Here is a 54,585-nt window from a genome sequence, read left to right on the forward strand (position 1 = left end):
GCTGGAGCTCATCCGTGGCCAGTTACTGGCCGAGGCCATGGGCGAGGTGCCCATGGACCAGGTGCCAGCGGTGCGCCAGACCGCGCACGGGCTGTATCTGCACGCCGTGGGCCTGCGCCAGCGCACGGCGGGCGACCTGTCGACCATCGTGCGCGCGCTGGCCGAAGAGATCGACCCGGTGCAGGCCGAGGCCGAGGGCGCCGAGCTGTTGGCGGTGTGCCGTGACCTGGCCGTCACGCTGCGCGCGGTGGACACGGCGCTGGCCGAGTTCAAGGGCCACATCGAGCACCCGGCCACCGGGACCTGATGCCTGGGCCCAGTGGCCCAGGCCCTCAGGCCACCTCGGCGAGCAATGCCCGCGCCAGGCGGATGAGGGCCAGGTCGGTGCCGGCCGGGCCCAGCAGCGAAATGCCCAGCACCTCGCCATGGGCGCCGCGCATGGGCAGGCTGACCTGCGGCAGGCCGGCGTGCCCGGCGATGCAGGTGATGGCCATGGTGCGCTGGCGCACCGCGTCCACCGCGGCCGGGTCGGCATCGCGCCGTGGCGCCAGGCCGGCGGCCGAGGGCAGCACGGCCACGCCGTCGCTGCCCAGCAGGGCGCGCACCCGCTGGCGCACCGCTTGCGAGGTGGCGCGGGCCTGGGCGGCCGCTTCGTCGCTGATGCGGCTGGCGGCCTCCCAGCGCGCGGCGATGGCCGGCGAGAAGGTGGGCTGTGCGGCGCGAATCCAGGCGCCATGCAGGCGCCAGCCCTCGTGCCCGCCGGCCGTGGCGTAGGCCTGCCGCCAGTCGGCCAGGGTGGCGTCCTGGCACCAGGTGGCGGGCTCGGGCGCGGTGCCCAAGTGGCGGGCCAGGGCGTCGCGCACGCGCAGCAAGGGCGCATCAAACACCGCATCGGCCAGCGACCAGGCGTCTTGCGGCACCAGCAGGCGCTGCGGTTCAAAGGCGGTGTCGGGCAGCAGCACGCGGCCCACGCGCTCGAAGGTGTCGGCGTCGTGCGCCAGCCAGGTGGGCGTGTCAAAGCGCGGGTGCAGCGGCACCAGGCCCTCGCTGGGCAAGAGGCCGTGCGTGGTGCGCAGGCCCCAGATGCCGGCGTAGCTGGCCGGCACGCGGGTGGAGCCGCCGGTGTCGGTGCCCAGGGCGAAGTCCACCAGGCGCGCAGCCACCGCGGCGCAGGAGCCGCTGGACGAGCCGCCCGGCACGCACTCGGGCGCGGCGCTGTTGATGGGCGTGCCGTAGTGAATGTTGTCGCCCTGCAGGCTGTAGGCCAGCTCGTCGGTGATGACCTTGCCCATCAGGTCGGCGCCGGCGTCCAGCAGGGTCTGCACCATGGGGCTGTGGCGCGTGGCGGCCGGGTGCGTGGCCAGCCACGTGGGGTTGCCCGCGCCGGTGCGGTGGCCGGCCACGTCGAACACGTCTTTGGCGGCAAAGCGCAGGCCGCTCAAGGGGCCGCCGGCTTGCCCGGCGATGGCGAAGCGACCATGGGGCACCCAGGCGTGCACGGTGTCGTCGATGTCGAAGCTCAAGGGGCGGGCGGGGGGCATGGCGTGCGTCCAAATGAAACCAGTGATGGCCAAGGCGTCAGCAAGTGACGTGCCAGTTGTGCCGCAGCCCACGGGCGCGGGCATCGGGGTTTCACCTGCCTCTGCCAGTGGAGGCACTCCGGCGCTTGTAACGGATGGTGAAAAAGAACCGAACGGAGCGATTGGGGCGATGGGTGGCGCAGCGTGGTGTGTTCGCCCTGCGCTGTGAGTGCCCCCCGGGGGTATCCTCGGGCCTCACACCTTTCTCAGATTTGTTTCCTGACTTCTCCCATGCAATTGGCCGAAGGCAGCGGTGGCAAGACCTACCGCATCCTGATCATTGACGACGAACCGAGCACGATTCATGTGCTGGCGCGCACGCTGCTGGACGTGGCCACGCTGCGCTTTGCGGTGCGCGGCGAAGACGCCTTGCGCATCTTGAGAGAAGGGCCACAGGACCTCGTGCTCACCGACGCCGATATGCCCGACGTGTCGGGCTTTGAGATCGTGCAGGCCATGCGGCAAGACCCGCTCCACCAGTCGGTGCCCATTGTCATGGTCAGCTCGCACAGCGCCCCGGAGTTGCGCCACCACGCCCTGGACCTGGGCGTGAGCGAGTTCCTGACCAAACCGGTAGACCGCGAGGTGCTGCGCCGCCGGGTGCTGGACCTGTTGGTGTCGGGGGCCAAAGCTCCCTTGCGCCCCATGCGCCGGGACGCACGGGATGCGCAGCTCATGGACGACGCCGCTGACGAGGTGCCCACCACCCGTGCCGCCCTGCTGGCAGATGACGAGTTGTTTCCCCGGACACTGACTCCGCAGGAGTTCATGTCCACGCGTGCACCCTTGGCCGAGGCGCCTGAGGTGGCCGCGCCCGATGCGCCAGCCGAGGCGGTCCACCCGCCACTGGCGATCACCTCGTCACTGCTGGACGACATTGCCGCTGTGCTGGAGGTGGTGGAGCGCTTGCGCGCCGATGCCCGTCGCCCGGATGAGTCGCGCATGATCAGCGGGCTGGCCGCCATCGAGCAACTGTGCAGCGACATGACCGGGCGCGTCATCACTCTCACCGAGCACATGTTGCCAGGAGGTGGGCATTGAGCGCCGACGAGTCGGCGACTGCCCCTCGGGCTCACATCTGGTACGTGGACGACGACGATGCCATCGTCTTTCTGGTGCGCCGGCGCCTGCAGCGCATGGGCTTTGCCGTGGTGGGCCACACCAATGCGCGCGAGGCATTGGCGGCCTTGCAAGACCCCGCCGTCGTGGTGGACTTGGTGGTCACCGACCAGAACATGCCGGCCATGAGCGGGCTGGACTTCGCCGCTGCGGTGAAGGCCTTGCGCCCCACGCTGCGCGTGGCGCTGTCGTCGGGCGTGGTGGACGATACCCTGCGCCAGCGCGCCCGGGCCGTGGGCGTGGACGCGCTCATCGACAAGGGCGTGGAGGTGGAGACGCTGTTCGACACCATCGCCCAGCTGGCCACCGCCGGCCCTTCGGTCAGCGGCGGGCCGGGCTGAGCGGGCGGGGCGTGCTGCGCCCGCGCTTGGTGTCAGACGGCCCGGCGCCGCTGGCGTCGCAGGCGCGGCGGTAGGCCTCCAGGGTGTGCTGGGCCCGGCCCAGCACGCTGTCGGGCGGGAAGCGGCCGTGGGCCAGTTCGCCAAATGGCGTGCCAGTGAGCAGCGCCATGCCCTCGCTGGCCCATCCCACCGCGTGAATGTGAAAGCGCCCCTCGGCCACCGCCTGCACCACGCGCGGGGCCAGCATCAGGTGGCGCACGTTGCGCCGGGGCATCAGCACGCCCTGCTGGCCGTCGAGGCCCAGCATGGCGCAGGTGTCGAAATAGCCCTCGATCTTCTCGTTGATGCCGCCCACCGGCAGCACCTCGCCATGCTGGTTGATGGCGCCGGTGACGGCTAGGCCTTGGCGCAGCGGCAGGTTGGCCAGGCTGGAGAGCAGGGCGTAGAACTCGGCGCACGAGGCCGAGTCGCCTTCCACGCCGTGGTATTCCTGCTCGAACACCACCGCCGCGCTCAGCGCCAGCGGCGCGATGTGGGCGAACAGCGCCGAGAGGTGGCTGTGCAGGATCATCACGCCCTTGTCGTGAATGGGGCCTGAGAGCTGCACCTCGCGCTCGATGTTGAGCAGGCCTTCGTCGCCCGCGTGGGTGCGCGCGGTGACGCGCACCGGAAAGCCGAAGGCGTGGTCGCCCAGGTCCACCACCGACAGGCCGTTCACCTGGCCCACGCGCTCGCCCTCAATGGCCAACAAGCGTTCGCCGTCCTTGAGCGACTCCATCAGCAACTGCTGTGGGTGGTTGTGGCGCTCGGTGCGCGCGCGCTGCGCCTCGTGCACATCGTCGGCGGTGGTCAGCGCCGCCCCCCGGCGCGCGGCCAACGTGCCGCTTTCGATCACCAGCGTCTCGGCGTGGGCGAACAGGGCGCTCTGGCGGGTCTGGTCGGCGGCCTCGCGGTGCATGGCCTCGATCACCACCGCCACCGCCGAAGCGTCAAAGTGCGGCAGGCCCAGGCGCGCGCAGGTGTGCGCCACGAACACCGCGCTGGCGCGGCGCGCCTCGGGCGTGCCGTCGAAGCGCTCGGCGAAATCCACCTTGCAGCGAAAGCGCCGGGCGAATTCCGGGTCGGCCTCTTGCACCAGGTAGTAGTCGTCGGCCGAGGCCACCAGCACGATCTTCACGTCCACGTCCACCGGCTCGGGCTCCAGCGACACGGCGGCCACCGGCGCGTAGAGCATGCCCGGCTCTTCGATCTGCACCCGCCCGCTGCGCAGAAAGCGGCGCAGCCGCTCCCACACCGGTTCGTCGGCCAGCAGGTCGCGCAGCTGCAGCATCAGAAAGCCGCCGTGCGCGCGCAGCAGGCTGCCGGCGCGGATGCGCGAGAAGTCGGTGGCCAGCACGCCATCGGCCGACTCGTACTCGATGCTGCCGAACAGCGCGCGAAACACCGGGTTGTCTTCCATGATCACCGGCGCGCCCTCGCGCCCGTGGTTGTCCACCACCAGGTTCACCTGCAGCCGCGCCAGCAGCTCGGCCAAGGCGGCCAGGCGCTCGGCCGTGTCTTCGATGTCGCCGTTGCCGTCCTGGAACAGGGCCAGGTTGTCCAGCAGGTCGCGCTGCACCGAATCGAGGTAGCGGCCCAGCTTCACGCTGTCTTTGATGTTCTTGCGCATCTCGGCGCGAATGGCCTGCAGCTCGTGCTCCAGCAGCGGCTTGATGGTCTGCCGGTGCAGGGCCACCAGGCGCTCGCCCTGCTCGCGCTCCAGGCCGCGCAGGCGCTCCAGAAAGCGGCTGATCTCGTTGCGCAACTCGGCCTCGCCTTGGTCCAGCGCGCTGCGCTGTTCGCGGCTCAGGCCCAGGGCCTTGCCAGCCGTCATGGGCTGGCCGGCCTCGTCGCGCTGGGTGAAGACGATGCGGCCCTGCTCGCGCAGCAGGGCAAAGTTGCGCGCCTCGGCAAAGGCGCTCAAGGCTTCATAGGCCTCGTCTTCCTGCGCCTTGAAGCCCAGCAGCAGCCGGTCGCGCTCGGCCTGCACGTCTTGTGCCACCAGGCGGCGCGGAATGTCGGCCTGCAGCCGCCGGGCCAGCTCGGTCATCAGCCGGCGCAGCAGCCGCCCCTCGCCCGCGGGCAGGCGCAGGGCGATGGGGTGTTCGGGCGCGTCCACATTGAACAGGTAGCACAGGTCGGGCGGGGTGGGGCGTTTGCCCGCCTCGTCTTGCATCATTTGCTGCAGCAGCGAGCGCCGCCCGCTGCCCACCTCGCCCAGCACAAAGAGGTGGTAGTCGGGCTGGTCCATTTGCAAACCAAAGCGGGCCGCGGCCTCGGCGCGGGCCTGCCCGATCCAGGGCAAGGGTTCGTTCACCAGCTCGCGGGTGTCGGCCAGGCCCAGGCTCTCCGGGTCAATCGTCAGGCGCAGTTCGGCGGGGCTCAGGGTGTGCAAGGTCATGGCGCGAGCTTAGTCCCGGGGCGCGAATGGCGGCACAGGGTGCGCGAGATTGTTCCTTGTGTCGGGATAAATTGTCTGCAATTGAGTGGTTTATGGGGCTTATTTGGGTCGGTAGAGTCACCTCATGCCCTCGGCGCCCCGCGCCGCCCCGTGCCGCCCCCCGATCTCAGGAGTCACCATGAACCGTTTGCCCAGCCTTTTTGTGTCCCACGGCGCCCCCACGTTTGCGCTGGAACCCGGGCGTGCCGGCGCTTTGTTGCGCGAGCTCGGCCCGCTGCTGCCGCGCCCCCGGGCGGTGCTGGTGGTCTCGCCCCACTGGGGCTCGTACCAGCCCCTGGTGGGCACCAGCGCGCAGCCCGCCACGGTGCACGATTTCGGCGGCTTCCCCGCGCCCCTGTACCGCCTGCAATACCCCGCGCCCGGCCACCCTGCGCTGGCCCAGCGCACGGTGGACCTGCTGCGCGCCGCCGGCTGGGACGCCCGCGCCCACCCCGAGCGCGGGCTGGACCACGGCGCCTGGGTGCCGCTGCTGCACCTCTACCCCGAGGCTGACTTGCCGGTGTTCCAGGTCTCGCTGCCCGTGAGCCTGGACGGCCCCGGTGCCTACGCCTACGGCCAGGCCCTGGCGCCCCTGCGCGACGAGGGCGTGCTGATCGTGGGCTCAGGCAGCCTCACGCACAACCTCTACGAGTTTCGGCAGGCCGGCGTCCCGCAAGCGGCCTACGCCCGCGAGTTCAGCCAGTGGGTGCGCGAGGCGGTGCTGGCGGGCGACAGGCAGCGCCTGATCGACACCCTCGCCCTGGCCCCGCACGCCGAGCGCGCCCACCCCACCACCGAGCACTTCCTGCCTCTGCTGGTGGCCTTGGGCGCGGCCGGTGGCAGCCTGCCGGCCACCGTGCTGGACGGCGGCATCGAGCACGGCGTGCTGTCAATGGAGTCGTATGTTTTCGGCGCCACCGTGGCACTGCCACAGGCCGAGGAAGCGCTGAGCGCCTGAGGCCAGCGCTGCAGCGCGGCACCGCCGCCTGACACCCACCGGTGAGCACCATGGCCAGTGGCCTGGCCATGGGTCAGCGCCCGCGCGGCGCGCATCACCGGTCATCAGCGCCATGGACAACTTCAACGACAACGCCTCGCCCCTGTTATTCCGTTCCTCACCCAGCCCGGCGCCCGACGCCACCGCCGAGGCCTCGGCGCCCCCGGTTCCTGCCGACGAGCCGCCCCCCGCGCCCAGCGCCCCACCTGAGCCACCAGCGCCACCGCCTCCGCCGCCACCACCACCAGCCCCGCCCTTGCCCGAGGTGCAAAGCGCCCTGCAGGCCTGGGCCGCGCAAGCGCCCATGGCCCTGGCTTTGTGCACGCCAGAGGCACAGGCCGCGCTGGGCCAAGCCCACGCTGCCCTGTGCGAGGCGCTGGTGAAAGGCCTCATGGAGCAGGCCGAGGCCTGCGCCGGCCAGTGGAACCTGTCCCCCCTGACCGAGCGCCTGCTGGGCCTGAGCGAGCCGGCCCTGGCGGCTTTGCAGGCCGCGCTGGCGCAGCCGCCCCTGGCGGCCTGGCCGGTGTCGGCCCCCGACGAACGCCTGGCCCCTGAGCGCGCGGCCTGGCAACGCTGCCTGGACCTGGCGCGCGAACTGCTGCAACCATCGGCGCCTAGACAATGGGTGAGCGACGCCATCATCTGGGCCGAAGACTGCCTGCTTCAGGCCCTGGTGTCGGCCTTTTGGCGAGGCGACGCGGTGGTGCTGCTGCCCATTCCTTTGCCTGAGCATGCCCCCGTGCCCGAGGTGATGGACCTGGTGCGTCGCGTGTCCTTGCTGGTGGTGCGTTGGGCCCAGGTGGCCGATCGGCCGCCTGCGCTGAAGGCCGTTCGCGTGCATTGGGCCCTGACGCCCGAGCAAACAGCCAACCCGGTGTGGCCACGGCGCCTGGCCGATGTGGCCCGCCGGGTGGTCGCCGAGCGCCTGGCGCAGGTGTTGGACCGCCTGCCCGCCTTGCGCGAGGCGGCGCGCGCAGGCACCAAGCCAGGTGTGGACGACGGGTACGACCTGTTGTTTGACCGCTTGCAGCGCCTGGCGCAGGCGATCAAGGCCCTGGAGGGCGACGCGGCGTTGGGCGAGGGGGCGTTTGTGCTGGTGTTGTCGGACGCGCCCGCCTCGCCGCTGCTGGCCGACTTCCGTCGCGCGTGGGAAGCGCTGGGCGGCCAGTGGGGCGAGGGCCTGCCCGAGTCGCCCGCCCCGGTGCGGATCAGCGTGTCCTGGCCCGAGCCGGCGCCCGCGCCAGCCCAGGCCTGAACCGCGCCAAGCGCCGGGCCGTTACCAGGTGCCCACGTTGGGCATGTCGCTCCAGGGGGCCTGCGGTGCCAGGGCCTCGCCTTTTTGCAGCAGCTCAACCGAGATCTGGTCGGGCGAGCGCACAAAGGCCATGCGGCCGTCGCGCGGTGGGCGCAGGATGGTGACGCCGTGGGCCTGCAGGCGCTCGCAGGCGGCGTAGATGTTGTCCACCTCGTAGGCCAGGTGGCCAAAGTTGCGGCCACCGGTGTAGGTCTCGGGGTCCCAGTTGTGGGTGAGTTCCACCTGGGCCTCGTGGTCGCCCGGGGCGGCCAGGAACACCAGCGTGAAGCGGCCCTGGGGGTAGTCGTTGCGGCGGATCACCTCCAGGCCCAGGGCGTCGCGGTAGAAGCGCAAAGAGGCGTCGATGTCGGTCACGCGGACCATGGTGTGCAGGTATTTCATGGCGGGGTCGGTCAAAAAAGAAGTGCCCCAATTGGACCAGCAGCCCGCCACCCTGTGCCGGCGTGGGGCTGAAGCGCCAGCCCTGGTGCGTCAGGCGAGGTTGGGCGCGGCGGGCAGTTCCACCCGCACGCGCAAGCCGCCCAGGGGCGAGTCTTCAAGCGTCAGCGTGCCTTCGTAGCGCCGCGCCAGGTCGTGCGCGATGGCCAGGCCCAGGCCGCTGCCGGGCTTGCGTTCGTCCAGCCGCCCGCCTCGGGCCAGGGCCTGTTCGCGCGCCTCGGGGGCGATGCCGGGGCCGTCGTCGTCCACGCACAGCACCAGGCGGTCGTTGGGCAGGCGCTGGCCGATCAAGGCCACGCTGCTTTGCGCCCACTGGCAGGCGTTGTCCAGCAGGTTGCCCAGCAGCTCTTGCAGATCGGGTTCTTCGCCGGCGAACACCAGCGGCTCGCGCGGCCAGTGCGCCCCCAGGTCAAGGTGGCGCTGCGCGTGCACCTTGTCCATCACCCGCAGCAGGGCGTTGCCGGTGGGCGCCACCTCGGTGCGGTGCCCGCGCCGCTGGCCGGCGGCCGAGGCGCGGGCCTGGGCAAGTTGCCAGTCCACATGGCGCCGGGCCAGGGCCACTTGTTCGCGCACGTGGTGGCGCCAGTCGGCGGGGGGCTCGGCCTGGGTGGCGAGCTGGTCCAGCACGGCCAGCGGGGTCTTGAGGGCGTGGGCCAGGTTGCCGGCCTGGGTGCGGGCGCGGCTGAGGTGGTCTTCCTGCCGCGCCAGCACGCGGTTGAAGTCGTCCACCAGGGGCTGCACCTCGGCCGGCAGGCCCGAGGGCAGGCGGTGGGCGCGGCCCTCGCGCAGGGCGGCGAGGGCCGCGCGCAGGTCGCGCAGCGGGCGCAGGCCCACGGCCACCTGGGCCCAGGCGGCCAGGCCCAGCAAGACCAGCAGCACGGCCAGCGAGAGCACCAACTGGCCGCGAAAGCGGGCCACGGCGGCGCCGGTCTCGGCCAGGTCGACCGCCACGCCCAGGCGCCACGCGCTGTCGGACTGGCCCACGCGCACGGTGCGCTCCAGCACCCGAAGCTCACTGTCCTGCGGGCCGGCCAGGGTGTGGCGGTGCACCTCGCCTCGGACCGGTTCGTCCATCGGCAGGGCCAGGGTGTCCTCCCAGAGTGAGCGCGAGCGCAGCACGCCCTGCGCGGGAACGGGGCTTTGTCTGTCCACCTGCCAGTAGAGGCCGCTGTAGGGCTGTTGCCAGCGCGGGTCGGCCAGGGCGGCGGCGTCCACGCGCGGCTGGTCGGCGGCGTCCACCACCAGGCGGGCGGTGAGCAGGTCAAGCTGGCGCAGCAGGTCGGCCTCGGTCTGGCGCATCACGTGTTCGCGAAACAGGCTCTGCAGCAACACGCCGGCCAAAGTCAGCGCCACCGCCATGGCGGCCAGGGTGGCGGCCAGCAGGCGCCAGCGCAGCGAGGCCACGCGCCGCGTCATGGCGTGGGCACCAGGCGGTAGCCCAGGCCGCGCACGGTCTCGATCAGCTCGGCCGGCAGCTTGCGCCGCAGCCGGGCCACGAAGACCTCGATGGTGTTGGAGTCGCGGTCGTGGTCTTGGGCGTAGATGTGCTCGGTCAGCTCGCTGCGCGAGACCACCGCGCCGGGGCGGTGCATCAGGTAGGCCAGCACCTTGTACTCGTGGCTGGTGAGGTTCACCGGCTCGTCGCCCACCGTCACGCGGCCGCTGCGCGTGTCCAGCGACAGCGGACCGCAGCGCAGCAAGGGCGAGGCCAGGCCGCTGGCGCGGCGAATGAGGGCGCGCAGCCGGGCCAGCAGTTCCTCGCCGTGAAAGGGCTTGGTGAGGTAGTCGTCGGCGCCGGCGTCGATGCCGGCCACCTTGTCGTGCCAGTGGTCGCGCGCGGTGAGGATGAGCACCGGCATGGCATGGCCTTCTTCGCGCCAGCGGCGCAGCACGCTCAGGCCGTCGAGCTGGGGCAGGCCCAGGTCCAGCACCACGGCGTCGAACGGTTCGGTCTGGCCCAGGTGCAGGGCGTCAAGGCCGTTGTCGACCTCGTCCACCGCGTAACCGGCGGCTTGCAGGGCCTGCGCGAGCTGGGCGCGCAGGGTGGGTTCGTCTTCGACCAGCAGGATGCGCATGGGGTGTCAGCGTCGGCGTTTGGGGTTCACCCACGCGGCGCCGGTGCGCGCGTCGCGCTCCAGTTCGACCACGCGGCCATCGGGCCTGAGCAGTTTGATTTCGTACACCCACTCGCCGTGCTCGCGGTCGAGTTCCACCTCCAGCACCTGGCCGGGTTGTTCGCGCTGCAGGCGCTCCAGCACGGTGTGCAGGGGCAGCACCTCGCCGGCCTTCAAGGCGGCGCGGGCGCGGTCGTGGTCGTCGTCGGCGCGCGGCGCCACCGCTGGCAGCAGGGCCAGGCTGAGCGAAAGCAGAAGGGCGCGGCGGGCAGGCATGCGGAAGATTTTGCCGCGCCCGCGATGAACGCCACCTGAACGCGCGCTTCAGCTTCGGTACAGGCGCCGCCGCGCAGCATTCGGGCCATCGATTCCACCGCACCGCCACGCACCATGAAACCCACCCTCTTGTTGGCCCTGGCCTTGTTCGCCACCTTGCCCGCCCAGGCGGGTGACACCACCCCCGCCCAGCAGTTGCAGCACTGGAACGCCCAGGCCGGCTCGCCGGGCGACGCGGCGCGCGGCCAGGCCTTCTTCACGAAGCGCCACGGGGGCGAGTGGTCTTGCGCCTCGTGCCACCAGGCCCCGCCCACCCGCGCCGGCCAGCACGCCAGCACCGGCAAGGCCATCGCCCCGCTGGCCCCGGCGGTGCAGCCCGACCGCCTGACCGACAGCGCCAAGGTGGAGAAGTGGTTCCGCCGCAACTGCAAAGACGTGCTCTCGCGCGAGTGCAGCGCCCAAGAAAAGGCCGATGTGCTGGCCTACCTGAACGCCCTCAAACCCTGAACCGAGAAACAAGACCATGAACGCCCGACACCTGCTGCCCTTGCTGACCCTCATCGCCGCCCCGCTGTCCCACGCCGACAGCGACCGCCTAATGCCCGCCCGCGTGCCCGATGCCTACAAGGCCGAGTGCGCGGCCTGCCACACCGCCTACCCGCCCTCGCTGCTGCCCGCCGCGTCGTGGCAACGCATCATGGGCGGGCTGGAACACCACTACGGCACCGACGCCTCGCTGGACGCGGCCACGGTGAAGCAGCTCAACGGCTGGCTGCAGGCCCACGCGGCCCAGGGCGGCCGCCGTGGCGTGGCGCCGCCGAACGACCGCATCACCGAATCGGCCTGGTTTGTGCGCGAGCACCGTGGCATTGACCCGGCCGTGTGGAAGCTGCCCAGCGTGAAGAGCGCGGCGCAGTGCGCGGCCTGCCACACCGGCGCCGACCAGGGCGACTTTGACGACGACCGCATTCGCATTCCGGCCGGCGTCACGCCCGCGCAGCGCCGCGCCTTTCTGGATTGAACCGGAGCCCCACCATGAACGCTTCCCTGCCCAACACCGCCCCTGGCAATACCTCCGCCACCACCACCACGCCCTCGCGCGGGCGCCGCGTGACCGACGCGCCCACCCGCGCGATGCACGCCCTGCTGGCCCTGAGCTTTGCCGGTGCCTGGCTCACGGCCGAATCGGAACACTGGCGCCTGGTGCACGTGACGCTGGGCTACACCGCCGGCGGCGTGCTGCTGGCGCGCGTGCTGTATGGCCTGTTTGGCCCGCGCCAGGCGCGGCTGCAGAACCTGGTGGGCAAGCTCAAGGCGCTGCCGGGCTGGCTGGCCGCCTTTCGCGGGCCGCTGCCGGCCGGCCACTGGCGCCAGGCGCAGAACCTGGCCATGGCGCTGGTGGTGGCGGTGTTGATGCTGGGCATGGTGCCGCTGGTGCTCAGCGGCTACGTGACCTACCAGGACTTCGGTGGCTGGACCGGTGAGGCCATGGAAGAGCTGCACGAGTTCTTTGGCAACGGCCTGCTGCTGGCGGTGTTTGCCCACCTGGGCTTGATCCTGGGCCTGAGCCTGCTGCGCGGCCAGAACCAGGCCGCGCCCATGCTCACCGGCCGCCTGCCCGGCAAAGGGCCTGACCTGGCCCGCCGCAACCACGGCTGGTTGGCCGCGCTCATCGTGACCGCCGTGGTGGCCTTCTGGGCCTGGCAGTGGCAGACGGCGCCCAGCGCGCCCCTGGGCGAAGGTGTCCGCGCCACGCTGCTGGAGCGTGGCCACGACGGCGACGACGATTGAGCCGCGTCAGCTTACCTGGCCCTGGCCACGGGCCACGCAGCGCGCGGCGGCCAGGTCCCACCCGGCCCAGCCGCAGCTCTTGAAGAACACCGGCCCCCGGGGCGCCACGCGCCCGGCCAGGGCGTCGGCCAGGGTGGGCAGGGCGGCCACGTCGATGCCGGCCTGCAACAGGTCGCCGGCCTCGTGGTCGGCGTCGCGCGTGTCCACCACCAGGGTGCCGCGTGCGGCCAGGTCGCGGCACGCCTCGGGCGCCCATTCCACCATGCGCGGCGTGAAGGCGCCCACGGCGGCCACGAAGGCATCGTCTCGCGGTGTGGCGCGCAGGCACACCGCCTGGGCGGGCGTGGCGCTCACCACTAGCGGGCAGTCGGCCAGGGCGGCGTCGGGGTCGTCCACCCGCCGCGCGCGCAGGCCCAGCGCTTGCGCGTGCGCCACCAGGGCATCGGCGCTGGCGGCGCTGCGCGAGGCCACGCGCACCTCGTGCAGGCGCTGTGCACCCAGGCCGGCGAGGTAAGCCTCCAGGTGCGACCGGCCCTGCACGCCCGCGCCCACGATCAGCAGCGGCCCTTCGGCCTGCGGGGCCAGGGTCTGCAAGGCCAGCAGCGACACAGCGGCGGTGCGCCGCGCGGTGACGGTGGGGCCATCGACGATGGCGCTGCGCTGGCCGGTGGCGGCGTCAAAGACCACGATGTCGCCCTGAATGGTGGGCAGGCCGCGCGTGGTGTTGTCGGCCACGAAGGTGATGAGCTTGGTGATGGCCACGCGCGCGTCGGTGGCCGGCATCACGAACAGGCTGCCGCCGCCCGGCAGGGGCTGCACCAGCCGGGGCGGCACGCGCACGCTGGGGTCGGCCAGCAAGGCGGCGATTTCCCGGGCCAGTGCCGGGTAGGGCAGGGCGGTGGCGGTGGCCTCGGGCGAGAGCAGGGGCGCGCTCATCCCACGTGAATCGCGTACACGCCCCAGGGGCAGCCGGCAAATCGCTCGGGCAGGGGTTTGCTGGCCAGTTCGGGGAAGCGGTCGGGCTCGTACACCGCCCACAGCGGGCCCAGGCCGCCCAGGGCCATGGGCTGGCCGTCGAGGTGGGTGGCCACGATGAAGCCCAGGCGGCGCAGCTCGCCCAGCGACAGCTCGGCGTTGTAGCCGTCCACCGCGCGCATGCCCACGCGCAGGGTGTCGGCCATGGGGGCGCCAGCGGCTTCCAGCACGCGGGTCAGCAGCGGGCCGCGCAGGGTGTGGCGCTGGCCGTCGTATTCCAGGGTGGGGCGAATCTCGGTGGCGGGCAGGGCCAGCACGTCGGCAAAGGTCAGGGCGCGGGCCTTGTCGAAGGCGATGCCGTGCTTGCCCATCATCTGGTCCACGACCTTGTTCAGCGGACCGCGGTTGGGCTTGCTCACCTGGCCGGTGACGGTCAGCAGCACGGGCGCTGGCGCGGCGGGCGTGGCCGCCTGGGCGAGGGGCAGGGCAGTGGCGAGGGGGGCGGCGCAGGCCACGGCCTGCAGGAATCGGCGCTTGTGCATGAAGGTCCTCCTGAAAAAGGGTGGGCGCATGGTAGGGCAGCGGCATGGCCCCGTGCCGCGTAGGTTTTGCTGCAGTGCAGATTGCCAGCCGTTTTTTCTTGTTTCCAAAATGGGGACGCCCCCGGGGGTATCCGGCGGGCACCACCACAAGGAAAGAGGAGACACATGAAAACCACCAAGCTGCTCGCAGCGCTGCTGCTGGCCGGGCTGGCCACGGCCGCGTCCGCCCAGGCCGGGAAGGACAACTTGTCCAACCTGAAACAGATGAAGGTCTCGGGCGTCGACCTGAACATCCCACCCGTGCCGCAAGAGGGGCGCAACGCCGACGCCATCAAGGCCAACCTGAAGAACGTGAAGCTGCCGCCGGGCTTCAAGATCGAGTTGTACGCGGTGGTGCCCGACGCGCGCCACATGGCCGTGGCGCCCAGCACCAACATGCTGTTCGTGGGCACGCGCAAGACCCGCGTCTGGGCCGTGACCGACCGCAACGGCGACGGCACGGCCGACGAGGTGAAGCCCTTTGCGCCCTCGCTGAACTTCAAGGTGCCCAACGGGGTTTGCTGGACCAAGGACGGCTTCCTGGTGGTGGTGGAACACAACCGCGTGCTCAACTTCCCGGCCGCCGAGTTCTTCTACGAAGGCCCCGATGTGGCGGTGATCGAGGTGGTGCCGCAAGGCGGCCTGATCCCGGTGGAGGAAGAGTCGTTCAACCACGGCGCTCGCGTGTGTCGCGTCACCGACGACGGCACGCTGTACGTCACCCTGGGCCAGCCCTACAACGTGCAGCCCGCCAACAAGGTGGAGATGTACGACAAGATCGGCATCGGCGGCATCGTGCGCATGAACGCGTTTGACGGCTCCAAGCGCGAGGTGTTCGCGCGCGGCGTGCGCAACTCAGTGGGCATGGACATCAACCCCAAGGACAAGACGGTGTGGTGGACCGACAACCAGACCGACGGCCTGGGCGATGAGGTGCCGCCGGGCGAGCTCAACCGCAGCACCAAGGCGGGCGAGCACTTTGGCTACCCCTACTGGAACGGCAAGTTCAAGGTGGCCGGCACGGCCGCCGCGCCCGACCTGAAGGACATGAAAGAGCCGGCCAATGCCATCTTCCCGCAGGTGGAGTTCCCGGCCCACCAGGCCCAGCTCGGCATGACCTTCTACAACGGCAAGATGTTCCCGGCCAAGTACCAGGGCGGCATGTTCGTGGCCTCGCACGGTTCGTGGAACCGCACCAAGGCCACGGGCGCGCTGATCAACTTCGTGCCGCTCAACCCCGATGGCACCGCCGGCAAGTCCGAGGTGTTCGCCGAGGGTTGGCTGGACGCCAACGGCGTGTACAAGGGCCGCCCGGTGGACGTGGCGCCGATGAAGGACGGCTCCATCCTCATCTCCGACGACTACGTGGGCGCGATCTACCGGGTGACGTACTCGCCCAACTGATGGCCTGATGGCCGTTCCGCCACCGGGGGGCTCGCGCTCCCCGGTGGTCCAGTGTCTGCCTTTTGAGAAAGCCCCTTCATGCGATTGCTCACGCTCCTGGCTGGCCTGTGCCTGGCCACTTCGTCGATGGCCGCCGATGTGGCCGCCGGCCGCGCCAAGGCCGCCACCTGCGCCGTCTGCCACGGCCCGCAAGGCCTGTCGATGCAGCCCAACGTGCCGCACCTGGCCGGGCAGCCCGAGATTTACCTGGCCGAGCAGTTGCGCCAATACCGCAGTGGCAAGCGCGCCCATGAGGTGATGGCGGTGATCGCCAAGCCGCTCACCGATGCCGAGATCGACAACCTCGCGGCGTGGTACGCCTCGATGCAGCTTCGCGTCGAGGCGCCCTGATGGCTGTTCCCACCTCACGCCCCGCCTGGGCCATGGCGCTGGCCGCGCTCGCCGGTACCGCCCAGGCCCAAACGGCCACTGAGCCCAACCGCGACGCGGCCCTCTCGCCCGTGGTCATCTCCGGTAGCCGCAGCCCGGCCGACCGCTTCACCGCCCCCGGTTCGGTGGACGTGGTGGACGGCAGCGAATTGCGCGACGGCCAATTGCAGATCAACCTGTCCGAAGGCCTGCGCCGCGTGCCGGGCCTGGTGATCCGCAACCGCGAGAACTACGCGCAAGACCTGCAGGTGTCCATGCGCGGTTACGGCGCGCGCTCCACCTTTGGCGTGCGCGGCATTCGCCTGTTCGTGGACGGCATTCCCGCCAGCGCGCCCGATGGCTCGGGCCAGGCCGCCAACTTTCCCCTGGGCAGCGCCGACCGCGTGGAGGTGGTGCGCGGTCCGCTGGCCAACCTTTACGGTGCCTCCAGCGGTGGCGCCATCCTGCTCTACACACAAGACGGCGCGCGCCCGGCCGAGTGGCGCTTGGGCGCGGCCGCCGGGTCTGACGGGCTGTGGCGCCTGTCCACCCAGGCCATGGGCCAGACCGGCACGCCGCAAGCGCCGGGCTGGTCGTACACGCTGGACGTGGGCACCTTTGCCACCGACGGCATTCGCCCGCAGTCGGCGGCGCACCGCAGCACGGCCAATGCGCGCCTGTCGCGCGCGCTGGACGACGGGCGCGTGACCCTGGTGTTCAACCGCCAGACCGGCTTCGCGCAAGACCCGCTGGGCCTGAGCCGCGCCCAGTTCGACGCCGACCCCTACCAGACCACGCCCGAGGCCACGCTCTACAACACGCGAAAGTCGGTGTCGCAGACGCAGGTGGGCCTGGCCTGGGACCACGCCCTGGGCCAGGGCCACCGGCTCGAACTCATGGGCTACGCCGGGCAGCGCCAGGTGTGGCAGTTCCAGGCCATTTCGGCCGGTGTCCAAGCCCCGCCGCGCAGCTCGGGCGCGGTGATCGACCTGAACCGCGCCTACTGGGGCTGGAACGCGCGCTGGCGCTGGTTGGGCGATTGGCAAGGCGGCCGGCTGGACCTGAGCGCCGGCCTCGCCGCCGACCGCCAGACCGACGAGCGCCGGGGTTACGAAAACTTCGTGGGCAGCACGCTGGGCGTGCTGGGCGCGCTGCGGCGCGACGAAACCAACCGCGCCACCTCGCTCGACCCCTACGTGCGCGCCGAGTGGGCTCGGCAAGACTGGACGCTCACCGGCGGCGTGCGCTGGGCGCGGGTCGATTTCACCTCCACCGACCGCTACATCGTGCCGCCCAACGGCGACGACAGCGGCGCGCGTTCTTACCGTGGCACCTTGCCGGTGGTGGGCGTGCGCCAGGCCATCACGCCGCAACTGCAATGGTTCGCCAGCCTGGGCCGGGGGCTGGAGACGCCCACGCTGAACGAAGCGGCCTACCGCCCCGGCGGCGTGGCGGGCCTGAACACCGCGCTCAACGCGGCGCGCAGCACCAGTGCCGAACTGGGCCTGCGCGGGCGCGGGCGCGACGGCCTGTGGAGCGCCACCCTGTTCGACATTCGCACCCGCGACGAGATCGTGGTGCAGAACAACACCGGTGGGCGCTCCACCTTCCAGAACGCCGGGCGCACGCTGCGCCAGGGCCTGGAGCTGTCGGGCGAGGTGTCGCGCGGTGAGTGGGCCCTGAGCGGTGCCTACACCTACATCCGCGCGCGCTACCGCGACCCCTTCCTGACCTGCACCACCTCGCGCTGCCCCGACACCGTGGCTCCCACCCTGATCGACGCGGGCCGCAGCATGCCAGGCATTCCCCAGCAGCAGGTGTGGGCGCAACTCGCGTGGACGCCGGCCTGGGCCGCGCCCGTGGGCGGCGTGTTCACGCTGGATGCGCGCCACACCGGCCGCGTGTTCGTGAACGACAGCAACAGCGACGCCGCCGCTGGCCACACCGTGCTGGGCCTGGGGCTGCGCTTCGAGCAAGTGCGTGGCGACTGGACCTGGCGCGAGTTTCTGCGGGTGGAGAACCTCACCGACCGCCGTTATGCCGGCTCGGTGATCGTCAACGACGGCAACGGCCGCTTCTTTGAGCCCGGTGCGGGTCGGGCGGTGTTCGTGGGGCTGGAGTTGTCACGGCGCTTCTGAGGCTCAGGGCCGCCCCGTCGCCGTGCAGGCGATGGGCGGTCGATGCCGTCTTGCGAACGTGCGCTGGGGCGAGGGTTCGGTGGGTAGCATCTCACGGGCGCGCCGCGCGCGCTGCGCACACCCACTCAGGACCTGACCATGACCTTGCGTTCACCTTCTGTTGCACCCAATTCCATCACTCGCCGCCGTTTCGGCGCCCTGGTGGCGGGGGCGGCGGTGCTGGGCGCACCGGCCCTTCGCGCCCAGGGCAACCGCCTGGTGCTCGGCCAGTCGGCGGCCTTCACCGGGCCGGCGGCGCAGCTCGGCATCCAGTTCCACGCGGGCGCCAAGCTCTGTTTTGACGCCCTCAATGCCCAGGGTGGCGTGGCGGGGCAGCGCATCGAGATCCGCCAGCTCGACGACGGTTACGAGCCCGAGCGCTGCGTGGAGAACACCCGCAAGCTGCTGGCCGACGACGCGTTCGCGCTGTTCGGCTACATCGGCACGCCCACCAGCCTGGCCGCGCTGCCGCTGGCCACGCGCGACGGCGCGCCCTTCATCGCGCCCTTCACCGGCGCCATGGGCCTGCGCCAGCCCTTCAACAAGCTGGCCTTTCACCTGCGCGCTTCGTACAACGACGAAACCGCGCTCATCGTGCGCCAGCTCACCAACCTGGGCCTGAACAAGATCGCGGTCTTCTACCAGAACGACAGCTACGGCAAGGCCGGCCTGGACGGCGTCACCCTGGCCCTGGCCGCGCGCAACCTCAAGCCGGTGGCCACCGCCACGGTGGAGCGCAACTCGGTGGACGTGGCCCAGGCCGTGGCCAACATCAACGCCGCCCGGCCCGACGCGGTGGTGCAGATCAGCGCCTACAAGTCGTGCGCGGCCTACATCCGTGCGGCGCGGGCCGCCGGTTATGGCGGCACCTTCTACAACGTGTCCTTCGTGGGCACCCAGGCCCTGGCCGACGAGCTGGGCAAGGAAGGCGCCGGGGTGGTGGTGTCGCAGGTGGTGCCCACGCCCTACAGCGCCGCGCGGCCCATCGCCCGCGAGTTTCTGGACGCCATCGCCAAGGGCGGCAACCAGGTGCAGCCCAACTTCTCCAGCATGGAAGGCTACCTGGCCGCGCGCCTGTTCGCCGAGGGCCTGCGCCGCGCGGGTGGCCGCGCCACGCGCGAGGCGCTGATCGCCGGCCTGGAAGCCATCGGTGACCACTCCATCGGCGGCTTCGCCGTCTCGCTTGGGGCCAATGACCACGTGGCGTCCAGTTTTGTGGAGCTGTCCATGCTCACAGGCGACGGCCGCGTTCGCACCTGATGCCCGACACCTTTCTGCCGCACGCCCAGCTGGTTCCGCTGGACAAGGCCTACCGGCTCATCAACCACGGCCCCACGGTGCTGGTGTCGGCCAGCCACGGCGACCAGGTGAACGCCATGGCCGCGGCCTGGGCCTGCGCGCTCGATTTTTCGCCGCCCAAGGTCACGGTGGTGCTCGACAAGTCCACCCGCACCCGAGAGCTGGTGGAGGCCAGCGGCGTGTTCGTGCTTAGCCTGCCCACCGTGGCCCAGGCCTCACTCACCGTGGCCCTGGGCACCGACAGCGCCAAGCAGGTGCACGACAAGCTCGCCCGCCTTGGTGTGCAGACCGTGCCGGCGCCCGGCAGCGGCGCACCCCTGGTGCCCGGCTGCGTGGCCTGGCTGGTGTGCCGCGTGGTGCCAGAGCCGCACAACCAGCAGGCCTACGACCTGTTCATTGGCGAGGTCACTGCGGCCTGGGCCGACGAGCGTGTGTTCCGAGATGGGCGCTGGCATTTTGACCAGGCGCCCGATGCCTTGCGCACCTTGCACCACGTGGCAGGCGGCCAGTTTTTCGCCATTGGGCAGGCCGTGAGCGGCACGCCCACCGAGTGAGGTATCTTAGATACCCCCCCCACCTATTGTTGGTATCCCATGTCCGCCCAGAACGCCCTCATCCGAGTGGCCATCGTCGAAGACGACCCCCGTACCCGTGACGCCCTCGCGAAGGCCATTCACCAAGCCCCTGACATGACCGTTCTCTGGACCGAGAACACCTGCCAGGCCGCGCTGGCGGCACTTTCGCGCCCGGCGGCCGATGTGCTGGTGATCGACCTCGGCCTGCCCGATGGATCGGGCATCGACGTGATTCGTGCGGCGCACCAGCGCTGGCCCTCGTGCCATGTGATGGTCAGCACCATTTTTGGCGACGAATACCACGTGCTGCAGTCCATTGAAGCTGGGGCTCACGGCTACCTGCTCAAAGACAGCCCCGCCGAAACCATGGCCGATGAAATCCGCTTGCTGCACGCCGGGGGTAGCCCGGTGAGCCCCATGATCGCGCGGCTTATCCTCAGCCGACTTCGCGCCGACGGGCCGCAGGCCAGTGACCAGAGCGCCCCCGCGCGAGTGCCAGCGCGCTCCGGCGTGACCATGTCGCCCCGTGAGACCGAAGTGCTTGAACTGTTCACCAAAGGCTTCACCTACGAAGAAATCGCGCAGCGCATGGGCGTGACCCGCCACACCGTGCAGACCTTTGTGCGGCGCATCTATGCCAAGCTGGAAGTGGGCTCCAAGATCGAGGCCATCAATGCAGCGCGTGAGCAGGGCTTGTTGCGCGTCTGAGCGATCCAAAGTGTCGACCTCGAGCAAGCTGGTCTGGCGGATTTTGTGGCCCTTGGTCGGCTTTGCCTTGTGGCTGGGGCTGGCGTCGAACGCCCGGGCCGAGGTCCACACGGTGCATTTCCAGAAAGCGCAGATGCTCGAATTGGCCGGTGGCAGCCTTGATGCTTCGCCACCGGTCTTGATAGACGGAAACTGGCAGTCCGATGGTTGGCGAGAGGTTTCGCTGCCGTACCAAGTCCCGCGGGAGACCCGCACGGGCCAGGAGCAAGAGGAGGTGGTCACCCGCTGGTTCCGGCTTCCCATGAATGCCGATGAGTACGTCACTGGCGATTTCTTTCTGTACCTCCCCCGCTGGCAGACCATTGGCCGTTTGAGTGTGTACGTGGACGACCGGCTGGTGTTCCATTCCCGTGGCAGCGCGGTGTGGAACGCCTTCAACATTCCTCTATGGCAGCCGGTGACCCTGCCGGGCGTCACCACACCGCCCAAGATGGTGCTGTTGCGCGTGGTGTCCCTGCGTTCCTCTGGCCTTGGCCTGTCCAGTGCCTGGATCGGCCACCAGGAAGACCTCATCTTGCGCCACCGTCTGCGGGAGATCCTGCAGGTTCAGGTGCCATTTCTGACCAGTGGGGCCTTTCTTGCCCTAGGCATTTTTTCCCTGATGGTGTGGGTCAAACGAAGCCACGAACCAGCCTACGCCCTGTTCTTCCTCGCTTCAGCGTTTTTCTTTTTGCGCTGTTTGCATTACCGCTCGGGTGGGCGGCAACTGCTTCTGCCTGACGACTGGTTTGGCTGGATCACGCTCAACAGCCTGGGCTGGCTGGTGGTGGTGGTGTACCTCTTCACAGCACGACTGGGCATTCGGCGGCTGCCCTGGCTGGAGCGTTCGGCCCTGACCTTGATGACGGTCTGCACTGCGCTCACGGTGCCTGGGCTGCTGACCGCCGCCCAGTTGGCGCTGGTGGCGCCAGCGGTGTATGCGGTTCAATGGCTCGTCAATGTGGGTGTCACCTTCAGCGCGCTGTGGCTGGCTTGCCGTGCGCGGGTTCACGAGGCGTGCTGGGTGTCGGCTTGGGGCGTGCTCACCATTCCCTTCGGTGTACACGACTGGCTCTTGCACAACCGACTGATCGATGCGGAGAGCTTCTACCTGTTGCCCTACAACGGCATCGGCTTGTTCATGATCTTCATGACGGTGGTGTTTCGCCGCTATGTGGGTGCCCTCAACGAAGCCGAATCGGCCAATCGCCAGCTCGAAGCCCGCCTCAGCGAACGCGAGGCGGCGCTGGCGCGTAGCCATGAGCGCTTGCGTGAGATCGAGCGCGGCCAAACGCGCGTGCAAGAGCGCCAACGCCTGATGCAGGACATGCACGATGGCTTGGGCTCGTCGCTGGTCAGCGCGCTCTATGCGGTCGAACTGGGTCAGCTCAAAGGTGAGGACGTGGCCCAGGTGCTGCGCGAGTGCATCGACGACCTCAAGCTCGCCATTGACTCGCTGGAGCCGGCCCACACCGATCTGGTGATGTTGCTGGCGGCTCTGCGCTTCAGGCTCTCGCCGCGCCTGCAGGCCAGCGGCACAAGGCTGGAATGGGCGGTGGAAGATGTCCCACCGCTGGCCTGGATCGACCCACGCAGCGCGTTGCACATTCTTCGCATCCTGCAAGAGGTGTTCACCAATATCGTCAAGCATGCAGGCGCGACACACATTCGCGTGGGAACCCGCCAGGAAGGCGATCGCGTGTGCGTGACGGTGGACGACGACGGTATAGGATTCGTGCCCGATCAAGCTGCCACAAATGCCACCGCCTCTGGCACGACGAAGGGGCGGGGCCTGGACAACCTCGCGCGACGCGCGGCCACGCTGGGCGCGCGGGTGCAATGGTGGCCTTTGCACAAGGGCACTCGCTTCGAACTCAGCCTGCCCCTTGCCTCCCCCTTGTCCCCACAGCGAGCTAACTCCTAAGTCTGTTGGCAGTGCCGCATAGTGGCGCTTTCGTAGACTGGCAAAACGGGTCGCTCGTGCCTATAGTCGTCATCAACAATGCGTCGCGGGTTCGCGCTGCTTTGGTTGAGCCCAATGGGCTTGTGTCCTCTTGTTTTCCGCCATTTGTTGATGACGTCTGATACCTCCGCCTGGTTTGACCGTGCGCCCTGTGGCCTGTTAGCCCTCGACCCATCCGGTCGCGTGATGCGGACCAACCAGACCTTGCGAGAGTGGCTGGGAGCCGAGCCGCCTCCGGCCGAAGGGGCCGATTTGCTGGACTGGCTTCGCCTGGGCGGCGGCCGAAGTGCCGATCTGCTGCGCGTTCACCTGGACATGCTGCTGCGCAGTGGCATTGCGCCCTCGGTCGAATTGCGCCTGCGCCGGCCCAGTGGCGAACGACTGATCGCCCAGATGGACTCGATCGCGGTGCGCGATGAGCGCGGCGCGATTGAACGCATCGAAGCGGTGCTGACCGACGTGGGTGAACGGCGGGTGGTCGAGAACCGACTCACTTCGCAACTGGCGTTTCTGCAAAACATCACCGACCGCACGCCGGCCCGCCTGGTCTATTACGACAAAGACCTCATCTGTCGCTTTGCCAACCGCGCCCAGGCGACCTATCACGGTCTGGCGTCCGGCGATCTGGTGGGCATGCACTTGAGCGAATCGGTCTCGTCAGAGGTGTTGTCTGAGGTGATGGGCCGTGTTACCCGCGCACTGGCTGGCGAAGCCCAGACCTTCGAGACCGAGCGCCGCCAACCCGACGGCACCTCCCGCTTTTACGAGGTGCACTATGTGCCCGACGAAAGCGAGGGCGAGGTGCGGGGCATCTTCATTGAGTTCAACGACATCACTGACCGACGTGTCACCGAAGACATCGTGCTCAGTGCCAACCTCGCGCTGGAGGCTCGTGTGCAGGAGCGCACCGCCGAGTTGCAGGCCAGTGAGCGGCGCTTTCGCCTGATGGCCGATACCCTGAAGGACGCCTGCATCTTCTTTGTGAACGAGCAGGGCGCCGTTACCGAATGGAGCGAGAGTGCCGAACGCCTGCATGGCTTCCGCCGTGAACAGGTGCTGGGCAAGCCATTGCAGACGCTCTTGCCCGAGCCAGACCCCATGGCGGCTCTGGACGGCGAAGAGTCGGCCACCCATGCCTTGCAGCAGGCACTGGAACAAGGCCAGTGGGAGACCAGGGGCTGGCGGGTGCGCCAGGATGGCTCGCGTTTCTGGGGGCACACCGTGATCACCGCCTTGCGCGACGACGCGGGTGAGCTGCAGGCATTCTCGTGCATCGAGCGCGACATGACGGTGGCCAAGAACCTCGAAGACGTGATGAGCGACCTCAACAAAGAGCTGGAGAAGCGCGTGGAAGAGCGCACCCGACAGCTCGTGGCCGCCAACGCCGACCTCGATGTGTTCTCGCACACCGTCTCGCACGACCTGCGGGCGCCGCTGCGACACATCGCCAGTTTCATCGCTCTGGTGCAAGAACACCTGGGTGACAACGGCGACCCGGTGCTGGTGCAGTACCAGGACGCCATCGGCAAGGCCAGTCGGCGCATGGCCCAGATGATCGAGGGCCTGTTGGAGTACGCCCGCCTGGGGCGAGCGCCGCTGGACGTGCAGACCGTGCCCCTGGCGACCCTGGTGCAGGGCGTGGCCGCCCACCTCAAGACCGAACACCCCGAGCGCGCCATTGAGTGGCACATCGAGAGCGACCTGCCCGTGGTGCGTGGCGACCCGATGCTGCTGGCCGAGGTGTTCGCCAACCTGCTGGACAACGCGGTGAAGTACACCCGCCGCGAGCCGCAGGCCGAGATCCGGGTGGGCTGGACCGTGAGCCCCGCAGGCGTGCGCACCTTTCATGTGCGCGACAACGGCGTGGGCTTTGACCTGGACAAGGCCACCAATCTGTTCGTGATGTTCCAGCGCCAGCACCACTCAATGGACTTTGAAGGCATTGGCACGGGGCTGTCGATCACGCGCCGCATCATCGAGCGCCACGGTGGCCGCATCTGGTGCGAGACCGCGCCGGGTCAAGGCTGCACTTTCTACTTCACCTTGCCCTTCGAGGGCGCCGGGGTCACCGCCGAGGCCGAACTGGCCATCGACCTCTGAGCGCTGCTCAGGGGTGGCGCAATCGCCATCGCCCCACCCGCTGTGCCTCGGCCTGGGCAGTGGCCTGCGACCGGGGGCCATCGCCCGCCAGGGTCTCGCGCAAAGCCGTTTGCCAGGCCTCTGATCCCGGTGTCGGCAGCGTGGTCATGGCGTCCAGCAAATCGTGCAGCAAGGCCTCCACCATGAGCAATGCCAGCCCGGCGGCGGCCTCGTCGATGGTGGCGTCGTTGGCGTGGCGGTCCAGTTGCCAGGCAGCGCGGTAAACCCCCAGCGCCGCCGCGTCTTGCGACGCCTCCAGCCGCCCCAGGCACGCCAGCGTGGCCTCTTGTTCTTGCTGATCGGGCGTGAGCGCCAGGCGCCACTGCCGGGCGACGCGCCGGGCTTCGCCCAAGGCGGCGGCCGGGGCGAACAGCGCCTGGGCCGCCAGCGCCGCATCGGCGTGGTGGGCCGCCAGTGCCTCGGCCAGCACGGCGCGCCCGCGCAGATCGGTGGCCAGCCCCGGCCAGCCAGCGGCTCGCAGGGCCGCACCCCAGTCGTTGGGCGCACCGGACGGTTGTGTCTCGAGCCAGGCGTACAGCGCCTGCGCCAGGTGGCGGTGCCCATCGGTCAGAAAGGGCCATTCCAGGTGGGCGCTGGCGGGCAGCGGACCATGCACATGCAGACGCTCAAATCCAACCATGGGGCCTCCTGCGGGTCGTGCGCAAAGTGTAGGCGCGCCGCCTTGTGGCGGGGTGTTCTTCGGTGCCAGAATGGTTGTCAGAATTCAGGAGGTTCCCATGTCCGTTTACCGCTTCAAATCCCGCGAAACCGGCGATCTCGTCATGCTCAAGGACAACGGCAAGCGCATGCTGGAGATCATTGGCAAAGACCCGAGCGGTCCCGGCATCATCCTGCCCGGCCAGATGACCGCCGCGATTGACGCCATCCGCGCCGCGGTGGTCGCCGAAGAGGCCGACCAGCAGCGTCAACGCGAAGAGGCCGCTGCCAAAGGCGAGCCGCCACCCCAGTTCGAGACCGTGAGCCTGCGCATGCGAAGCACGCCGTTCATCGAGATGCTGCAGCGCTGTCAGCAGGCCGATGTGGAGGTGGTCTGGGGCGTGTGACCGCGTGTGCTCACCCGCAAAAAAGCCGCCCTTGTGAGGCGGCTTTTTCCTGGGGCTCTTGGGGGGTGGGCGGGGCTCGGTTGGCCGATCAGTCGGCGTACTGGCCGGCGGCTTCGATCACCTGCTTGAGCTTGGCCACCTCGTCGCGCACGAAATCTCGGTGGCCTTCCGGGGTCTTGCGCTTGTCGGTGACCACCAGTGCGCCCAGGTCTTCCTGGCGCTTGATGAACTCGGGGTCTTTCAGTGCGGCCTGCAGGGCGTCGTTGAGCTTCTTGGTGACCTCGGCTGGGGTGCCCTTGGGCGCGTACAGACCGTGCCAGATGGTCAGGTTGAAGTTCTTCAGGCCCATCTCCTGCAGGCTGGGGTAGTCCTTGAGCAGCTTGTGCTGGCTCAGGGGCTTGGCGGTGGTCACGGCGAAGGCCTTCACGCGGCCGGCCTCGATCTGGCCGGTGGTGTTGGTGGTCTGGTCGCACATCACGTCCACCTGGCCGGCGATCAGGTCGTTCATGGCCGGGCCCGTGCCGCGGTAGGCGATGGTGGTCATCGACTTGTCCAGCTTCACGGCGTGTTGCCACATCAGACCGCAGATGTGCGAGGCCGAGCCCAGGCCGGCGTGGGCCAGGTTGAGCTTGCCACCGTTGGCGCGGATGTAGGCCTCGAAGTCGCGGTAGGTGTTGGCGGGCAACTTGGGCGAGCCCAGCAGGGTCATGGGCACGTCGTTGATCATGCCCAGGAATTCGAAGTCCTTGAGCGGATCGAACTGCTGCTTGCGGTACAGGCTGGTGGTGGCGGCAAAGCCGATGTGCCAGACCAGCAGGGTGTGGCCGTCAGGCGTGGCGCGGGCCACCTTGGTGCCGGCAATCGTGCCGCCCGCACCGGCGGCGTTTTCCACCACGATGTTGGCGTTGCCCCCCAGGGTCTTGCGCATGGCCTCGGCCAGGTGGCGTGCCACCAGGTCGGTGGGGCCGCCGGCGGCGAAGGGCACCACGAAGGTGATGGGCTTGCTGGGGAAGTTCTGGGCGTAGGCGCCGGTGGCCAGCACAGCGCTCAGGGCGAAAGTAAGGATGGGTTTCATGGTGACACTCCAATGGTGATTGCTTATGCAGCCATGCTAGGGCGCCACCTCGAGTTGCGAATCGAGGGAACTACGTATCGGCATACGGGGACATTCCCTGATGCCCAGCACCACAGGCCTAGCAAGGCTCAGCGGTAGCTTCGCGCATCCTCGATGACCTTGCCGTCGTTCGGCAATTCGCCCGGTGCGACGAACTCCACCGTGCAGCGAAGCTTGGTCACGTCGCGCGTGGCGGCCTCGATCTGCTCTCGAAGCCCGTCGCTGCTTTGCTGGCTTTCCACCCGCAGGCTCATCTGGTCATTGGCCATTTCGCCGGATACCACCAGCCGGGCCTTGAGCAGATCGGGGAAACGCTTGAGCACCTCGGCCACTTGCGAGGGGTGCACGAACATGCCGCGCACTTTGGTGGTCTGATCGGCGCGGCCCATCCAGCCCTTGATGCGCGGCGACGTGCGGCCGGTGGGGCAGGGGCCGGGCAGCACAGCCGAGAGGTCGCCGGTACCGAAGCGAATCAGCGGGTAGGCCGGGTTCAGGCTGGTCACCACCAGCTCGCCCACCTCGCCCTCGGGCACCGGGTCACCGGTGCCGGGGCGCACGATTTCCACGATCACGTTTTCTTCCAGCACCAAGCCCTCGCGGGCCGGGGTCTCGTAGGCCACCAGGCCCAGGTCGGCGGTGGCGTAAGTTTGGAACACCTCCACGCCTTGCTCCCGGAACCAGGCCGTCAGGCTGGGCGGGCAGGCTTCGCCACCCACCGATGCCTTCTTCAGGCTGCCCAGGTTCACGCCCATCTCGCTCGCCTTTTCCAGCAGGATGCGCAGGAAGCTGGGGGTGCCGGTGTAGGCGTCGGGCTTGAGGTCCACGATGGCCTGCAACTGCTGCTCGGTCTGGCCGGTGCCGGCGGGGAACACGGTGCAGCCCACGGCCAGGGCGCCCGCCTCCAGGATGAAGGCGCCGGGCGTCATGTGGTAACTGAAGGCGTTGTGCACCAGGTCGCCCGCGCGAAAGCCGGCGGCGTACATGGCCCGGGCGGTTCGCCAGTAGTTGGCCGTGGCGCCCTCGGGTTCGTAAATGGGGCCGGGCGAGGCAAAGATGCGCGACATGCCAGGGCCGCGCACCAGGGACGAGAAGCCGCCAAAGGCGTCACCGCCCGCGGCCCGGCTGGCCTTTTGCAACTCCAGCAACTCGCTCTTGCGCGTCACCGGCAGGCGCGCCAGCGCCTCGCGGCTGGTGATGGTGGTCGCGTCCACCCCCGCCAGGATCTGGCCAAACGCCGCCGTGTGCCGCTGCGCGTGCGCGATGTGTCGCGGCAACTCGGCCATCAGCGCTGCCTCACGCTCGGCGGGCGATCGGGTTTCCAGTGCGTCAAAGAATTGGGTCATGGCAGCAACCACAAAGGTGGGGAGAAGTGCATCTTTCGAGAACACCGCGGAACCGGCTCTGCCGGGCCGCAGGTGATGCCCCCTTGAGGGGGTGACGCCGCAGGCGGCGCGGGGGTGTCGTCTGTGTTTAAGCCAGCCAGCGCTTGCGGCGCTTGTAGCTCTTCACGTCCTTGAAGCTCTTGCGCTCGCCGCCGCCCATGCCGAGGTAGAACTCCTTCACGTCCTCGTTGCTGCGCAGGTCGTCGGCGCTGCCGTCCATCACGATGCGGCCGCTTTCCATGATGTAGCCGTAGTCGGCGTACTTCAGGGCCATGTTGGTGTTTTGCTCGGCAATCAGGAAGGTGACCTTTTCCTTCTGGTTCAGGTCTTTGACGATCTCGAACACCTCTTCCACAATCTGCGGGGCCAGGCCCATGGACGGCTCGTCGAGCAGCACCACGTTGGGGTTGGCCATGATGGCGCGGCCGATGGCACACATCTGCTGCTCACCGCCCGAGGTGTAGGCGGCCTGCGAGGTGCGGCGGGTCTTCAGGCGCGGGAAGTAGGTGTAGACCTTCTCCAGGTTGCGGGCGATCTCGGCGCGGTCGCTGCGCGTGTAAGAGCCCGTCATCAGGTTCTCTTCGATGGTGAGGTGGGCAAAGCAGTGGCGGCCCTCCATCACCTGCACCACGCCGCGCTTGACCAGATCGGCCGGCGACAGGTTTTCGATGCGCTCACCGCGCAGCTCAATGCTGCCCTTGGTCACCTCACCGCGCTCGCCCTTGAGCAGGTTGGAGATGGCGCGCAGCGTGGTGGTCTTGCCCGCGCCGTTGCCGCCCAGGATGGCGGCGATCTGGCCTTCGGCCACCGTCAGCGAGACGCCCTTGAGCACCAAGATGACGTGGTTGTAGATGACCTCGATGCCGTTGACGTTCAGAACAATGTTGGGTGTCGTGCTCATGGTGTTTCCTCGTGGACCATTCGTAAGCCCGGTGAACCGGCCTTGCGGATGGCGGCTGGAACCAGCCGCCGAAAACCCACCGTGCGCGAGAGTCGCCCCCATCCAGGGACACCGCGGAGCCGGCTCTGCCGGGCCGCTGGTGTCGCCCCCTGGAGGAGGTCGCGCGGAGCGCGGCGGGGGTGGGCTATCAGCTACCGCAGTCGCTGGCTGCGCGGCGGTTCAGCTTCTTGTCGGCCAGGTACTTGTCGGCACCGGCCTTGACCATGGGCTTGAGGATCTGCTCATCGGCCTGGTACCAGTCAGACGAGAAGTTCCACTTGGCGCCGTCCCAGGTGTGGATGCGCGCCCAGCTGGAGCCCATGTGGTCCTGGCAGCTCGTGGACAGCGGGCGCATCACGCCGCCAAAGCCCATCGCGTCGAGCTTCTTCTGGTCCAGCGCCAGGTTCTCCAGGCCCCAGCGCACTTGCTCGCCGGTCATGACCTTGCCCTTGCCGAAGCGCTCTTGTGCGCGGCGAACGGCTTCCACCGACAGCATCGAGATGATCACGCCGCGGGTGTAGAGCACCGAGCCCACTTCGTCCTTCGGGCCCGAACCCTGGCCCTTGTCGTGCACGTGCTTCAGGATGTCCTGAATGACCTTGGGCTGGGTGCCCGAGGTGTTCAGCGCCAGCGCGTTGTAGCCCTTGGCGCCTTGGCCCACGTCCTTCACGTCAGGCTCGGCACCGGCCCACCACACGCCGTACATCTTCTCGCGCGGGAAGCCGGTGGCTTGCGCTTCCTTCAGGGCGGTGGAGTTCATCACGCCCCAGCCCCACAGCAGCACGTAGTCGGGGCGGCTCTGGCGCACCTGCAGCCAGGCGGCTTTCTGCTCCACGCCAGGGGCGGTCACGGGGATGAGCTGCAGGTCAAAGCCGTGCATGCGGGCGCGCTCTTGCAGCAGGGGGATGGGCTCTTTGCCGAACGGGCTGTCGTGATAGACCAGGGTGATCTTCTTGCCCTTGAGCTTGTCCAGGCCGCCTTCCTTCTGGCCCAGGTGCTGGATGATGATGTCCGCGCCCGTCCAGTAGCTGCCCATCAGCGGGAAGTTCCACTTGAAGGCGTTGCCGTCCTGCGAGACCGACAGGCCATAGCCTAGGGTGATCAGCGGGATCTTGTCGGTGGCCACCTTCTCGGTCAGCGCGAAGGTGATGCCGGTGGCCTGCGGGTCAAACAGCGTCACGCCTGGGCGGCTCTTCAGGCGCTCGTAGCACTCCACGCCGCGGTCGGTGGCATATCCGGTCTCGCACTCTTCATAGGTGATCTTCACGCCGTTGATGCCGCCGTCGCGGGCGTTGATCATCTTCAGGTAGTCCTGCTTGCCGTTGGCCCAGGGCGTGCCGTTGGGGGCATACGGACCCGTACGGTACGACAGCAGCGGGAAGAACTGCTCCTTGGCCTGGGCCATGGCAGCGGTCGACACCAGCGCGCCAGAGAGGGCGGTGCAGGCCATCGAAACAGAGAGAACCAGGTTACGCACTTTCATCGCTTGTCTCCTTTAGGAACAGTCACACACAAAAACCAACCGAAAGAACCGAGGGCGCCGCCGGAGCGCGTGTCCCATCCAGGGCTCCCGTGGAACCGGCTCTGCCGGGCCACCGGGGAGCGTCCCCCTCCCGCAGGAGAGGGGGAAGACGCGAAGCGGCGCAGGAGGTGCTCATCTCATCAATGTGGGAAGGGCCAGAGGCGCAGCTTCTGCTTGCCAATCGACCACAGCTTGGCCAGGCCGTGCGGCTCGACGATCAGGAACCACACGATCAGGGCGCCGAAGATCATGAACTCGGCGTGCGAGACGGCGGCGGTGGAAATCTCCATGCCGAACAGACCGGCCAGCGCGGGCAGGAACTGGTTCAGGAAGATGGGCAACACCACGATGAAGGCTGCCCCGAAGAAGCTGCCCATGATGGAGCCCAGGCCGCCGATGATCACCATGAACAGCAGGCGGAAGGACAGCTCCACCGAGAAGGCGGCCGGCTCCCAGGCACCCAGGTACACGAAGGCCCACAGGCCACCGGCGACACCCACGATGAAGGAACTCACGGCGAAGGCGGTGAGCTTGGCGTACATCGGGCGAATGCCGATCACCGAGGCGGCCACGTCCATGTCGCGAATGGCCATCCACTCGCGGCCCATGGCGCTGCGCACCAGGTTCTTGGCCAGCAGGGCCAGCACGATCAGCAGTCCCAGGCAGAACCAGTACTTGCTCTGCGCACTGTCGATGGGCAGGCCGAAGACTTGCAGGTTATTCACCGAGACCGAACCCGAGTCGGAATTGTTGGTGAACCACTTGATGCGCAGGAACATCCAGTCACTGAAGAACTGCGCGGCCAGCGTGGCCACCGCCAGGTACAGGCCCTTCACTCGCAGGCTGGGCAGACCGAACAGTACGCCGAAGAAGGTGGCGCACAGGCCGCCCAGCAAGAGGGCTGGGATCAGCGGCATGCCCTCGAAGCGCACGAAGAAGTTGAACGCACCGTAAGCACCCACCGCCATGAAGGCCCCAGATCCCAGCGAGATCTGACCGCAGTAGCCCACCAGAATGTTCACCCCCAGGGCCGCCAGCGACATGATCACGAAGGGGATCAGGATGGCGCGGAACATGTAGTCGCTGGCCAGGGCCGGCACCACGAAGATGGCCACCAGCAACAGCGCGGCAATGGCCCAGCGGTCCTGCGCGATCGGGAAGATCTGCTGGTCGGTGCGGTACGAGGTCTTGAACTGACCGTTTTCTCTGTAGAACACTTTTGTCTCCGATCAAAGATCTTTTGGCTGCGACACGCTTTGCTTGGCGTTGCGGTGCAAAGTGAGTCGTCGCCGAACGATCATCGACATGCGTCGTTCAGACGCGGTCGATGATCTTCTCGCCGAACAGGCCTTGCGGGCGGAACAGCAGGAACACCAGGGCCAGCACGTAGGCAAACCAGATTTCGATGCCACCACCGATCAGGGGGCCGAGGTACACCTCGGAGAGCTTCTCGCCCACGCCGATGATCAGGCCGCCGATGATGGCGCCGGGCACCGAGGTGAGGCCGCCCAGGATGATCACGGGCAGGGCGCGCAGGGCCACGGTGGCCAGCGAGAACTGCACGCCGAGCTTGGAGCCCCAGATCATTCCGGCCACCAGGGCCACCACGCCGGCCACGCACCACACGATCACCCAGATGCGGTTGAGCGGAATGCCGATGGACTGCGCGGCCTGGTGGTCATCGGCCACCGCGCGCAGTGCCCGCCCGGTGCCGGTCTTCTGGAAGAAGATGGACAGCGCGATCACCAGCACGGCGGCGATGAGCGCGGCGTAGAGGTCTTCCTTGTTGATCAGGATGCCACCCTGGAACACGCTGTCCAGAATGAACACCGGGTCTTTGGGCATGCCGATGTTGATCTGGTAGATGCTGTTGCCAAACAGGGTCTGGCCCACGCCTTCGAGGAAGTAGGTGATGCCCAGCGTGGCCATCAGCAGCGTGGCGCCTTCCTGGTTAACCAGGTGGCGCAGCACCAGGCGCTCCACCAGCCAGGCCACCGCGAACATGCACAGGCCGGCCAGCGCGAAGGCGATCAGGTTGGCCAGCAGCAGGCTCTCGATGCCCAGCCACTGCGGAATCCATTCCGAGAAGCGCGCCATGGCCAGGGCCGCGAACAGCACCATGGCGCCCTGCGCGAAGTTGAAGACGCCCGAGGCCTTGAAGATGAGCACGAAGCCCAGGGCCACCAGGGAATACAGCATGCCCGCCATCAGGCCGCCGAAGAGGGTTTCCAGAAAGAATGCCATGTGTGTCTCCGGCGGGGCTCAGTGGGACGTGCCCAGGTAAGCCCGGATCACTTCTTCGTTGTTGCGCACTTCGTCGGGGCTGCCATCGCCGATCTTCTTGCCGTAGTCGAGCACGACCACGCGATCGGAGATGTCCATCACCACGCCCATGTCGTGCTCGATCAGCACGATGGTGGTGCCGAACTCGTCGTTCACGTCGAGGATGAAGCGGCACATGTCCTGCTTTTCCTCCACGTTCATGCCGGCCATGGGCTCGTCGAGCAGCAGCACCTGCGGCTCCATGGCCAGGGCGCGGCCCAGGTCCACGCGCTTTTGCAGGCCGTAGGGCAATTGGCCCACGGGCGTCTTGCGAAAGGCCTGGATTTCCAGGAAGTCGATGATGCGTTCCACGAAGGCGCGGTGCTCTTCTTCTTCGCGCTGCGCCCCGCCGATGCCGAAGGGGTTGCGGAAGGCTTGCGACAGCAGACCGCTTTTGATGCGCAGGTTACGCCCGGTCATGATGTTGTCGATCACGCTCATGCCCTTGAACAGCGCCAGGTTCTGGAAGGTGCGCGCGATGCCCATCTCGGCCACCTGGCGGCTGTTCATGTGCTTGAAGGTCTGGCCACGGAAGGTGATGGAGCCTTCCTGCGGCGAATACACGCCGTTGATGCAGTTGAGCATCGAGCTCTTGCCCGCGCCGTTGGGGCCGATGATGGCGCGCACCTCGTGCTCGCGCACATTGAAGCTGATGTCGGTCAGCGCCTTCACGCCGCCGAAGCGCAGGCTGATGTTCTGGACGTCGAGGATGACGTCGCCGATTTTTTTCTGGCTCATGTCGGGGGCTCTCAGGCAGCGGCTTTGACGGGGGCGAACGTCTTGGCGTCCACGATCTTCAGGGTGGCGCTCACGCTGCCGGTGCGGCCATCCTCGAACTTCACCTGGGTCTGGATGAACTGCTCGGACTTGCCGCCATACAGCGCGTCCACCAGCACGGCGTACTTGTCGCCAATGAAGCCGCGGCGGACCTTGTTGGTGCGGGTGAGCTCGCCGTCGTCGGCGTCCAGCTCTTTGTGCAGCACCAGGAAGCGGCTCACCTGGCTGCCGGCCAGCAGCTCGTCGCGCGAGAGGTCGGCGTTGACCTTCTCCACGCACTCGCGGATCAGCTCGTACACCTCGGGCTTGGAGGCCAGGTCGGTGTAGCCGGCGTAGGGCAGGTTGCGGCGCTCGGCCCAGTTGCCCACGGCCTCAAAGTCGATGTTCACCATCACGCACACCTTCTCGCGGCCATCGCCAAAGGCCACGGCCTCTTTGATGTGCGAGAAGAACTTGAGCTTGTTCTCCACGTACTTGGGCGCGAACATGGCGCCGTCGAACGCACCACCCTTCAGGCGGCCCACGTCTTTCACGCGGTCGATGATTTTCAGGTGGCCGCTGGCGTCGATGAAGCCGGCGTCGCTGGTGTGGTACCAGCCGTCGGCCGACAGCACCTCTTCGGTGGCCTTGGGGTTCTTGTAGTACTCCTTGAGCAGGCCGGGCGACTTCACCAGCACCTCGCCGGTGTCGCTCAGCTTGATCTCCACGCCCTCGCAGGGCACGCCCACGGTGTCGGCGCGCGCCTCGTGGTCGGGCTGCAGGCACACGAACACCGCGGTTTCGGTGGAGCCGTAGAGCTGCTTGAGGTTGATGCCGATGGAGCGGTAGAAGCTGAACAGGTCGGGGCCGATGGCCTCGCCGGCCGTGTAGGCCACGCGTACCCGAGAGAAGCCCAGGTTGTTGCGCAGCGGCCCGTACACCAGTAGGTTGCCGATCTGGTACTTGAGGCGGTCCAGCAGGCCCACGGGCTTGCCGTCCATCAGGTCGGGGCCCACGCGGCGGGCCACCGACATGCAGGCGTGGAACATCTTGCGCTTGAGGGCGCCCGCGTCTTCCATGCGGATCATCACGCTGGTGAGCAGGCCCTCGAACACGCGCGGCGGCGCGAAGTAGTAGGTGGGGCCCACTTCCTTCAGGTCGATGGTCACGGTGCTGCCGCTCTCGGGGCAGTTCACCACGTAGCCGGTGACCAGCCACTGCGCGTAGCTGAAGATGTTCTGGCCGATCCAGGCCGGCGGCAGGTAGGCCAGCACCTCGTCGCCGTCGGTGAGCTTGTCAAACGCGGCGCCCACGCTGGCGCGGTTGATCAGCGTGCTGTGCGTGTGCACCACGCCCTTGGGGTTGCCGGTGGTGCCGCTGGTGAAGAACATGGCCGCCACGTCGGCGGGCTGGCCCTGCTCGACCTGGCTGGAGAAAAGCTGCGGGTGGGCCTTGGCGTGGGCGCTGCCGGCGCCGATCAGCTCATCCAGGCCGGCCAGGCCGGGCTGGTCGTAGTTGCGCAGGCCGCGCGGGTCGTCGTACCAGATGTGCGAGAGCTGCGGGCACTGCTCGCGCACCTCCAGCATCTTGTCCACCTGCTCCTGGTCTTCCACCACCACGAAGCGCACCTCGGCGTTGTTGATGGGGAACACGCACTCGGCGGCCACTGCGTCTTGGTACAGCGGCACCGGTACTGCCCCCAGTGATTGGGCCGCCAGCATCGTCGCGTAGAGGCGGGGGCGGTTGGCGCCGATCACCACCAGGTGCTCGCCGCGCTGCAGGCCGCTCTGGTGCAGGCCGCAGGCAATGGCCTCCACCATGTGCGCCAACTCGGCCCAGGTCAGGGTCTGCCAGATGCCGTAGGCCTTCTCGCGCATGGCCGGGGCCTGCGGGCGGCGCTGCGCATGTTCCAGCAGCAGTCGGGGGAACGTGGTCTGCATTCTTGTCTCCTGCGCCAGTGAGGTCGACGCTTGTCCAGTGATGTCCCATGTGGGACAACGAATGACCTGCATGGTAGGGATTCATTTGACGTCGTGTTGTCGGTCCGACGACAATCGAGGGTCTCCCCGGCTAGGACTTTCCCTTAGGTTGCAACCCTGATGGCCACCACCTCCCGACGCTCTGGCTCTGTTCTTCGCGACCGCGCGCGCCCGCCCTCCGAGCAAGAACTGGCGCTCATACCCTGGATGCCCTCGCTCAAAGACAACGAGCGCGAGCGGGTAGTGGGCGATTTGCTCGTTGGAGATGTGGAGGCGGGCGACTTCATCTGCCGCGTCGGCCGCCCCGTGACCTACTGGTTCGGCCTGATCGATGGCCTCCTCAAGATGAGCAACGACGACGCGGATTCGCCCATCACCTTCACTGGCGTGGCGCCGGGTGGCTGGTTTGGTGAGGGCACCGTGCTCAAGCACGAGCAATACCGCTACAACATCCTGGCCTTGCGCAAGAGCGTGGTGGCTGGTCTGCCGGTGGCCAGCTTTGACTGGCTGGTCGAGCATTCGCTGGGCTTCAATCGCTTCGTGATGCACCAGCTCAATGAGCGCCTGGGGCAGTTCATCGCGGCCCGCGAGATCGACCGCATCGCCAGCCCCGATCTGCGCGTGGCGCGCAACCTGGCGGCCCTGTTCCACCCCCTGCTGTCGCCGGGCGTGGGCCACATGCTGCGCATCACCCAGCAAGAGCTGGCCTACCTGGTGGGGCTCTCGCGCCAGCGCGTGAACGAGGCCTTGTCCACGCTGCAGGCCGAGGGCTGGATTCGCGTGGAGTACGGCGGCTTGCGCGTGCTCGACCTGCAGGCCCTGCGCTCGGGCACCCTGCGGCCCCGCTGAGCCACGGGCGATCTGGGATGATCGGCCCATGACCCAAGACCCCAACGGCCGCACGCTCAAGCTCAAGAAAGCGGCCCCTGCTCCCAGCGATCCCAACGCCCCGCGCCGCGCGCCCGTGCGCCCGGCCGGCCCGGCACGCGCCCGCCCCGCCTCGGCCCAGCCGCCGCGCCCGCCCGCGCGCGAGCCCTACCGCGAACCGCCTCGCGAGCCCGCGCGCAGCGAACGCCCTTCACCTGGCCATCGCCCCTCACGCCCAGCCGCCGCGCCAGGCGACGCCATACGCCTGAACAAACGCCTGGCCGACATGGGCCTGTGCTCGCGCCGCGAGGCCGACGACTGGATCGCCAGCGGCTGGGTGCTGGTGGACGGCGCGGTGGCCACCATGGGCCAGCCGGTGTCGCCGCAGGCCCACATTGAGGTATTGCCGCAGGCCCGCCAGCGCCAGGACGAGCGCGTCACCGTCATCCTGCACAAACCGGTGGGCTACGTGAGTGGCCAGCCCGAAGACGGCCACGAGGCCGCGGTGTCGCTCATCGGCCCCAAGAGCCGCTGCCGCGAAGACCGCAGCCCGCGCCGCTTTTCACCCACGCAGTTGCGCGGCATGGCGCCGGCCGGCCGGCTCGACATCGACTCCACCGGCCTGCTCATCCTCACGCAGGACGGTCGCGTGGCCCGGACCCTGATCGGCGAAGACAGTGAGGTCGAGAAGGAATACCTGGTGCGCGTGCACTGGGCGCCCAATGGGCCACAGGGCGCAGGGCTGGTGACGCAGGACGTGCAGGCCGTGTTCCCGCGCGAGCGCCTGGCCCTGCTGTGTCACGGCCTGAGCCTGGATGGCCAGCCCCTGCGCCCGGCGAAGGTGGACTGGCAGAACCCCGAGCAGTTGCGCTTCGTGCTGCGCGAGGGCAAGAAGCGCCAGATCCGGCGCATGTGCGAGGCCGTCGGCCTGCACGTGGTGGGCCTCAAGCGCGTGCGCATTGGTCGCATCGTGCTGGGCCAACTGCCCATGGGGCAGTGGCGCTACCTCGGGCCCGACGAGCGCTTCTGAGCACCCCTTGAAATACCGCCGCCGCGTCCCCAGATCGGCGGCGGTTTTGTTTTTTCCTCCCACATTCCGCCATGAGCAAACAGACCCATTCCTTCCAGGCCGAGGTGGCCCAGCTGCTGCACCTCGTCACCCACTCGCTGTATTCCAACCCCGACATCTTCTTGCGCGAGCTGGTGTCCAACGCCTCGGACGCCTGCGACAAGCTGCGCTTTGAGTCGTTGAACAACGCGGCCCTGATGGAAGACGCACCCGAGCTGCAGGTGCGCGTGGCCTTTGACCGCGAGGCCAAGACCATCACCATCACCGACAACGGCATCGGCATGAGTGCGCAGGAGGCCATCGACCACCTGGGCACCATCGCCAAGAGCGGCACCCGCGATTTCATGAGCCGCCTCAGCGGCGACCAGAAGGCCGACGCCCAGCTCATCGGCCAGTTCGGCGTGGGCTTCTACTCAGGCTTCATCGTGGCCGACAAGATCGTGGTGGAAAGCCGCCGCGCCGGTCTGAACGCCAGCGAAGGCGTGCGCTGGACCAGCGGCGGCAGCGGCGACTTCGAAGTGGAGGCCATTGAGCGCGCCGAGCGCGGCACCAGCGTCATCCTGCACCTGCGCGAGGACAAGACCGAATACCTCAACCACTGGAAGCTCAAGTCCATCATCGCCCGTTACAGCGACCACATCAGCCTGCCCATTCGCATGCAGAAGGAAGAGTGGGACAGCGAGAAGAGCGAGTACGTGCTCAAGGACGAGTGGGAAACCGTGAACTCGGCCAACGCGCTGTGGGCCCGCCCCAAGAAGGACATCAGCGCCGAGCAGTACACCGAGTTCTACAAAAACCTCAGCCACGACACCGAGGCCCCGCTGGCCTGGAGCCACAACCGCGTGGAAGGCAGCACCGAGTACACGCAGTTGCTCTACATCCCGGCCAAGGCCCCGGTGGACCTGTGGAACCGCGACCGCAAGGCCGGCATCAAGCTGTACGTGAAGCGCGTCTTCATCATGGACGAGGCCGAGAGCCTGATGCCGTCTTACCTGCGCTGGGTCAAGGGCGTGGTCGATTCGGCCGACCTGCCGCTCAACGTCAGCCGCGAGCTGCTGCAGGAAAGCCGCGACGTGAAGGCCATTCGCGAGGGCAACACCCGCCGCGTGCTGTCCATGCTGGAAGACCTGGCCAAGAAGGACAAGCTGCCCGAGGCCGCCGAAACCGCTGAAGGCCAGGACGGCGTGACCGATGTGGTGAGCGAAGAGGACAAAGCGCAAGTCGGCAAGTACAGCGCCTTCTACGCCGAGTTCGGTGCCGTGCTCAAGGAAGGCCTTGGCGAAGACTTCGGCAACCGCGAGCGCATCGCCAAGCTGCTGCGCTTTGCCAGCACCACGCAGGCCGAGCCCACCTCGCTGGCCGACTACAAGGCCCGCATGAGAGAAGGCCAGCAGGCCATCTACTACATCACCGCCGACACCCCGCAGGCCGCGCGCAACAGCCCGCAGCTCGAGGTGTTCCGCAAGAAGGGCATTGAGGTGCTGCTCATGACCGACCGCGTCGATGAGTGGGCCCTGTCTTTCCTGCCTGAGTTCGACGGCACCCCGCTGCAAAGCGTGGCCAAGGGCGCGGTGGACCTGGGCGCCCTGCAAGACGAGGCCGAGAAGAAAGCCGCCGAGGCCGCTGCCGAGGCGTTCAAGCCGGTGCTGGAGAAGCTGAAAGAGAGCCTGAAAGACAAGGCAAAAGACGTGCGCGTCACCTCGCGCCTGGTCGATTCGCCGGCTTGCCTGGTGGTGGAAGACGGCGAGTACTCCACGCAGTTGGCGCGTCTGCTCAAACAGGCCGGCCAGAAGGCCCCCGAGGTCAAGCCCATTCTGGAGGTGAACGCCGACCACGCCCTGGTGAAAAAGCTGGAAGGCAATGCCCACTTCGACGACCTGGCCCACATCCTGTTTGACCAGGCCCTGCTGGCCGAAGGCGGTCTGCCGGACGACCCGGCGGCTTACGTGAAACGGGTGAACGCCCTGCTGGCCTAAGGCACGGGGCACTTTCGGCGCGGGGCGCGGTCACAATCGGTACCTGATTCACCGGAGCTCACCATGACCGTTTCCCTGCGCCCCTTGTTGCTGGTCTTGCCCTTGATGCTGGGGGCTTGCGGCTCTGTTGGTGTGGGCGTGGGCATTCCCGTGGGGCCCGTCACCATCGGCGTGGGGGCCAGCAACAACGGCGTGAGCCTGGGCGTTGGCACTGGCGTAGGGCCAGTCGGCGTGGGCGTGGGGGTGAGCCCCGGCGGGCGCGTGAGCGCTGGCGTCGGGGTGGGCACCAGCACCGAGATCGGCAACAGCGGCGCCCGGGTGGGGGTGGGCGTGGGCACCAGCACCGTCATTCACGACCCCGACAAGCCCAAGGACTGACCCTGGTCTCGACAAAAAGCCCACCGAGGCATTCGCTTCGGTGGGCTTTTTGTTGCCCGAACGGTCTGCGCCGATCAGGCTGTGGTCAGGCGGCGCTCAGGCGGTTGCGCAGCATCTGAATCTGGCGCGTGAGGTTTTGTGCTTCGGTGGGCGGGCACTGGGCGGCGTCGAGCATGGTGGCGGGGATGCGCAGCGCACGGCTTTTCAGGCGCTTGCCCGCCGGGGTGAGCCGCACCATCACGCGGCGCTCGTCTTCGTCGTCGCGCTGGCGGCTGACCAGGTCGGCCGATTCCAGGCGCTTGAGCAAGGGCGTGAGGGTGCCCGAATCGAGGTGGAGCTGCTCACCCAGTTCGCTCACCGTGAGGCCATCGTGTTCCCACAGCGCCAGCATGGCGAGGTATTGCGGGTAGGTCAGGCCAATTTGCTGGAGTTGCGGCTTGTAGAGCTTGGTCATCGCCAGGGACGTGGAGTACAGGGCGAAGCAAAGCTGCTGCTCGAGTTGAAGGGAGGCTTCGGACAGGGATTTGGGCATGGGGGCCATGGCTGCACTGTTTTCGGACGGCGGTGCCGGGGAGCACCTGGGCCGACAAACACCTTTCCTGAAAGACGTTGACACAACGAGCGAGGCGCCGGCGACCGGGGCACAAGGTGACCGACTCTCTGCACGGGTTGAATGGGAAGTTGGTTAACTAGAACCAACGGGTGAATTACACAACAAAAATTACATCTTTAGCAATCTTTTTGTGTGGGGGTGCATCGGGCTCAACCCACCAGCGGGTCTTCCTGCATGGCCTCGATTTGCTCCACCAGCATGTCCACCTGCCCTTGCCAGTAGTCGCGCGTGCCGAACCAGGGAAAGTTGATGGGAAAGGCCGGGTCGTCCCAGCGCCGGGCGATCCAGGCGCTGTAGTGCACCAGGCGCAGCGTGCGCAGGGGCTCGATCAAGGCCAGCTCACGCCGGTCGAAGGGGCGGAACTGCTCGTAGCCATCGAGCAAAGCCCCCAGCTGCTGGGTCTGCTGGCGTCGGTCGCCCGATAGCAACATCCACAGGTCTTGCACCGCAGGGCCCTGGCGCGCGTCGTCCAGGTCCACAAAGTGTGGGCCGGCACCGGGCTGTCCTTCCGGTGTCCAGAGGATGTTGCCCGGGTGGCAGTCGCCGTGCAGCCGTAGGGTGGCGATGCCGCCCTCGGGCGACGCCTCGCCGCGCAGCACGGGGTGGCGCTCGATCAAGGCGAGGGCCTCGCCCAGGGCCTCGGCCCAGGCGCCTTGCACCTCGGGGGCCACGGCGTGGTGTTGCATCAGCCAGTCGCGCGGTTCATGGGCGAAGGTGGCCGAACTGAGGGTGGGACGGTGTGAGAAGGGGCGCAATTGCCCCACGCTGTGCAGGCGCGCCAGGAAACGGCCGGTCCATTCGAGCACGTCCCAGTCGTCCAGCTCGGGGCGGCGCCCGCCTCGGCGCGGGCTCACCGCGAAATCGAACCCGCCATGGTGGTGCAGGGTCTGGCCGTGCAGGCGCAGCGGGGCCACCATGGGCACCTCGGCGGCGGCCAGCTCCAGCGCGAACTCGTGTTCTTCATGGATTTGCGCGGTGGTCCAGCGGCCGGGTCGGTAGAACTTGACCACCACCGCGTCCTGGCCTTCCACCGGTTCGTCCAGGTGCACCTGGTAGACGCGGTTCTCAAAGCTGTTGAGGGCGGTCAGGCGGCCGTCGCCGTAGAGGCCGATGGCGGCCAGGGCGTCGAGCACCACATCGGGCGTGAGGGCGTCGTAGGGGTGGGTCTTGGGGTCCATGCGCGATTGTCGCGCCAGGGCCTGGGCTACCATCGCCCCATGTCGAAACACAAGGTGAAAGCGCCTGCGCCCACGCTGCAGGAGCAACTGCCCGAGCTGCGCCCGGGCCAGTCGATCGAGTTGCTCAAAGAGCTGCACATCCTCACGCGCGAGGGCAAGCTCAACCAGGACACGCGGCGCAAGCTCAAGCAGGTGTATCACCTGGTGCAGTTCATCGAGCCGTTGCTGGCCGAGGTGCTGGCCGAGCGCGGTGACGTGACCCTGGCCGACCACGGTGCCGGCAAGTCGTACCTGGGCTTCATCCTCTACGACCTGTTCTTCAAGGACAAGCCGGTGGGCCATGTGTACGGCGTGGAGGCGCGGGCCGAACTGGTGCAGAAGTCGCGAGAACTGGCGCAGCGCCTGGGCTTTGATCGCATGGCCTTTTTGGCCACCACCGTACAACAGGCCCTGACCGACCCGGCCTTGCCGGCGCAGATTGACGTGGTCACCGCGCTGCACGCCTGCGACACCGCCACCGACGACGCCATCGCCTTCGGTCTGGCCAAGCAGGCGCGCCACCTGGTGCTGGTGCCGTGTTGCCAGGCCGAGGTGGCGTCGGTGATGCGCAAGCACAAGGCGCTCACCTTGTCGCGCACGCCGCTGGCCGAGCTGTGGCGCCACCCGCTGCACACCCGCGAATTCGGCAGCCAGATCACCAATGTGCTGCGCTGCCTGCAGCTCGAAGCACATGGTTACAGCGTCACCGTGACCGAGCTGGTGGGCTGGGAGCATTCCATGAAGAATGAACTCATCCTCGCCCGTAGAATCGATCAGGATCGCCAGGGCACCCGGCAACGGGCCCGGCAACGATTGCAGCAGGTTCTCGACGAACTGGGGCTGCAAGAACTCCAGACCCGCTTCGCGGTCTGAGATCGCGGTGGCCCCACGGGCCGCCTGTCTGAAGACCCGCCCGCGCTTGCGCGGGCACGTCAGGGGCACGGACACCGCATGCGGTGCACGGCGCCGTGTGCGCCAGCCCCGGGCCCCACACAGGAGACTGCGCCCATGTCCACCGACTTCGTGTTTCTGTTGCAGGCCGTGGCCTGGCCGCTGGTGCTGCTGTTGGCCTGGTTCGTGGGCGAGCGCCTGCACGAGCGCTGGCAGGTGCCGCGCGTCACGAGCTACGTGGGCGTGGGCCTGCTGGGCGGTCTGGTCAACCTGCCGGGCCTGACCACCGACATCCCGGGCCTGCCCTTCCTGGCCAACGTGGCGCTTTCGCTGGTGCTGTTCGAGCTGGGCTACCGCATCAACCTGCGCTGGTTTCGCCACAACCCCTGGGTCTTGCTGCAGGGGGTGCTGGAGTCCATCGCCACTTTTGGCTTGATCTATTGGGTCACCGGGTGGTTGAACCTGCCCATTGACCAACGCCTGATCATCGCGGCCCTGTCGGTGTCGGCCTCGCCGGCGGGCGTGGTGCGCGTGGCCAATGAGTTGCGCAGCGCCGGGCAGGCCACCGAGCGCGTGCTGCACCTGTGTGCCATCAACTGCGCGCTGGCCGTGCTGGCGCTGAAGCTGGTGGTGGGCTATTGGCACCTGAGCACCTCGGGTGACCTGGTGATGGCGGCGTTTGGCAGCGTGCACGTGGTGGCCACCTCGGTGGCCATGGGTGGCCTGCTGGGCGTGGTGGTGCCCTGGCTGCTGCGTTTTCGCGCCAGCCAGGCCCGCGATATGACGGTGGTGTTCGCGCTGTCGGTGCTGCTGCTCACCACCGCCGCCTACGGCTTGCGCCTGTCGCCCCTGCTGGCGGCCCTGGCCTTTGGCATCGTGGCGCGCGAGCGGCGCGTGCACCTGACCAACGCCCAGCGCGACTTTGGCACCGCAGGCGACCTGCTGGCCGTTTTCCTGTTTGTGTACATCGCCTCGCTGCTGGACTGGGCTCAGGTGGCCTCCACCCTGTGGCTGGGGGTCTTGCTGATCGCGGTGCGCACGGCCTCCAAGGTGGCGTTTGGGCTGGCGGCCGCGCGCCTCTCGGGCATCACCGAGCGCAAGGGCGTGCTCACCGGCCTGGCGCTCACGCCCATGTCGGCCTTCGCCATCTTGCTGCTGGAGCAAAGCCGCCTGATGGGCTTCGAGCCCGCTGTGGCGGTGCTCTCGGTGCTCACCGGCATGATGCTGTTGCAAGAGCTGCTGGGGCCGGTGATCACGCAGCGTGCCCTGCGGGCGGCCCGTGAAACCCACGTCACCAAGGAGTAGGAGCGCGCCTTTTGGCGCCTCAACCCTCATCCTCCAAACGGCTCCGCGTGACCTCCAATCGCTGAAAGGTAAGCTCCTATGCCTCTGGAAACCTTCAAGGCCTCCGATTCGCTGACCATGGGCGTCGAGCTGGAATTGCAGCTCGTCAACAGCCACGACTTCGATCTCTCCAGCAGCGCCAACGATTTGTTGGAACTGCTGCGCCGCAAGCCCTTTCCCGGCACGGTCACGCCGGAGATGACGCAAAGCATGATCGAGATTGCCACCGATGTGCAGCGCGAGCACGGGCCGCTGTTGGCGCAGTTGCAGGCCATCCGCGACACCCTGGTGCACGCCGGTGACCGGCTCAACATCGAACTGGCGGGCGGCGGCACGCACCCGTTTCAGCGCTGGTTCGAGCAGCGCATCTTCTCCAAGCCGCGCTTTCAGGAGTTGTCGGGCCTGTACGGCTACCTGGCCAAGCAGTTCACCGTGTTCGGGCAGCACGTGCACATCGGCTGTGCCTCGCCCGATGAGGCGCTGTTTCTGCTGCACTCGCTCAACCGCTACGTGCCGCACTTCATTGCGCTGTCGGCGTCGTCGCCGTTCTCGCAGGGCGTGGACACGCTGTTCGACTCGGCCCGCCTGAACTCGGTGTTCGCTTTCCCCTTGAGCGGGCGCGCGCCCTTTGTGTTGAGCTGGGACGAGTTCGCCAACGGCTACTTCACGAAGATGGAGAGCACCGGGGTGGTGAAGTCGATGAAAGACTTCTACTGGGACATCCGGCCCAAGCCCGAGTACGGCACCATCGAGCTGCGCGTGTGCGACACGCCCCTCACGGTGGAGCGCGCCGCGGCCCTGGCCTGCTACCTGCAGGCCCTGTGCCGCCACCTGCTGGAGCGCAACGAGCCGCCGCCCGAGGAAGACGATTACCTCGTCTACACCTACAACCGTTTCCAGGCCTGCCGTTTCGGTCTGGACGGCATGATGGTCAACCCCAAGACGCGCGAGCAGATCAGCATTCGCGAAGACGTGCTGGCCACCCTGCGAAAGCTCGGGCCGCACGCGCAGGCGCTGAACTCGATGGCTGCACTGGACGAGATCGAGCGCACCGCGGCCCGCACCGGCAACCACGCCACGTTCTTGCGAAACCGCTTCAAGGAAAGCGGCAGCGTGCAAGCGGTGGTGCGCGCCAGCGTGGAGGCGCTGCGCAGCGGGCCAGTCTGACGCCTGAACGGCAGTGCCTTGTCCCCGGGCTTCTGAGGCGTGTCAGGCAAATTCCGACACAGCGAATGGCAGGGGGCCGACTTAACCCGGAAAAGCGGGCTGGATACAGTCTGTTTCATCGCATTTCGCTTTGAAACAGTCTCTCCACGAACCCGCCATGAAGTCCGCCGCCAGCCGTCTCAACCCTTTCGTTCTGATGCTCGACCCCGAGGCCGTGATCAGCGCCATGGAAGACAGCCGGGCCCTGCAGGGCCTGCGCCAGCGCGTCTGCCGCCCGCTGGACAAGCCGCTGATCCCCAAGCTGTTTGACAACGCCCTCGACTTCGACGCCGCCATCGACGCCGACACGTTCATGGACGCCGGCAGCGACAGCTACGCCAACGCGCAGCCGGCGCTGGCCCTCGCCATTCACTGAGCCGAACGCCCGCCGCCGGTGCTTCAGCGGGCGAAGCGTCGGCGCGTCAGGGCCAGGGCAATCCAGAACGCCACGGCCCCATAACCCGCCAGCACCAGCAGGTGCCCCAATGCCCCTTGTGGCCATTGGTCCATGAACAAAGGCCTCACCAGCGCCACCGCGTGCGTCAGGGGCAAGCCGCTTGAGAGGTGTTGCACCACCTCTGGCAACTGTTCCCTCGGAAAGAACACGCCCGAGAGAAACATCATGGGCGTGAGGAACAGCGTGAAGTAGTAGGTGAAGAAGTCGTAGCCCTTGGCCAGCGCGTTGAACACCAGCGCGATGCACGAGAAGGTGATGCCGGTGAGCCACAGCACCGGCCAGGCCAGCAGCAGCTTCGGCGAGTGGGAGATGCCCAGGGCCAGCATCACCCCCAGAATGGCCGTCACCGTGAACAGCGACTTGAACGCCGCCCACAGCATCTCGGCCAGCACCACGTCGTCCAGCGACACGGGCGCGTTCATGATGCCGTCCCAGGTTTTCTGCACGTGCATGCGCGAGAAGGCCGAGTACAGCGCCTCAAAGGTGGCGGCGTTCATGGCGCTCATGCAAATGCTGCCGCTGGCCAGGAACAGGATGTAGGGCACGGCCATGTTGCCTTGCGGCGTGGCCATGTTCACCTGGCCCACCAGGGCGCCCATGCCATAGCCAAAGGCCACCAGCCACATCAGCGGCTCGGCGATGTTGCCCACCAGGCTGGGCACGGCGAGCTTGCGCCAGACCAGCAGGTTGCGCAGGAACACAGGCCACCAGCGCCTGGACAGGCGCGGCGGCGCCCAGGGCGATGGGGTCACGGGGTTGTCGATGGAGCTCATGTGGGGCATGGGGGTGGGCTCAACCGTCTTCGCGGATCTGGCGACCGGTGAGCTTGAGGAACAGGTCTTCGAGGTTGGCCGGGCGGTGCAGGGTGCGAAGCTGGGGCAGGGTGCCCAGCGCCGCCAGCAGCGGCTGGGGCTGTGCGGTGTAGAAGAACACCGTCTCGCCACTCACCTCCACCCGCGCGGCCAGGGCGCGCAGACCGGCGTGGGCCTCTTGCCGGGCCAGGTCGAGCGCGCCGGGGCCGTACACCTCCACCACGTCGGGTTCCAGGTGCTGGGCGATCAGCTCGCGCGGCCGGCCTTCGGCGATCTTGCGGCCGTGGTCCAGCACCAGCAGCCGGGTGCACAGGCGCTCGGCCTCGTCCATGAAGTGGGTGGTGAGCAGAATGCTCTTGCCCTGCTGCAGCAGCAGTTGCAGGCGCTCCCACATCAGATGGCGGGCCTGCGGGTCCAGGCCGGTGGTGGGCTCGTCGAGCAGCAGCAGTTGCGGGTCGTTCACCAGGGCGCGGGCCAGCGAGAGGCGGCGTTTCATGCCGCCCGACAGCTCGCCGGGCTTGGCCCGTGCCTTGTGCGTGAGGGCGGCGAACGCCAGCAGGCGGGGAATGCGCTCTTCGATAGTGCGCCGCGGCAGGCCGAAGTAGCGGCCATAGACCAGCAGGTTTTCGGCGCAGTCGAAGTCGGGGTCGAGCGTGTCCATTTGCGAGACCACGCCCAGCCTGGCCTTGATGGCCATGGCGTCGCGTGGCATGTCCAGGCCGAAGGCAGTGATGCGGCCCTCGTCGGGGCTGGTCAGGCCCAGGCACATGCGAATGGTGGTGGTCTTGCCTGCGCCGTTGGGCCCGATCACGCCCAGGCATTCGCCGGGCTGTATCTGGAAGCTCAGGTGATTGACCACGGTGGCGTCGCCGAAGCGTTTGACAAGTTGCTCGGCGGTGAACAGCGGCTGGCTCATGCACGGGATTGTGCCTGCCCGACCCCGCCCCTTCGTGTCACCCGGAAGAGGGCGGCCCCTACAATCGCGCGGTGTCTACGCCCCTGTCCGTCCATCTGCAGCACTGGCTGCCCCAGCGCGCCCTGACCGAATTGGCCGGGCGCATCGCCCGTGCCCAGGGCGGATTCCTCACCCAGGCGCTCATCCGCCGCTTCGTGCGGCGTTATGACGTGAACATGGAAGAGGCCGCCAACCCCGACATCGCGGCCTACGCCAGCTTCAACGACTTCTTCACCCGCGCCCTGCGGGCCGATGCGCGCCCCTTGAGCGATGCCGGCTTTGTGTGCCCGGTGGACGGCGCCATCAGCCAGTTTGGCCCGATTGCGGGCGACCAGATCTTCCAGGCCAAGGGCCATCTGTACAGCACCCGCGCCCTGGTGGGTGGCGACGCTGAACTGGCCAAGCGCTTCGACAACGGCGCCTTCGCCACCATCTACCTCAGCCCCAAGGACTACCACCGCATCCACATGCCCACCGCGGGCCGCCTGCGCCGCATGGTTCACGTGCCGGGCGACTTGTACTCGGTCAACCCTGCCACCGCGCGCGGCGTGCCGGGCCTGTTCGCGCGCAACGAGCGCGTGGTGTGCGTGTTCGACGTGCCGCACCGCGACACCACCGTGCCCTTCGTGCTGGTGCTGGTGGGCGCCACCATCGTGGGCAGCATGGCCACCACCTGGCACGGCGTGGTGAACCCGCCGCGCCCCGGCTCGGTGCGCGACTGGCGCTACGACGACCAAGACATCCGCTTCGAGCGCGGCCAGGAAATGGGCCGCTTCCTCCTGGGCTCCACCGTGGTGATGCTGTGGCCTCACGGTGTCATCGACTTCAACCCCCATTGGGCTCCCGCTGGCGCCGTCCGCATGGGCGAAGCCATGGGTGAGGCCCTCTGACCTGATCCCATCCCTCCCATGACCACCCTCGGCACTCCCCTGTCCCCTTCGGCCACCAAGGTCATGCTGCTCGGCTCGGGTGAGCTGGGCAAAGAGGTGCTGATCGCTCTGCAGCGCCTGGGCGTGGAAACCATCGCGGTGGACCGCTACGAGAACGCCCCGGGCCAGCAGGTGGCGCACCACGCGCGCACCATCGCCATGAGCGACCCGGCCCAGCTCAAGGCCCTGATCGAGGCCGAGCGCCCACACCTGGTGGTGCCCGAGATCGAGGCCATTGCCACGCCCATGCTGCAAGAGCTGGAGGCCGCCGGCGTGGTCACGGTGATTCCCACCGCGCGCGCCGCCCGCCTCACCATGGACCGCGAAGGCATTCGCCGCCTGGCCGCCGAAACCCTGGGCCTGCCCACCAGCCCCTACCGCTTCTGCGATTCGCTGCAAGAGCTGCAGGCCGCCATTGACGCGGGCATCGGCTACCCCTGCGTGGTCAAGCCGGTGATGAGCAGCAGCGGCAAGGGCCAGAGCAAGATCGACGGCCCGGCCGATGTGCAGAAGGCCTGGGACTACGCCATGGCCGGCGGCCGCGTGAGCCACGGGCGCGTCATCGTGGAAGGTTTCATTGACTTCGACTACGAAATCACCCAGCTCACCGTGCGCGCCAAGGGCGCCGACGGCCAGGTGGACACCCACTTCTGCGACCCCATCGGCCACGTGCAGGTGGCCGGTGACTACGTGGAAAGCTGGCAGCCCCACCCCATGAGCCCGGTGGCGCTGCAGAAATCGCGCGAGATCGCCAAGGCCATCACCGCCGACCTGGGCGGCCTGGGCCTGTTCGGGGTGGAACTGTTCGTCAAGGGCGACCAGGTGTGGTTCAGCGAGGTGAGCCCGCGCCCGCACGACACCGGCATGGTGACCATGGTCACCCAGTGGCAGAACGAGTTTGAGCTGCACGCCCGCGCCATCCTGGGCCTGCCGGTGAGCACCGCGCTCAAGAGCCCGGGTGCCAGCGCCGTGGTTTATGGCGGCGTGGAAGCCAAGGGCATTGTGTTCGACGGCGTGGACGAGGCCCTGCGCGTGCCCAACAGCGAGGTGCGCCTGTTCGGCAAGCCCGAGAGCTTCGCCAAGCGCCGCATGGGCGTGGCCCTGGTGCATGACGCGGACGTGGAAGTGGCCCGCCGTCAGGCCAAGCTGGCCGCCTCCAAGGTGCGCCCCCGCGCGGCCTGAACTTTTTTTGCACCGCGCTGCATCCAAACCGCCGGCTGGCGCGTAGTGGAGGCAGTGGACGCGAAAGCGCCGCTGACCTTCACCTCACCCAACCGGAGATTTCGATGCTGTTCAAGACCACCCTGGCCGCCACGGCCGCCCTCGCCCTGAGCGCCTGTGCCTCCAACATGAGCGCCCCGGCGCCCCTGTTTTCGCAAGCCAGCCTGCCCGACGCCGTGAAGGTGCCCGCCGGCCACCGCGTGGCCATGGAGACCGTGGGCGTGGGCGAGATCACCTACGAGTGCCGCGACAAGAAAGACGCCGCCGGCCAGACCGAGTGGGTGTTCGTGGGCCCCGACGCCAAGCTGCTCAGCCGCAGCGGCCAGCAGGTGGGCAAGTACTACGGCCCGCCCGCCACCTGGGAAAGCAACGACGGCTCCAAGCTCACCGCCCCGCAGGTGGCCGTGGCCCCCAATGGTGCAGGCAACATCCCCCTGCAACTGGTAAAGGCCAACCCCGCCACCGGCATGGGCGCCATGACCGGCGTCACCTACATCCAGCGCGTGGCCACCCAGGGTGGCGTGGCGCCCGCCACCCCCTGCACCCCGGCCACCAAGGGGCAAAAGCAGGTGGTGAAGTACCAGGCCGACTACATCTTCTACAAGGCCTTGTGATGCCAAGGGCGCGCGCCTGGCGCGCCCGCCATCACTGGAAGGCCACCTCGGCGAAGCTGCGCAGCTTGCGGCTGTGCAACTGGTCCACACCGCCAGCGCGCAGGGTTTCCATGGCGTGGATGCCAATGCGCAGGTGCTGGTCCACCCGCTCGCGGTAGAAGTGGTTGGCCATGCCGGGCAGCTTGATCTCGCCGTGCAGGGGCTTGTCGCTCACGCACAGCAGGGTGCCGTAGGGCACACGGAAACGGAAGCCGTTGGCGGCGATGGTGGCGCTTTCCATGTCCAGCGCCACGGCGCGGCTCTGGCTGAAGCGGCGCTGGGGCGTGTTGTCGGGCAGCAGCTCCCAGTTGCGGTTGTCGGTGCTGGCCACGGTGCCGGTGCGCATGATGCGCTTGAGCTCGTGCGGCGGCACGCCGGTCACCTCGGCCACGGCGGCTTCCAGCGCCAGTTGAATTTCGGCCAGCGCCGGAATGGGCACCCACAGTGGCAGTTCCTCGTCCAGCACGTGGTCTTCGCGCACATAGGCGTGGGCCAGCACGTAGTCGCCCAGTTGCTGAGAGGTGCGCAGGCCGGCGCAGTGGCCCAGCATCAGCCAGGCGTGCGGGCGCAGCACGGCGATGTGGTCGGTGATGGTCTTGGCGTTGGCCGGGCCCACGCCGATGTTGACCATGGTGATGCCGCTGCGGTCGGCGCGCAGCAGGTGGTAGGCGGGCATCTGGGGCAGGCGCGGTGGCGCTTTGCCCAACTGATCAATGGCCTCGGCGCTGAGGCCGGTGCGGCGGGTGATGACGTTGCCCGGCTCGACGAAGGCGATGTACTCGCTGTCCGCGCGGGCCATTTCGGCGTGGCCGAGCTTGATGAACTCGTCGATGTAGAACTGGTAGTTGGTGAACAGCACGAAGTTCTGGAACCACTCCGGCGCGGTGCCGGTGTAGTGGCGCAGGCGCTGCAGCGAATAGTCCACCCGCGGCGCGGTGAACAGCGACAGCGGGTGCGCCTCGCCCGGCTTGGGCTCGTGGGTGCCGTTGGCGATGCCGTCGTCCATGGCGGTGAGGTCGGGCAGGTCGAACACGTCGCGCATGAGGGCGCGGCGGTGGGCGTCCATCTGGCCTTCCACGTGGTCGTGCTCGGCAAACGAAAAGTGAATCGGGATGGGCTGGGTGCTGGTGCCCACCTCCAACTGGCCGCCGTGGTTGGCCAGCAGCAGGCGGAACTGCTCGAGGTAGTAGTCGGCGTAAAGGTCGGGGCGGGTGAGGGTGGTCTCGTAGCGGCCCGCGCCGGCCACGAAGCCGTAGCTCAGCCGGGTGTGGGCCGGGCTCTGGGCGCCGCTGCCCTGGCGCAGCACGCTGTGCGTGTGCAGGCGCACATAGGGGTAGCAGGCGCGCACGTGGGCGCCACCGTGGTCGTCGCCGGCCACGAACTCGCGCATGGCCTGGCGCAGAAAATCCACGCTGTGCTGGTAGATGCGCTGCACCTGCGCCAGCGCCTGGGCCGGGTCGTCGAAGAACAGCGGGGCGGTAAAGTCGGGCGTCTTGTGCATGGGGCTATTGTGGCCCTGCGGGTGTTGCCTTCATGACCGATTTCCTGCCCTGGCCGACGGCCGATCTGCACGGCGCGGTGCAAGCCCTGGTGGCGGCGCTGGGCTGTGGCTTGCTGATCGGCATTGAGCGCGAACGCCGCAAGGGCGAGGGGCCGCACCGCGCGTTGGCGGGGCTGCGCAGCTTCACGCTGGCCTGCGTCACGGGCGCGGCCGCGGCCCTCACCGGGTCGATGGGCTTGGTGGTGGCGGGCGCGGTGTTCGTGGGCGCGCTCACCGTGGTGGCCTACGCGCGCGACCGCTCCGATGACCCCGGCATCACCACCGAAATTGCGCTGCTGCTCACCTACCTGATCGGTGTGCTTTGCCTCTGGAGCGTGCCGCTGGCCGCTGGTTTGGCCACCGGCCTCACCGCGCTGCTGGCCGGGCGCGAGCGCATGCACCGCTTCGCGCGCCACTGGCTGCAGCCGGCCGAGGTGCGCGACGGCATCTTGCTGGCCGCCATCGTGTTGTTGGCCCTGCCATTGGTGCCCGACCGCCCGCTGTGGGAGCAGGCCCTGAACCCGCACGTGATCGTGCAGTTGCTCGCGCTCATCCTGTCGGTGCAATCGGCCGCCCACCTGGCGCGCCGGCTGCTGCAGACCCAGCAAGCCATTGCGCTGTCGGCCCTGGCCTCGGGCTTTGTGTCCAGCACCGCCACCATCGCCACCATGGGCCTGGCGGCGCGCGAAGGGCAGGGCTCACCCCGGCTCATGGCCGGTGGTGGCTTGCTGAGCTGCGTGTCCACCCAGGTGCAGGTGCTGTTGGTGGCCGCCGCCGTGCAGCCGGCCTGGCTGGGGCACTTGGCCTGGTCGGCCCTGGCCGCGGGGGCGTTGGCCTTGCTTTGGGGCCTGTGGCTGGTGCGCGGCGGTCTGCCCGACGGCGTGGCCGCCGGCGTGTCGTCACCGCGCATCGAGGGCTTGCCGGGCACGGGCCAAGACCGCATGTTCAGCCTGAAGGGCGCACTGGCGGTGGCGGCCCTTCTCACCGGCATACAGGTGCTGGTGCAGGCGCTCACCGCCTGGCTCGGGTCGGCCGGTCTGATCGTGGGCACCTTGCTGGGTGCCCTGGCCGATCTGCACTCGGCCCTGGGGGCGGTGTTCGCCTCGGGCCCGCCCGCTTCGGTCGGCCACCAGGCGGTGTGGCTGGCGCTGGTGGTGCACGCTGCCAGCAAGAGCGTCACCGCCTGGGCGGTGGGGGGCTGGCGCTACTTTGCCTGGCTGGCGCCTGGCCTGTGGGCCCACACCGCGCTGGGCGTGGCGGTGCTGCTGCTGGCCTGACGTTGCGGGCTCAGTGGCGCGTGGGCTCGCGCATGGTCACGAACTCTTCGGCGGCGGTGGGGTGGATGCCGATGGTGCTGTCGAACACCGCCTTGGTGGCGCCGGCCTTCATGGCCACGGCAAAGCCCTGCACGATCTCGCCGGCCTCGGCGCCCACCATGTGCAGGCCCACCACCCGGTCGCTGGCGGTGTCAACCACCAGCTTCATGAGCGTGCGCTCACTGCTGCCCGATAGCGTGTGCTTCAGCGCCTTGAACTCGCTGCGGAAGATGGTGACCGCGCCGTGTCGCTCACGCGCCTGGGCTTCGGTCAGGCCCACGGTGCCGATGTTGGGGTGGGTGAACACGGCCGTGGGGATGAAGTCGTAGCTCATCTGGCGCGCGGGTTTGCCGGCGGCCGGACCGAACAGGTGGTCCACCACCACCATGGCCTCGCCCAGGGCCACGGGCGTGAGCTGCACCCGGTTGGTCACGTCGCCCACGGCGTACACGTGCGGCACATTGGTCTGGTAGTGCCCGTTCACCAGCACCTCGCCCTGCGCGCCCTGGGCCACGCCCACGCGCTCCAGGCCCAGGTCTTTCACGTTGGGCACGCGGCCGGTGGCGTAGAGCACGGCGTCGGCCGTGACGGTGTTGCCGTCTTCCAGCTTCACCAGCAGGCCATCGGCCGTCTTGTCGATGCCCACCACGCCGGCGTTCAGGCGCAGGTCCACGCCGCTCTTGGCCATTTCGCTGGCCACGAAGTGGCGGATCTCGTCGTCAAAACCGCGCAGCACCTGCTCGCCACGGTAGAGCTGGGTGACCTGGGCGCCCAGCCCATTGAAGATGGAGGCGAATTCGCAGGCGATGTAGCCACCGCCCACCACCAGCAGGCGCTGCGGGAAGGGACTGAGGTCGAACACCTCGTTGGAGGTGATGGCGTGCTCGCGGCCATGGAAGTGCGGCACGAAGGGCGTGCCGCCGGTGGCGATCAGGATGTGCTTCGCGGTGAAGGTCTGGTGGCCGGGCGAGCCGTCGGCGTTGAGCGTGGCCAGGGTGATCTCGTGCTCGCCGCTGAAGCGGGCAAAGCCATTGAGCACCGTCACGCCCGAGCCGCGCAGCAGGTTGCCGTACACGCCATTCAATCGCGTGATCTCTTTGGCGCGGTTGGTTTTCAGGGTGTCCCAGTTCAGCGTGGGTTTCTCACCCTCCCAGCCGTAGCCGTGGGATTCCTCGAAGGCGTCGGCGTAGTGCGCCGCGTAGCTGTAAAGCTTCTTGGGGATGCAACCCACGTTCACGCAGGTGCCGCCCAGGCCGTCGGTGCCCAGGGCCTCGGCCAGGGCCACGCGTGCGCCGCGTTGCGCGGCCATGCGGGCGGCGCGAACGCCGCCACTGCCGCCCCCAA

The 54,585-nt window shown here is 68.3% G+C and carries 51 protein-coding genes and 1 pseudogene (2 of these 52 running past the window's edge); 29 read left to right on the top strand and 23 right to left on the bottom strand.

Annotation, left to right across the window (positions count from 1 at the left end):
• Positions 1–307, top strand: the 3' portion of a protein-coding gene (locus ACE3RQ_RS05760) for a hypothetical protein (protein WP_374520814.1). It extends 62 nt beyond the left edge of the window; 307 of the gene's 369 nt are visible here — the last part of the coding sequence; the start codon falls outside the window, past its left edge; it ends in the stop codon at positions 305–307.
• A gap of 25 nt (positions 308–332) precedes the next feature.
• Here the strand turns inward: ACE3RQ_RS05760 and ACE3RQ_RS05765 are convergent, their stop codons facing one another.
• Positions 333–1,541, bottom strand: a complete 1,209-nt coding sequence (locus ACE3RQ_RS05765; protein ID WP_374520816.1) for an amidase — start codon at positions 1,539–1,541, stop codon at positions 333–335.
• A 270-nt stretch (positions 1,542–1,811) separates the two neighbouring features.
• Between ACE3RQ_RS05765 and ACE3RQ_RS05770 the strand changes: the two genes are divergently transcribed.
• Positions 1,812–2,621, top strand: coding sequence for a PleD family two-component system response regulator (locus ACE3RQ_RS05770; protein WP_374520818.1), 810 nt, complete (start codon positions 1,812–1,814; stop codon positions 2,619–2,621).
• Positions 2,618–3,040 carry a response regulator gene (locus ACE3RQ_RS05775; RefSeq protein WP_374520820.1) on the top strand — a complete coding sequence of 141 codons (423 nt, stop codon included), beginning with the start codon at positions 2,618–2,620 and terminating at the stop codon, positions 3,038–3,040. The genes ACE3RQ_RS05770 and ACE3RQ_RS05775 overlap by 4 nt, the downstream gene beginning before the upstream one ends.
• Here ACE3RQ_RS05775 and ACE3RQ_RS05780 read toward each other — a convergent pair.
• On the bottom strand, positions 3,021–5,480 hold the full coding sequence (locus ACE3RQ_RS05780) for a Lon protease family protein (RefSeq protein ID WP_374520822.1): 2,460 nt from the start codon (positions 5,478–5,480) through the stop codon (positions 3,021–3,023). The genes ACE3RQ_RS05775 and ACE3RQ_RS05780 overlap by 20 nt on opposite strands.
• Before the next feature lie 178 nt (positions 5,481–5,658).
• On the opposite strand from ACE3RQ_RS05780, the gene ACE3RQ_RS05785 reads away from it, so the two are divergent.
• A complete protein-coding gene (locus ACE3RQ_RS05785) occupies positions 5,659–6,477 on the top strand; it encodes a dioxygenase (RefSeq protein WP_374520824.1) in 819 nt (272 codons plus the stop codon).
• A gap of 112 nt (positions 6,478–6,589) precedes the next feature.
• Positions 6,590–7,771 (top strand): hypothetical protein, encoded by a 1,182-nt coding sequence (locus tag ACE3RQ_RS05790; RefSeq protein WP_374520826.1) that lies wholly within the window; start codon positions 6,590–6,592, stop codon positions 7,769–7,771.
• A 21-nt stretch (positions 7,772–7,792) separates the two neighbouring features.
• On the opposite strand, the gene ACE3RQ_RS05795 is transcribed toward ACE3RQ_RS05790, so the two are convergent.
• The 4 genes from ACE3RQ_RS05795 to ACE3RQ_RS05810 form a co-directional block, all read right to left on the bottom strand.
• Entirely contained in the window at positions 7,793–8,212 is a 420-nt protein-coding gene (locus ACE3RQ_RS05795; protein ID WP_374520828.1) for a VOC family protein, read from the bottom strand.
• Between the two features lie 90 nt (positions 8,213–8,302).
• A complete protein-coding gene (locus tag ACE3RQ_RS05800) occupies positions 8,303–9,685 on the bottom strand; it encodes a sensor histidine kinase (RefSeq protein ID WP_374520830.1) in 1,383 nt (460 codons plus the stop codon).
• Positions 9,682–10,344 (bottom strand): response regulator transcription factor, encoded by a 663-nt coding sequence (locus ACE3RQ_RS05805; RefSeq protein ID WP_374520832.1) that lies wholly within the window; start codon positions 10,342–10,344, stop codon positions 9,682–9,684. The genes ACE3RQ_RS05800 and ACE3RQ_RS05805 overlap by 4 nt, the downstream gene beginning before the upstream one ends.
• A 6-nt stretch (positions 10,345–10,350) precedes the next feature.
• Positions 10,351–10,659 (bottom strand): PepSY domain-containing protein, encoded by a 309-nt coding sequence (locus ACE3RQ_RS05810; RefSeq protein ID WP_374520834.1) that lies wholly within the window; start codon positions 10,657–10,659, stop codon positions 10,351–10,353.
• Positions 10,660–10,773: 114 nt separating this feature from the next.
• Here ACE3RQ_RS05810 and ACE3RQ_RS05815 point away from each other — a divergent pair, with 114 nt between their 5' ends.
• From ACE3RQ_RS05815 to ACE3RQ_RS05825, 3 genes are read left to right on the top strand one after another with little or no spacing between them, the layout of a single operon-like run.
• Positions 10,774–11,166, top strand: a complete 393-nt coding sequence (locus ACE3RQ_RS05815) for a DUF1924 domain-containing protein (RefSeq protein ID WP_374520836.1) — start codon at positions 10,774–10,776, stop codon at positions 11,164–11,166.
• 16 nt (positions 11,167–11,182) lie between these two features.
• Positions 11,183–11,680, top strand: coding sequence for a diheme cytochrome c (locus ACE3RQ_RS05820; protein WP_374520838.1), 498 nt, complete (start codon positions 11,183–11,185; stop codon positions 11,678–11,680).
• 14 nt (positions 11,681–11,694) lie between these two features.
• Complete coding sequence (locus tag ACE3RQ_RS05825; protein ID WP_374520840.1) at positions 11,695–12,450, top strand: cytochrome b/b6 domain-containing protein; 756 nt, start codon at positions 11,695–11,697, stop codon at positions 12,448–12,450.
• 6 nt (positions 12,451–12,456) lie between these two features.
• Here the strand turns inward: ACE3RQ_RS05825 and ACE3RQ_RS05830 are convergent, their stop codons facing one another.
• Positions 12,457–13,386 carry a delta(1)-pyrroline-2-carboxylate reductase family protein gene (locus ACE3RQ_RS05830; protein WP_374520842.1) on the bottom strand — a complete coding sequence of 310 codons (930 nt, stop codon included), beginning with the start codon at positions 13,384–13,386 and terminating at the stop codon, positions 12,457–12,459.
• Entirely contained in the window at positions 13,383–13,967 is a 585-nt protein-coding gene (locus ACE3RQ_RS05835) for a molybdopterin-dependent oxidoreductase (protein WP_374520844.1), read from the bottom strand. Before ACE3RQ_RS05835 ends, ACE3RQ_RS05830 begins: the two co-directional genes overlap by 4 nt.
• Before the next feature lie 165 nt (positions 13,968–14,132).
• Between ACE3RQ_RS05835 and ACE3RQ_RS05840 the strand changes: the two genes are divergently transcribed.
• The 8 genes from ACE3RQ_RS05840 to ACE3RQ_RS05875 all read left to right on the top strand — a co-directional run bounded on the left by ACE3RQ_RS05840 (position 14,133) and on the right by ACE3RQ_RS05875 (position 24,679).
• A complete protein-coding gene (locus ACE3RQ_RS05840) occupies positions 14,133–15,410 on the top strand; it encodes a sorbosone dehydrogenase family protein (RefSeq protein WP_374520845.1) in 1,278 nt (425 codons plus the stop codon).
• A gap of 78 nt (positions 15,411–15,488) precedes the next feature.
• The gene (locus ACE3RQ_RS05845; RefSeq protein WP_374520847.1) at positions 15,489–15,800 is read left to right on the top strand and encodes a cytochrome c; all 312 of its coding nucleotides are present in this window, start codon (positions 15,489–15,491) and stop codon (positions 15,798–15,800) included.
• Positions 15,800–17,956 carry a TonB-dependent receptor family protein gene (locus tag ACE3RQ_RS05850; protein ID WP_374520849.1) on the top strand — a complete coding sequence of 719 codons (2,157 nt, stop codon included), beginning with the start codon at positions 15,800–15,802 and terminating at the stop codon, positions 17,954–17,956. Before ACE3RQ_RS05845 ends, ACE3RQ_RS05850 begins: the two co-directional genes overlap by 1 nt.
• Positions 17,957–18,094: 138 nt before the next feature.
• Positions 18,095–19,255, top strand: a complete 1,161-nt coding sequence (locus ACE3RQ_RS05855; RefSeq protein ID WP_374520851.1) for an ABC transporter substrate-binding protein — start codon at positions 18,095–18,097, stop codon at positions 19,253–19,255.
• Positions 19,255–19,848 carry a flavin reductase family protein gene (locus tag ACE3RQ_RS05860; RefSeq protein ID WP_374520853.1) on the top strand — a complete coding sequence of 198 codons (594 nt, stop codon included), beginning with the start codon at positions 19,255–19,257 and terminating at the stop codon, positions 19,846–19,848. Before ACE3RQ_RS05855 ends, ACE3RQ_RS05860 begins: the two co-directional genes overlap by 1 nt.
• Before the next feature lie 39 nt (positions 19,849–19,887).
• A complete protein-coding gene (locus tag ACE3RQ_RS05865) occupies positions 19,888–20,577 on the top strand; it encodes a response regulator (protein ID WP_374520855.1) in 690 nt (229 codons plus the stop codon).
• Positions 20,578–20,878: 301 nt separating this feature from the next.
• Positions 20,879–22,540: a sensor histidine kinase gene (locus tag ACE3RQ_RS05870; RefSeq protein ID WP_374520857.1), complete on the top strand. Its 1,662-nt coding sequence runs from the start codon at positions 20,879–20,881 to the stop codon at positions 22,538–22,540.
• A 150-nt stretch (positions 22,541–22,690) separates the two neighbouring features.
• The gene (locus tag ACE3RQ_RS05875; RefSeq protein WP_374520859.1) at positions 22,691–24,679 is read left to right on the top strand and encodes a PAS domain S-box protein; all 1,989 of its coding nucleotides are present in this window, start codon (positions 22,691–22,693) and stop codon (positions 24,677–24,679) included.
• Between the two features lie 7 nt (positions 24,680–24,686).
• On the opposite strand, the gene ACE3RQ_RS05880 is transcribed toward ACE3RQ_RS05875, so the two are convergent.
• Positions 24,687–25,358, bottom strand: a complete 672-nt coding sequence (locus ACE3RQ_RS05880; RefSeq protein ID WP_374520861.1) for a hypothetical protein — start codon at positions 25,356–25,358, stop codon at positions 24,687–24,689.
• A gap of 97 nt (positions 25,359–25,455) precedes the next feature.
• Here ACE3RQ_RS05880 and ACE3RQ_RS05885 point away from each other — a divergent pair, with 97 nt between their 5' ends.
• The gene (locus tag ACE3RQ_RS05885) at positions 25,456–25,782 is read left to right on the top strand and encodes a DUF1840 domain-containing protein (protein ID WP_374520863.1); all 327 of its coding nucleotides are present in this window, start codon (positions 25,456–25,458) and stop codon (positions 25,780–25,782) included.
• Positions 25,783–25,870: 88 nt separating this feature from the next.
• Here the strand turns inward: ACE3RQ_RS05885 and ACE3RQ_RS05890 are convergent, their stop codons facing one another.
• From ACE3RQ_RS05890 to ACE3RQ_RS05925, 8 genes are all read right to left on the bottom strand, one after another.
• Positions 25,871–26,857, bottom strand: a complete 987-nt coding sequence (locus ACE3RQ_RS05890) for a tripartite tricarboxylate transporter substrate-binding protein (protein WP_374520864.1) — start codon at positions 26,855–26,857, stop codon at positions 25,871–25,873.
• 128 nt (positions 26,858–26,985) lie between these two features.
• Positions 26,986–28,239 carry a phenylacetate--CoA ligase family protein gene (locus ACE3RQ_RS05895; RefSeq protein WP_374520866.1) on the bottom strand — a complete coding sequence of 418 codons (1,254 nt, stop codon included), beginning with the start codon at positions 28,237–28,239 and terminating at the stop codon, positions 26,986–26,988.
• 127 nt (positions 28,240–28,366) lie between these two features.
• The gene (locus ACE3RQ_RS05900; RefSeq protein ID WP_374520868.1) at positions 28,367–29,179 is read right to left on the bottom strand and encodes an ABC transporter ATP-binding protein; all 813 of its coding nucleotides are present in this window, start codon (positions 29,177–29,179) and stop codon (positions 28,367–28,369) included.
• A gap of 187 nt (positions 29,180–29,366) precedes the next feature.
• Positions 29,367–30,668: an ABC transporter substrate-binding protein gene (locus tag ACE3RQ_RS05905; RefSeq protein ID WP_374521200.1), complete on the bottom strand. Its 1,302-nt coding sequence runs from the start codon at positions 30,666–30,668 to the stop codon at positions 29,367–29,369.
• Between the two features lie 212 nt (positions 30,669–30,880).
• Entirely contained in the window at positions 30,881–31,957 is a 1,077-nt protein-coding gene (locus ACE3RQ_RS05910; RefSeq protein WP_374520870.1) for a branched-chain amino acid ABC transporter permease, read from the bottom strand.
• Positions 31,958–32,054: 97 nt separating this feature from the next.
• On the bottom strand, positions 32,055–32,984 hold the full coding sequence (locus ACE3RQ_RS05915; RefSeq protein WP_374520872.1) for a branched-chain amino acid ABC transporter permease: 930 nt from the start codon (positions 32,982–32,984) through the stop codon (positions 32,055–32,057).
• Positions 32,985–33,002: 18 nt separating this feature from the next.
• Positions 33,003–33,800, bottom strand: a complete 798-nt coding sequence (locus ACE3RQ_RS05920; protein WP_374520874.1) for an ABC transporter ATP-binding protein — start codon at positions 33,798–33,800, stop codon at positions 33,003–33,005.
• 11 nt (positions 33,801–33,811) lie between these two features.
• Positions 33,812–35,758 carry a long-chain fatty acid--CoA ligase gene (locus ACE3RQ_RS05925; protein ID WP_374520876.1) on the bottom strand — a complete coding sequence of 649 codons (1,947 nt, stop codon included), beginning with the start codon at positions 35,756–35,758 and terminating at the stop codon, positions 33,812–33,814.
• A gap of 159 nt (positions 35,759–35,917) precedes the next feature.
• On the opposite strand from ACE3RQ_RS05925, the gene ACE3RQ_RS05930 reads away from it, so the two are divergent.
• The 4 genes and pseudogenes from ACE3RQ_RS05930 to ACE3RQ_RS05945 all read left to right on the top strand — a co-directional run.
• Complete coding sequence (locus ACE3RQ_RS05930) at positions 35,918–36,646, top strand: Crp/Fnr family transcriptional regulator (protein WP_374520878.1); 729 nt, start codon at positions 35,918–35,920, stop codon at positions 36,644–36,646.
• Positions 36,647–36,674: 28 nt separating this feature from the next.
• Complete coding sequence (locus tag ACE3RQ_RS05935) at positions 36,675–37,694, top strand: pseudouridine synthase (RefSeq protein WP_374520879.1); 1,020 nt, start codon at positions 36,675–36,677, stop codon at positions 37,692–37,694.
• A gap of 71 nt (positions 37,695–37,765) precedes the next feature.
• Positions 37,766–39,709: a molecular chaperone HtpG gene (gene htpG / locus ACE3RQ_RS05940; protein WP_374520881.1), complete on the top strand. Its 1,944-nt coding sequence runs from the start codon at positions 37,766–37,768 to the stop codon at positions 39,707–39,709.
• Between the two features lie 63 nt (positions 39,710–39,772).
• Positions 39,773–40,078: pseudogene (locus tag ACE3RQ_RS05945) on the top strand (hypothetical protein); the annotation flags it as partial.
• Positions 40,079–40,172: 94 nt separating this feature from the next.
• Here ACE3RQ_RS05945 and ACE3RQ_RS05950 read toward each other — a convergent pair.
• Positions 40,173–40,628, bottom strand: coding sequence for a MarR family winged helix-turn-helix transcriptional regulator (locus ACE3RQ_RS05950; RefSeq protein WP_374520882.1), 456 nt, complete (start codon positions 40,626–40,628; stop codon positions 40,173–40,175).
• A gap of 221 nt (positions 40,629–40,849) precedes the next feature.
• Positions 40,850–41,878: a serine/threonine protein kinase gene (locus ACE3RQ_RS05955; protein WP_374520884.1), complete on the bottom strand. Its 1,029-nt coding sequence runs from the start codon at positions 41,876–41,878 to the stop codon at positions 40,850–40,852.
• 39 nt (positions 41,879–41,917) lie between these two features.
• Here ACE3RQ_RS05955 and ACE3RQ_RS05960 point away from each other — a divergent pair, with 39 nt between their 5' ends.
• The 4 genes from ACE3RQ_RS05960 to ACE3RQ_RS05975 all read left to right on the top strand — a co-directional run bounded on the left by ACE3RQ_RS05960 (position 41,918) and on the right by ACE3RQ_RS05975 (position 45,734).
• Complete coding sequence (locus ACE3RQ_RS05960; RefSeq protein ID WP_374520886.1) at positions 41,918–42,790, top strand: SAM-dependent methyltransferase; 873 nt, start codon at positions 41,918–41,920, stop codon at positions 42,788–42,790.
• A gap of 135 nt (positions 42,791–42,925) precedes the next feature.
• On the top strand, positions 42,926–44,113 hold the full coding sequence (locus tag ACE3RQ_RS05965) for a cation:proton antiporter (protein WP_374520888.1): 1,188 nt from the start codon (positions 42,926–42,928) through the stop codon (positions 44,111–44,113).
• 78 nt (positions 44,114–44,191) lie between these two features.
• Positions 44,192–45,319 (top strand): YbdK family carboxylate-amine ligase, encoded by a 1,128-nt coding sequence (locus ACE3RQ_RS05970; protein WP_374520890.1) that lies wholly within the window; start codon positions 44,192–44,194, stop codon positions 45,317–45,319.
• A gap of 157 nt (positions 45,320–45,476) precedes the next feature.
• Entirely contained in the window at positions 45,477–45,734 is a 258-nt protein-coding gene (locus ACE3RQ_RS05975) for a hypothetical protein (protein ID WP_374520892.1), read from the top strand.
• 23 nt (positions 45,735–45,757) lie between these two features.
• Here ACE3RQ_RS05975 and ACE3RQ_RS05980 read toward each other — a convergent pair whose 3' ends face one another.
• Together ACE3RQ_RS05980 and ACE3RQ_RS05985 are read right to left on the bottom strand one after the other, a co-directional pair.
• On the bottom strand, positions 45,758–46,588 hold the full coding sequence (locus tag ACE3RQ_RS05980) for an ABC transporter permease (protein WP_374520893.1): 831 nt from the start codon (positions 46,586–46,588) through the stop codon (positions 45,758–45,760).
• 19 nt (positions 46,589–46,607) lie between these two features.
• A complete protein-coding gene (locus ACE3RQ_RS05985; protein WP_374520895.1) occupies positions 46,608–47,543 on the bottom strand; it encodes an ATP-binding cassette domain-containing protein in 936 nt (311 codons plus the stop codon).
• Positions 47,544–47,614: 71 nt separating this feature from the next.
• Here ACE3RQ_RS05985 and asd point away from each other — a divergent pair, with 71 nt between their 5' ends.
• From asd to ACE3RQ_RS06000, 3 genes are all read left to right on the top strand, one after another.
• A complete protein-coding gene (gene asd / locus ACE3RQ_RS05990; protein WP_374520897.1) occupies positions 47,615–48,472 on the top strand; it encodes an archaetidylserine decarboxylase in 858 nt (285 codons plus the stop codon).
• An 18-nt stretch (positions 48,473–48,490) separates the two neighbouring features.
• Positions 48,491–49,693: a formate-dependent phosphoribosylglycinamide formyltransferase gene (purT, locus tag ACE3RQ_RS05995; RefSeq protein WP_374520899.1), complete on the top strand. Its 1,203-nt coding sequence runs from the start codon at positions 48,491–48,493 to the stop codon at positions 49,691–49,693.
• Positions 49,694–49,797: 104 nt separating this feature from the next.
• Positions 49,798–50,346 (top strand): DUF3455 domain-containing protein, encoded by a 549-nt coding sequence (locus tag ACE3RQ_RS06000; protein WP_374520901.1) that lies wholly within the window; start codon positions 49,798–49,800, stop codon positions 50,344–50,346.
• 31 nt (positions 50,347–50,377) lie between these two features.
• Here ACE3RQ_RS06000 and ACE3RQ_RS06005 read toward each other — a convergent pair whose 3' ends face one another.
• Complete coding sequence (locus ACE3RQ_RS06005) at positions 50,378–51,886, bottom strand: AMP nucleosidase (RefSeq protein ID WP_374520903.1); 1,509 nt, start codon at positions 51,884–51,886, stop codon at positions 50,378–50,380.
• Positions 51,887–51,918: 32 nt separating this feature from the next.
• Here ACE3RQ_RS06005 and ACE3RQ_RS06010 point away from each other — a divergent pair, with 32 nt between their 5' ends.
• Positions 51,919–53,202, top strand: a complete 1,284-nt coding sequence (locus ACE3RQ_RS06010; protein ID WP_374520905.1) for an MgtC/SapB family protein — start codon at positions 51,919–51,921, stop codon at positions 53,200–53,202.
• 10 nt (positions 53,203–53,212) lie between these two features.
• Here the strand turns inward: ACE3RQ_RS06010 and gorA are convergent, their stop codons facing one another.
• On the bottom strand, positions 53,213–54,585 hold the 3' portion of the coding sequence (gorA, locus tag ACE3RQ_RS06015; protein ID WP_374520907.1) for a glutathione-disulfide reductase. The gene runs 31 nt beyond the window's last position; 1,373 of the gene's 1,404 nt are visible here — the last part of the coding sequence; its start codon lies beyond the right edge, outside the window — the gene reads right to left on this strand; it ends in the stop codon at positions 53,213–53,215.

Source organism: Hydrogenophaga sp., from assembly GCF_041913525.1.
Lineage (GTDB): Bacteria > Pseudomonadota > Gammaproteobacteria > Burkholderiales > Burkholderiaceae_C > Hydrogenophaga.

What these genes read in the sequence shown, in the direction of transcription:
- ACE3RQ_RS05765 (WP_374520816.1), bottom strand. Translation starts at nt 1,541, where the DNA reads ATGCCCCCCGCCCGCCCCTTGAGCTTCGACATCGACGACACCGTGCAC.
- ACE3RQ_RS05770 (WP_374520818.1), top strand. Translation starts at nt 1,812, where the DNA reads ATGCAATTGGCCGAAGGCAGCGGTGGCAAGACCTACCGCATCCTGATC.
- ACE3RQ_RS05780 (WP_374520822.1), bottom strand. Translation starts at nt 5,480, where the DNA reads ATGACCTTGCACACCCTGAGCCCCGCCGAACTGCGCCTGACGATTGAC.
- ACE3RQ_RS05785 (WP_374520824.1), top strand. Translation starts at nt 5,659, where the DNA reads ATGAACCGTTTGCCCAGCCTTTTTGTGTCCCACGGCGCCCCCACGTTT.
- ACE3RQ_RS05790 (WP_374520826.1), top strand. Translation starts at nt 6,590, where the DNA reads ATGGACAACTTCAACGACAACGCCTCGCCCCTGTTATTCCGTTCCTCA.
- ACE3RQ_RS05795 (WP_374520828.1), bottom strand. Translation starts at nt 8,212, where the DNA reads ATGAAATACCTGCACACCATGGTCCGCGTGACCGACATCGACGCCTCT.
- ACE3RQ_RS05800 (WP_374520830.1), bottom strand. Translation starts at nt 9,685, where the DNA reads ATGACGCGGCGCGTGGCCTCGCTGCGCTGGCGCCTGCTGGCCGCCACC.
- ACE3RQ_RS05805 (WP_374520832.1), bottom strand. Translation starts at nt 10,344, where the DNA reads ATGCGCATCCTGCTGGTCGAAGACGAACCCACCCTGCGCGCCCAGCTC.
- ACE3RQ_RS05810 (WP_374520834.1), bottom strand. Translation starts at nt 10,659, where the DNA reads ATGCCTGCCCGCCGCGCCCTTCTGCTTTCGCTCAGCCTGGCCCTGCTG.
- ACE3RQ_RS05815 (WP_374520836.1), top strand. Translation starts at nt 10,774, where the DNA reads ATGAAACCCACCCTCTTGTTGGCCCTGGCCTTGTTCGCCACCTTGCCC.
- ACE3RQ_RS05820 (WP_374520838.1), top strand. Translation starts at nt 11,183, where the DNA reads ATGAACGCCCGACACCTGCTGCCCTTGCTGACCCTCATCGCCGCCCCG.
- ACE3RQ_RS05825 (WP_374520840.1), top strand. Translation starts at nt 11,695, where the DNA reads ATGAACGCTTCCCTGCCCAACACCGCCCCTGGCAATACCTCCGCCACC.
- ACE3RQ_RS05830 (WP_374520842.1), bottom strand. Translation starts at nt 13,386, where the DNA reads ATGAGCGCGCCCCTGCTCTCGCCCGAGGCCACCGCCACCGCCCTGCCC.
- ACE3RQ_RS05835 (WP_374520844.1), bottom strand. Translation starts at nt 13,967, where the DNA reads ATGCACAAGCGCCGATTCCTGCAGGCCGTGGCCTGCGCCGCCCCCCTC.
- ACE3RQ_RS05840 (WP_374520845.1), top strand. Translation starts at nt 14,133, where the DNA reads ATGAAAACCACCAAGCTGCTCGCAGCGCTGCTGCTGGCCGGGCTGGCC.
- ACE3RQ_RS05845 (WP_374520847.1), top strand. Translation starts at nt 15,489, where the DNA reads ATGCGATTGCTCACGCTCCTGGCTGGCCTGTGCCTGGCCACTTCGTCG.
- ACE3RQ_RS05850 (WP_374520849.1), top strand. Translation starts at nt 15,800, where the DNA reads ATGGCTGTTCCCACCTCACGCCCCGCCTGGGCCATGGCGCTGGCCGCG.
- ACE3RQ_RS05855 (WP_374520851.1), top strand. Translation starts at nt 18,095, where the DNA reads ATGACCTTGCGTTCACCTTCTGTTGCACCCAATTCCATCACTCGCCGC.
- ACE3RQ_RS05860 (WP_374520853.1), top strand. Translation starts at nt 19,255, where the DNA reads ATGCCCGACACCTTTCTGCCGCACGCCCAGCTGGTTCCGCTGGACAAG.
- ACE3RQ_RS05865 (WP_374520855.1), top strand. Translation starts at nt 19,888, where the DNA reads ATGTCCGCCCAGAACGCCCTCATCCGAGTGGCCATCGTCGAAGACGAC.
- ACE3RQ_RS05870 (WP_374520857.1), top strand. Translation starts at nt 20,879, where the DNA reads ATGAATGCCGATGAGTACGTCACTGGCGATTTCTTTCTGTACCTCCCC.
- ACE3RQ_RS05875 (WP_374520859.1), top strand. Translation starts at nt 22,691, where the DNA reads ATGACGTCTGATACCTCCGCCTGGTTTGACCGTGCGCCCTGTGGCCTG.
- ACE3RQ_RS05880 (WP_374520861.1), bottom strand. Translation starts at nt 25,358, where the DNA reads ATGGTTGGATTTGAGCGTCTGCATGTGCATGGTCCGCTGCCCGCCAGC.
- ACE3RQ_RS05885 (WP_374520863.1), top strand. Translation starts at nt 25,456, where the DNA reads ATGTCCGTTTACCGCTTCAAATCCCGCGAAACCGGCGATCTCGTCATG.
- ACE3RQ_RS05890 (WP_374520864.1), bottom strand. Translation starts at nt 26,857, where the DNA reads ATGAAACCCATCCTTACTTTCGCCCTGAGCGCTGTGCTGGCCACCGGC.
- ACE3RQ_RS05895 (WP_374520866.1), bottom strand. Translation starts at nt 28,239, where the DNA reads ATGACCCAATTCTTTGACGCACTGGAAACCCGATCGCCCGCCGAGCGT.
- ACE3RQ_RS05900 (WP_374520868.1), bottom strand. Translation starts at nt 29,179, where the DNA reads ATGAGCACGACACCCAACATTGTTCTGAACGTCAACGGCATCGAGGTC.
- ACE3RQ_RS05905 (WP_374521200.1), bottom strand. Translation starts at nt 30,668, where the DNA reads ATGGCCTGCACCGCCCTCTCTGGCGCGCTGGTGTCGACCGCTGCCATG.
- ACE3RQ_RS05915 (WP_374520872.1), bottom strand. Translation starts at nt 32,984, where the DNA reads ATGGCATTCTTTCTGGAAACCCTCTTCGGCGGCCTGATGGCGGGCATG.
- ACE3RQ_RS05920 (WP_374520874.1), bottom strand. Translation starts at nt 33,800, where the DNA reads ATGAGCCAGAAAAAAATCGGCGACGTCATCCTCGACGTCCAGAACATC.
- ACE3RQ_RS05925 (WP_374520876.1), bottom strand. Translation starts at nt 35,758, where the DNA reads ATGCAGACCACGTTCCCCCGACTGCTGCTGGAACATGCGCAGCGCCGC.
- ACE3RQ_RS05930 (WP_374520878.1), top strand. Translation starts at nt 35,918, where the DNA reads ATGGCCACCACCTCCCGACGCTCTGGCTCTGTTCTTCGCGACCGCGCG.
- ACE3RQ_RS05935 (WP_374520879.1), top strand. Translation starts at nt 36,675, where the DNA reads ATGACCCAAGACCCCAACGGCCGCACGCTCAAGCTCAAGAAAGCGGCC.
- htpG (WP_374520881.1), top strand. Translation starts at nt 37,766, where the DNA reads ATGAGCAAACAGACCCATTCCTTCCAGGCCGAGGTGGCCCAGCTGCTG.
- ACE3RQ_RS05950 (WP_374520882.1), bottom strand. Translation starts at nt 40,628, where the DNA reads ATGGCCCCCATGCCCAAATCCCTGTCCGAAGCCTCCCTTCAACTCGAG.
- ACE3RQ_RS05955 (WP_374520884.1), bottom strand. Translation starts at nt 41,878, where the DNA reads ATGGACCCCAAGACCCACCCCTACGACGCCCTCACGCCCGATGTGGTG.
- ACE3RQ_RS05960 (WP_374520886.1), top strand. Translation starts at nt 41,918, where the DNA reads ATGTCGAAACACAAGGTGAAAGCGCCTGCGCCCACGCTGCAGGAGCAA.
- ACE3RQ_RS05965 (WP_374520888.1), top strand. Translation starts at nt 42,926, where the DNA reads ATGTCCACCGACTTCGTGTTTCTGTTGCAGGCCGTGGCCTGGCCGCTG.
- ACE3RQ_RS05970 (WP_374520890.1), top strand. Translation starts at nt 44,192, where the DNA reads ATGCCTCTGGAAACCTTCAAGGCCTCCGATTCGCTGACCATGGGCGTC.
- ACE3RQ_RS05975 (WP_374520892.1), top strand. Translation starts at nt 45,477, where the DNA reads ATGAAGTCCGCCGCCAGCCGTCTCAACCCTTTCGTTCTGATGCTCGAC.
- ACE3RQ_RS05980 (WP_374520893.1), bottom strand. Translation starts at nt 46,588, where the DNA reads ATGAGCTCCATCGACAACCCCGTGACCCCATCGCCCTGGGCGCCGCCG.
- ACE3RQ_RS05985 (WP_374520895.1), bottom strand. Translation starts at nt 47,543, where the DNA reads ATGAGCCAGCCGCTGTTCACCGCCGAGCAACTTGTCAAACGCTTCGGC.
- purT (WP_374520899.1), top strand. Translation starts at nt 48,491, where the DNA reads ATGACCACCCTCGGCACTCCCCTGTCCCCTTCGGCCACCAAGGTCATG.
- ACE3RQ_RS06000 (WP_374520901.1), top strand. Translation starts at nt 49,798, where the DNA reads ATGCTGTTCAAGACCACCCTGGCCGCCACGGCCGCCCTCGCCCTGAGC.
- ACE3RQ_RS06005 (WP_374520903.1), bottom strand. Translation starts at nt 51,886, where the DNA reads ATGCACAAGACGCCCGACTTTACCGCCCCGCTGTTCTTCGACGACCCG.
- ACE3RQ_RS06010 (WP_374520905.1), top strand. Translation starts at nt 51,919, where the DNA reads ATGACCGATTTCCTGCCCTGGCCGACGGCCGATCTGCACGGCGCGGTG.